The organism is Micromonospora sp. H61 (assembly GCF_018070325.1).
GTDB classification, from domain to species: Bacteria; Actinomycetota; Actinomycetes; order Mycobacteriales; family Micromonosporaceae; genus Micromonospora; species Micromonospora salmantinae.
This window is the reverse complement of sequence record NZ_JAGPXY010000001.1, coordinates 171,803-229,473: the sequence shown is the minus strand read 5'-3', so window position 1 is coordinate 229,473 and position 57,671 is coordinate 171,803. Positions and strand designations below refer to the sequence as shown.

The window sequence follows — 57,671 nt, the reverse complement described above, 5'->3', positions numbered from 1 at the left end:
GCGGGAGACCCGCTGGCCCGTGCTCTTCGACGCCGGCTGGGACCGCGGCGTGCCCGTCGACTACCTACGCGAACTCGCGGACTACTGGTGCGACGAGTTCGACTGGCGCGCGATGGAGCGGCGCATCAACGAGGTGCCACAGTTCGTCACCACCATCAACGGCTCGCCTGTGCACTTCCTGCACGTACGCTCACCGGAGCCGAACGCCAGTCCGATGATCATCACGCACGGCTGGCCCGGCTCGGTGACCGAGTTCCTCGACGTGATCGGCCCGCTGACCGACCCCGTCGCGCACGGCGGGGACGCGGCCGACGCCTTTCATCTGGTGATCCCGTCGATGCCGGGATTCGGGTTCTCCGGGCCGATGCCGGCGCCCGGCTGGAACAACCTCACTGTCGCCAAGGCCTGGGCGGAGCTGATGAGCCGGCTCGGCTACGACCGCTATCTCGCGCAGGGCGGCGACTTCGGCGCCGGCATCTCGTACGCGTTGGCCCAGATCGACGCGGAGCACGTCGTGGGTCTTCACCTGAACACGCTGGTGACCACGCCGGCGGCCGACGGCTCGGACGTGCTCGACGACGAGGATCGGCGGCGCCTGGCCCGCTCGCAGCGTTTCCTCGACGTGCTGGCCGGTTCGATGAAGCTGCAGGCGACCCGGCCGCACACCATCGCGTACGCGTTGAGCGACTCGCCGGTCGGCCAGCTCGCCTGGATCGTGGAGAAGTTCAAGGACTGGGCCGACGCCGGCAAGGTGCCCGAGGACGCGGTCGAACGGGACCGGATCCTGGCCATCGCCTCGATCTTCTGGTTCACCGGCACGGCCGGCTCGTCGGCGCAGTTCTACTACGAGACCGTCGACTACCTGCCAATCTCGAACCCCACAGTGCGCTACGCGCCGATCCGGCAGCCGCTCGGCGTCGCGGTGTTCCCGCAGGGTGTGTTCCTACCGATCCGCCGGTTCGTCGAGCGCGACTTCCCGACCCTGCGGCACTGGTCGGAGTTCGACCGTGGTGGCCACTTCGCGGCCCTGGAGGAGCCCGACCTGTTCGTCGGCGACGTGCGGGCGTTCGCCCGCGTCGTGCGGGCCGGCTCGTGACCCACACCGAACCCCGGGTCGACGACTTCCGGGCGGTGGGGGAGCGGCTGCGAAACTGGGGTCGCTGGGGCCCGGACGACGAGCGCGGCACCATCAACCTCATCACACCGGAGCGGTTGGTCGCGGCCGGCCGACTGATTCGCGCGGGACGGACCTTCGACCTGGGGATCAACCTGGACGACAAGGGGCCGCAGAACGGCCGCTTCCGCAGCAACCCCGTACACCTGATGTCGGAGACCGGCGCGGAGCAGGTGTTTCCCGGTGGCTTCCGGTACGCCGACGATTTCCTGTTCATGCCGATCCAGGCATCGTCGCAGTGGGACGCGCTGGCCCACGTCTTCTACGACGGCCAGTTCTACAACGGCTTTCCCGCCGACGAGCTGACCGTCAAGGGCGCCGCCCGCTGCGGAATCGACCGGCAGGGCAAGGGGATCGCCGGTCGGGGTGTGCTGCTCGATATCCCCGCGGTGCGCGGCGTGCCGTGGCTGGAGGTCGGCGACGTCATCACCCCCGCCGATCTGGACGCGGCCATCACCCGGCAGGGCGGCGTGGACGTCGGTCCGGGAGACATCCTGCTGGTCCGTACCGGTTGGCGGCGCAAGTTCGTCGAGCAGGGGCAGGACGCCGGATTCATGGCCGGGGAACCCGGCCTGGGGCTGGCCAGCTGCCAGTGGCTGCGGGACCGCGACGTCGCGGCGGTCTGCGCCGACAACTGGGCCGTCGAGGCGTTGCCGGGCGAGGACCCGGGCGCCTTCCTGGCCGTGCACATGGTGTTGATCCGGGACATGGGCCTGACGCTCGGCGAGATCCTCGACTTCGAGGAGCTGACCGAGGACTGCCGAGCCGACGGGGTGTGGGAGTTCTTCTTCGCGGCGCCGCCGCTCAAGATCACCCGCGCTGTCGGTTCGCCGATCAACCCGCTCGCCATCAAGTGATCCGACCACCCTGAAACGGGGAAGCCATGGGACGCCACCTCTTCACGTCCGAATCGGTGACCGAGGGTCACCCCGACAAGATCGCCGACCAGATCAGCGACGGCATTCTCGACGCGCTGCTGGCCGCGGACCCGCACAGCCGGGTCGCCGTCGAAACGCTCATCACCACAGGTCAGGTGCACGTCGCGGGCGAGGTGACCACCAGCGCCTACACCGACATCCCGACGATCGTCCGGGAGACGATCCTGGGCATCGGGTACGACTCGTCGCACAAGGGTTTCGACGGAGCGTCCTGCGGCGTCAGCGTGTCGATCGGCGCGCAGTCGCGCGACATCGCCCTCGGGGTGGACCAGGCGGGCGCCGCGCAGGGCGCGGGCGACCAGGGGATGATGTTCGGCTTCGCGTGCGATCAGACGCCGGAGCTCATGCCGCTGCCGATCGCGCTGGCCCACCGGTTGTCCCGCCGGCTCACCGCCGTGCGCAAGGACGGCCTGCTGCCGTACCTGTGGCCGGACGGCAAGACCCAGGTCACCATCGAGTACGACGCCGGGCGTCCGGTGCGGGTCGACACCGTGGTGGTCTCGGCTCAACACGCCCCCCACATCTCGCTGGAGTCGATGCTGAGCCCGGAGGTCCGGGACAGCGTCGTGCTTCCGGAATTGGAACCGCTCGACCTCGACGTGGACAATTTCCGGTTGCTGGTCAACCCCACCGGGCGATTCGAGATCGGTGGCCCGATGGGTGACGCGGGACTGACCGGCCGAAAGATAATCGTCGATACCTACGGCGGGTACGCCCGCCACGGTGGTGGCGCGTTCTCCGGCAAGGATCCGTCCAAGGTGGATCGTTCGGCGGCGTACGCGATGCGGTGGGTGGCGAAGACCATCGTCGCGGCCGGCCTGGCCCGGAAGTGCGAGACCCAGGTGGCGTACGCGATCGGCGTCGCCGAGCCGGTGAGCCTGTCGATCGAGACGTTCGGCACCGAGACCGTCGCGCCGGAGCGGATCGAGAAGGCAGTGGCGGAGGTGTTCGACCTGCGCCCGGCGGCCATCATCCGGGACCTCGACCTGCTCCGCCCGATCTATGGAGCGACGTCGGCGTACGGGCACTTTGGTCGGCAGTTGCCCACCTTCACCTGGGAGGACACCAGCCGGGCCGAGAGCCTGGCGTCGCTCGCCGCGTAGCGCCTGCGCGCCGAGAACGTAACCCCTTCAACACCGCAATTCGGAAGTTGAGGGCCGGAACCCTGCATTGACATACTTTTCCGAGCAGAAGGGGGCGGTCGCAGATGTCCATTCACGACACGACGAGCGTGCTTCCCACCTCCGCGGCACAGGACGGCCTCTGGTTCCTCGACCGTCTGACGCCCCGGTCCCCGGCGCTGCACCGCTACCGGGCGTACCGGATCGCCGGTCCGCTCGAGGTCGCCGCGCTGCGGACGGCCTGGACGACGCTTGTCGACCGGCACGAGATCCTGCGCGTCCGCTTCACCGAATCCGGCCGCGCCGTGTTCGACGAGAGCCTGCCCGCCGTGATGTCCGTGGTGGACTGCTCGACCGGCGGACGCCAGGGCCAACCGACGGTCGAGGCGTTCCTCGCCGCCGAGGTGGCGGCCCCGTTCCTCCTCGACCGGGGCCCAATGGCCCGGCTCACCGTGGCCCGGCTGGCCCCGTTGCGGCACTGCCTGGTGCTCGTCGTGCACCAGATCGTCGCCGACGAGACCTCGATGTCGACCCTGATCGACGAGCTGGGTCGGCACTACGCCGAGGCTCTGGGCGGCACACCGGCGCGCCCGGTCGGCGCGGATGCCGCACCGCGGTTCTCCGAGCACGTGCGCGCCGCACGCGCGGTCGAGGCCGCCGCCCGACGGGCCGAGAAATGGTGGCGCGAGGCCACCCCGCCGGCGCCGGTCGAGCTGCCCACCGACCGGCACCGGGGCGCCGACGTCGACTGGCGGGCCGGCGTGTACCACTTCGACTGGGGTGTCGAGCTGACCGCCGACGTACACCGGCTCGCGCTCGACGCCGGCACGGTTCCGCTCGCGGTCGTGCTCGCCGCCCTGGAGGTGGTGCTGGCCCGCTACAGCGGGGAGCGCCGGATCGCGGTCGGCACCCGGGTCGGCACCCGGCTCGCGACCACACCGACCGGGCTGGTCGGGCCGTTCGAGAACCTCGCCCTGATCGATGTCGACCTGACCGGCGCGCCGACCTTCCGAGAGCTTGTCGACCAGGTCGCCGGCCGTCTCGACGCGCTGTCCGACCAGCGGCACCTGCCGTTCGGCCGTCTCGTCGAACTGCTCGGCGCACCCCGGGACCCGCGCACGATCCCGCTGGTCAACGTGCTGGTCGACGAGGCAGCCGAGGAACACTCCACCCTGCGCCTGGCCCACACCACGGCCAGCCGGCAGGACGTCGACCCGCCGGCGACGATGGCCGACCTGGAACTGCGGGTGGCGACCCGGCCGGCGACGATCGGCACCTTCGCCTACCGCGCCGAGCTGTTCGACGACGAATCCGTCGAACGGATCGCCAACCAGGTGCTGACCGTCCTCGCCGCCGGGGTCGCCACGCCGGACACGCCGGCGACCGCCCTGCCGATGGACCAGCCGACCCCCTCCGCCCATGAGCTGGGCGGTGACGACCGGATCGCCGACGGACCACCGGTCGACGCGCCGGTGCACGAACTGGTGCGACGGATCGTCGACGCCCACCCGGAGCGCCTGGCGGTGCTCACCGACAGCGGCGGTCTCACGTACGCCGGGCTGTGGTCGCGGGCCCGGGAAATCGCCGCCGCCCTGCTCGCGCGGGGTGCGGGCGGACGGCCGGTGGTGGTGCGACTCCCCTCCGGCCCGGAGCAGATCGCCGCGTTGCTCGGGGTGCTCGTCGCCGGCGACCACCTGTGCTGGTTCGGCACCGGGGACGTGGGTGATCGCGGTCGCGCCGTGCTCGCCGACCTGCGTCCCGCGTGTCTGCTGGTCGCCGGTGACCCGGACGACGACGAGCTGGCCCGCTGGGCACGCATCGAACTCGACATCGCCGTGCACGACGTGGCGACCCTGACCGGGGCCGGGGCGCTGCCGACGGTCGACGCTGACGCGGTCGCCTACGTCGCCTACACCTCCGGATCGACCGGACGGCCCAAGGGCATCGCCCAGCCGCACTCGGCGTTCGGCCAGTTCGTCACCTGGCTCGGCACGCAGTTCGAGATGGGCGGCGGCGCCCGGGTAGCGCAGTGGGTGGCACCCGACCACGACCCCGCCCTGTGCGAGGTGTTCGCCACCCTGACCAGCGGCGGCACGCTGTGCCTGCCCGCGCCGGACATCCGGATCCACGGCGAGAGGCTCGTCGACTGGATGGCCAACCGGGAGATCACCCACCTGCAGACCGTGCCGAGTTTCGCCCGGGAACTGCTGCGGGTGGTCACGAGCCGCGCGGACCGGCCCATGCGCGCCCTGCGGCACCTGCTGCTGATGGGTGAGGCGCTGCCGGGCGAACTGGTCAACCGGTTGCACGGCAGCCTGCCCGACGTGCACCTGGCGAATCTCTACGGGCCGACCGAGACGATCGCGGCCACCTGGCAGCCGATCGACCGACCGGTGGATGGTTCGACGCCGATCGGACGGGCGATTCCCGGCCGGCAGGTGCTCGTCCTCGACGCCGACGAGCGGCCCTGTCCGCAGGGTGTCACAGGCGCCATCGTCATCCGCAGTCCCTTCGTGGCCGCCGGCTATCTCGGCGCGGTCGATCCGTCCACGGCGTTCGCCCCGGTCGGTGGACAGTCCGACATCCGCACCTACCGCACAGGTGATCTGGGCCGTTGGCGCTTCGACGGCGCCCTGGAATACCGGGGCCGCGAGGATTTCCAGATCAAGGTGTACGGCGTGCGCCTCGAACTGGGCGACGTCGAGGCCGCGCTGCAGACGCACTCCTCGGTACGTGAGTGCGGCGTGGTCGCGGTCCGCGGACCGGACGGGATGGTCAACCGCCTCGACGCGTACGTCGTGCCGATCCGAGCCGGAGAGGGCTCGCCCGAGGTGTGGCGGGCCCACCTGCGCCAGCGGCTCGGCAAGGTGATCCCCGTCGTGTTCCGTACCGTGCACGACCGGCTTCCCCGCAACATCGGGGGCAAGGTCGACCGGCGGCGGCTGCCCGAGCTGGCGCGCCCGATGGGGGCTGCGGCGACGGTGGCACTGACCGACACCGAGCAGACCCTCGCGGCCCTGTGGGCCGAGGTGGTCGACGCGGGCGTACCGGGCCTCGACGACAGCTTCTTCACGGCCGGCGGACGCTCCGCGCTGATCCCGGCTCTGCTCCACCGCGTCTCCGAACGGTTCGGCGTGCACGTGCCGATCCGCGACTTCTACGCCAACCCGTCGCTCCGCACCCTCGCCAACGCTGTCAGCGTCGCCGGCGACGAGGACGGACCACGACGGCAGGCACCGGGCGTCGCCCATTCCGGCGAGCCCACCAGACCCGACCCGGCACCACGGCTGTGATGAGGTGAGGACAGTGACAACGAACGAGAACATTGTCGTGCTGGACGGCGACACTCTCGACATTCCGGGCATTCGCCGGATCGCCGAGGACGACGCCACCTGCGAGGTGTCGCCGTCGGCGCTCGCCCGAGCGGGCAAGAGCCGCGCGATGTTCGAGGACATCGTGCGTCAGGACATCCCGGTGTACGGGGTGACCACCGGATACGGCGAGATGATCTACATGCTGGTCGACCCCTCCAAGGAGGTCGAACTCCAGACCAACCTGGTGCGGAGCCACAGCGCCGGCGTCGGCCCGCTGTTCGCCCGGGACGAGTCGCGGGCGATCGTGACCGCTCGGCTCAACGCGCTGGCCAAGGGCCACTCCGCGGTACGCCCCGAGTTGCTGGAGCGGCTCGCGCTCTACCTCAACCTGGGCATCACCCCGGCCATTCCGGAGATCGGTTCGCTCGGCGCGAGCGGCGACCTCGCGCCGCTGTCGCACATCGCGTCCACGGTGATCGGCGAGGGCTACGTGCTCGACGGCACCGGCAAGGTGCCCACCGGTCAGGTGTTGCGCAAGCACGGCATCGAGCCGTTGGAACTGCGTTTCAAGGAGGGGCTCGCGCTGATCAACGGCACGTCGGCGATGACCGGTGTCGGCGCGCTCGTGGCTGACCGGGCCATGACGCAGGTACGCCAGGCGGAGATCGTCACCGCCCTGGTGATCGAGGCGCTGCGGGGCTCGATGAGCCCGTTCCAGCCCGAGGGGCACGACATCGCGCGACCGCACCAGGGGCAGATCGACACGGCGGCCAACCTGCGGACGCTGATGCGCGGCAGCCTGTCCACTGTGGAGCATAGTGAGCTGCGCAAGGAGGTGGCCGCCGGCAAGGAGTCCGGCAAGGACGTCACGCGGACGAAGGTCTACCTGCAGAAGGCGTACTCACTGCGGGCCATCCCGCAGATCCTGGGCTCCGTGCGGGACACGCTCTACCACGCGATCAACAAGATCGGCATCGAGTTGAACTCGGCGAACGACAACCCGCTCTTCTTCGAGGGCGAGGAGATCTTCCACGGCGCCAACTTCCACGGACAGCCGGTCGCGTTCGTCATGGACTTCCTCACGATCGCGCTGACCCAGCTCGGCGTGCTCTCCGAGCGGCAGTCCAACCGCCTGCTCAACCGGCACCTGAGCTACGGTCTGCCGGAGTTCCTGGTCACCGGTGATCCGGGCCTGAACAGCGGTTTCGCCGGCGCCCAGTACCCCGCGACCGCCCTGATCGCGGAGAACCGCACCATCGGGCCGGCGAGCACGCAGAGCGTCCCGTCCAACGGCGACAACCAGGACGTGGTCAGCATGGGGCTGATCTCCACCCGCAACGCCCGCCGGGTGCTGCGCAACAACGACACGATCCTGGCCCTGGAGTACCTGGCCGCGGCGCAGGCCGTCGACATCTCCAAGCGGTACGGCGACCTGAGCCCGGTCGCCAAGGCCACCTACGACCACGTCCGGTCGATGGTGCCGACTCTGGACCGCGACCGCTACATGGCCGACGACCTGGAGACCGTCACCGCCGCCCTGTCCCGCGGTGAGTTCGCCGCCGCTGCCGCGAGCGCTCAGCAGAGCGACCTACGGTGACCAGGCCCTACACCGGCGCGGAGTACATCGAGAGCCTGCGTGACGATCGCGAGATCTACCTCTACGGCGACCGGGTCAAGGACGTCACGACGCATCCGGCGTTCGCCAACGCGGTACGCATGACCGCGCGGCTCTACGACTCGCTCCACGACCCGGCCACCGCACCGGTGCTCACCGCACCGGTGGACAGCGGCGGCACGGGCTTCACCCACCGGTTCTTCACCACGCCGCACAGCGCCGAGGACCTGGTCGCCGACCAGAAGGCCATCGCGGCGTGGGCCCGGATGAGCTACGGCTGGATGGGGCGCAGTCCGGACTACAAGGCATCCTTCCTCGGCACCCTCGGCGCGAACGCCGACTTCTACGGCGAGTACGCGGACAACGCCCGGGCCTGGTACCGCCGCTCCCAGGAGCAGGTGCAGTTCTGGAACCACGCGGTCGTGCACCCACCGGTCGACCGTAACCGGCCGCCCGACGAGGTACGCGACGTGTTCGTCCACGTCGAGCGGGAGACCGACTCCGGCCTGATCGTCAGCGGCGCGAAGGTCGTCGCGACCGGGTCCGCGCTGACCCACTTCAACTTCATCTCGCACCACGGAATGCCTGTCAAACGGCGGGAGTTCGCGCTGATCGCCACGGTGCCGATGGGCGCCCGCGGGATGAAGCTGATCTGCCGGCCGTCGTACGCCGCGACGGCAGCGGTGATGGGCAGCCCGTTCGACTACCCACTGTCGTCACGGCTGGACGAGAACGACACGGTGCTCATCCTGGACAAGGTCGAGATCCCGTGGGAGAACGTGTTCGTCTACGGCGACCTTGGCAAGGTGCAGATGTTCGGCGGGCGCTCGGGGTTCACCGAGCGGTTCACGTTCCACGGCATGACCCGGCTGGCGGTGAAACTCGAATTCATCGCCGGCCTGCTGGCCAAGGCGTTGGACATGACCGGCACGAAGGACTTCCGGGGGGTGCAGAGCCGCCTGGGTGAGGTGCTGGCCTGGCGCAATCTCTTCTGGGCGCTGTCCGACGCCGCCGCGCGCAACCCCGTGCCGTGGAAGAACGGGGCGGTGCTGCCGAACCCGGAGTACGGGCAGGCGTACCGGTGGTTCATGCAGGTGGGTTATCCCCGGGTCCGCGAGATCATCATGCAGGACGTGGCCAGCGGGCTCATCTACCTCAACTCCAGCGCCGACGACTTCAAGAACCCGGCGATCCGCGGATACCTGGACCAGTACATGCGGGGCTCCGACGGCAGCACCGCGATGGAGCGGGTGAAGCTGATGAAGCTGCTGTGGGACGCGGTCGGCACCGAGTTCGGCGGACGGCACGAGCTCTACGAGCGCAACTACTCCGGCAACCACGAGAACACCCGGGTCGAGATGTACTTCGCGCAACTCGCCTCGGGGCAGATAGACGGCTACAAGCGGTTCGTCGACGAGTGCATGAGCGAGTACGACATCGACGGCTGGACCGTGCCGGACCTCGCGTCCTTCGATCACCTGCGGTGGGCGCGCAACGATCTCTCGACGTGAGGAGCGCTGATGTTGCAGGACAAAGTCGCAGTGGTCGCCGGTGTGGGGCCCGGGCTCGGACGGGCGATCGCGCTCGCCTGTGCCCGGGCCGGCGCCGACGTCGTACTGGCCGCGCGTAACGAGTCGGTCCTCGCCGAGGTCGCCAAGGAGGTCGAACAGCTCGGCCGGCGGGCGCTCGCGGCACCGACCGACCTGACCGACGACGCCGCGGTCGCCGCCCTGGCCGACTCGGCGCTGCAGGCGTTCGGGCGGGTGGACGTGTTGGTGTACAACGCGTTCGCGGTGCCGGCCTTCGCCGACCTCACAGCGATCGACGTCGACGCCGTGCGGGCGAGCCTGGAAACCGACGTGTTCGGGGCGCTGCGGATCACCCAACGGCTGGCCCCGACGCTGACCGAGCACAACGGCGCCATCGTCATGATCAATGCGATGGTGGTACGGCAGTCGAAGCCGTCGTTCGGCGCGTACCGGATGTCGAAGTCCGGTCTGCTCGCGCTGGCGCAGAGCCTCTCGACCGAGCTGGGTCCATCAGGCGTGCGGGTGAACACGGTGATGCCCAACTACGTCTGGTCCGACGGGCTCCGCGGCTACTTCGCCTACCTGGCCCAGGAACGCGGCATCACCGAGAAGCAGGTCTACGACGAGACGGCGGCGAGCCTCGACCTGCGTCGCCTGCCCGAGGCGGACGAGGTGGCCAACGCCGTCGTCTTCCTCGCGTCAGACCTGGCCAGCGCCATCACCGGGCAGTGTCTCGACGTGAACGCCGGCGAGCTGCATCGCTGACAGATCGGGGCGCAGCACCTCGGCGCCCCCGAGATAGACGTGCCGCACGGCCGCTCGCGGCCGTGCGGTCAGCACGTGGGCCAGCATCCGCACGACCCGGGGCAGCGCGCCGGGCACGTCGATCTCGGCGGCGCACAACAGGGGTACGTCGTGCAGACCGAGCTGCCGGGCGGCGACCGCCGGGACACAGCGCACCAGGGCGGGTGGGGCGGTGAACCGGATGCTGTCGTGGTCGTCCGGCGGCAGGTCGTTGCGCCGGACGACCTCGTCGAGCAGGAGCCGCGTACCGGCCCCGACCACATCTGGACTGTCCCGGTCGACCTGGATCGCGCCCCGGATCGCCCGCAGGGTCGGTGCCGTCATCGTCGTACCCCCGTCGTCAGCGCGTCGCGGCGGCGAACTGGCCGGGCTGGCGGCCCGATCCGGCCGGACCCCGGTACGCCTGCGCGATGTCCAGCCAGTGCTCGGCGTCCGGGCCGACCGCGCTCAGCCGCAGGTCGTCGCGGTGCCGTCGGCGGGTCACCAGCAGGCAGAAGTCGACAGCCGGGCCGCTGATCCGCTGGTCCGCGTCCGGCGGGCCGAACGTCCAGGTGGCGCCGGACGGGGCGGTGAGGGTGTAGCCGAACTCCACGTCCGGAACGTCCTCCTCGCGGGCCAGGTAACCGAAGTCCCAGGTGCGTGCGGCGAACCCGCACAGGTGCCGGATCCGGTCGGTGTGCCGGCGCTCGACGCCGAGTGCGTCGGCGACGTCCTGCCCGTGGCCGAACAGCTCCATCATGCCGGCGCCCGCCAGGATGGCGGCCGGCATCGGACGGACCAGCCACGGCACGATGTCGGTCGGCGCGTGCGCCGCCAACGCCTTCTCCGCTGTCGACCGCTCCTCCTGCCACTTGGCGAACAGCGCCGGCGGTGGGGCGGCGAGGTACGGGGCCATCGCGGCGGCGACGTTGGACTCGAAGCTGCCGCTCATGGAGGAGAGGAACCGGCTGAACGTGTCCGGGTCGGACGCCGAGAGCCCCGCCAGGCGAAACACCGCGGAGAGGTGGGCCACCTGGTGGGCGACCGTCCAGCCGACGGCGGGCGTCGCGGTGCGCCAACCGGCGTCGTCCAGGTCGGCGATCAGCGTGTCGAACGCATCGCCCTCGCTGACCAGATCGGCGAACACATCGGGCTGTGCTGACATGTGGTTCTTCCTTCCGCTACAGGGCTCGTGTCGTGCCGCGGAAGGGGACACCGGTGTTCCCGCGGCCGGACGGCTGGTGCGCGGTGCGCGCCTGTGGAGCAGGTCGGATCAATCATTGGACGGTCACCCCCGCGCCGTCGTCTCGCTACGTGCGCGACCTGCGCGGATCCGCCACTGAACGCACTCTCGGAGATGTCCGTCCGGTGGCCGATCGGCCAACCTAATCCCTATGAGCGACCCCACAACGATGAGCCCGCGCGAGCTCGCGGTGTTCGTCAAGCAGACCCCCAACGGCGAGCTGCGCCGGCTGATGCACGGCCCGCGGCGGACGGACGTCATCGACGAGATCTTCACCAACATGCCCCAGGTGTTTCGCGCCGATCGTGCCGGCGCGCTCACCGCCGTGATCCACTGGCGGATCGGCGACCGGCCCGACGGCGGCGTCGACGTCTACGAGATGGTCATCGCCGACGGTGCCTGCGTCAGCACACCGGGCAACGGTCGACACCCCGATCTCACGCTCTCGCTGGGTGGGGTGGACTTCCTCAACCTCGTCACTGGCAACGCGCACGCGGTGGCGCTGGTGATGCGCGGTCGCCTCAAGACCAAGGGCGACCTGGCCCTGACCGCGAAGTTCCCCACCCTGTTCGATCCGCCAAGAGGCTGACCGGCCGGCCAAGAACGACGCCGATGACTCTCGCAGTCATCGGCGTCGTTCGGTTTGGGGTGCCGGTCGGGTCAGGCGACGCGGTCGCGCGGGCAGTTCTGGTAGACGGCGAGCAGCCACTCGCCGTCGCGGTTGACGAGAATCCAGGACGCGCGGATGGCCGCCCGGTCGGGAAGCGTCGTCTCGCCGGCCGGGATGACACCACCCTCCGTGATCAGCGCGACCGCACCCGGGGCCAGCGCCTTGATCTCCACCGGCGTGCCGGTGACCCGGGTGCCCTTGAACGGGCCGCCGAACGCTGTCGACATGAAATCGCGAATGTTGTCCTTGCCCTGGCGGTAGACACCCGGTAGCAACATCGACCCGTCGTCGACGAAGATGTCCGCGAACGCCTGCGCGTCCTGAGCCGCCCACGCTTTGACCAGGCGGCCGGGTACCGCCGCTATGGCCACTTGGTCGGCGCCGGAGATGCCAGTCACCAACGGTGCGGAAGAACTGGTGGTCATCGCTGGTCCTCGATTCTTGGATGGTGGCGAGGAGGTCGGTCGGTGTTGCATCCCGACGTTGCCGAGGCTAGTGCTGGCAGGGGCCGTTCCGTTCTCCTGGAGTGCGCGTTGGTCGCGTCCAACTCGGCATTCTCAAAGAAGACTGCGCACCGCTGTTAGCGGCATGCTCGGATGGCCACGACAACCACGGTTGAATCCGATCGGGGGCTTCGACAGGAGGACAGCCCGTGTCCGGGCATTGTCGCGTGATCTCTGGCCTCGTCGTGGACGACGACAACCACAGCGCTCCACCCGGTCAGCCCGCGCCTGGGCTGCTCACCGCACGCCGCGGCGGCTCACGCCCTTTCCGCGGCGGCTCACGCCCTGATCGCGGCGGCTCACGCCCGGTCCGCGGTGGCCTCCGCGCGAGCGGGGTGCTCGGACGAGCCCTTGCCGAGCCACTGGTTTACGTAGTGCTCGCGCGCCATCCGGTGCACAGCGGTCAGGGCGACCTCCAGCAGCACCGCTCGAACCACCGCGGCCGCCCGATCGACGTCCGCGTGGTCGGCGGGCAGCAGGGCCATCTCCTGTGCCACGAGCTGCTCGGTCATCGCCGCGTACGGTGCGAAGAACTGGATGCTGCAGTCGCAGCCGAGCCGGCGCAGCGCGGTGACGACCTGCGCGAGCTGGGCGCGCCCGGCCGCGTCGGGGTGCACCGCCCAGCCCAGCTCGTCGATGAACTGGTCGACGTCGGCGGTGGCGTCGGACAGATTGGCGGCTCCGCCGCTGAGTGAGTGCGCCACCTCGTAGAGCCCGGCCAGGGGAAGCTGGCGGTCCTCGATGCTCGCGAGCAGTTGCCGGACGGTCGACAGGTCGAGCTTCCCGACGTGGGTGAGCGCACGGATGAGTTGCAGGCGGCGCAGATGACGGTCGTCGTAGTCGGCCTGGTTGCGACCGGTGGGTCTACCAGGGGGAAGGAGCCGTTCCCGGAGGTAGTACTTGATTGTGGCGACGGGTAGGCCCGTCTCTTTGCTCAGATAGGAAATGCGCATCGGTTCCCCCAGGTAAACCCGTCATGTCGACCACTCTTCGATGAGCCGGTGTCGTTGAATCACGACCGCGTGCCCGTGCACACCGGAAGCGGGGCACGGGCACGGGTGGGTGATTCCGGTCAGGCGGCCGGACGGTCGACCGACCGGGCCGGAAAGCGTGCGGAGAGGATGGTGGCTGCCCGAGCCTTCTCCTGGGCGGCCACGACGCTGAGCGCCACCTTGCGTGCGTCGAGGAGAGCGAGCAGGACCGGCGGGTCCAGGGCCGTCACGGGCTGTAGATCGACATCCACCGTGAGCACGGTGTCGTGGGCGATGGCGAGTGGCCCGTGGGTGGCGACGAAGACGGGACGACTGTGCGGGTCGGTGGCGATCTCCGTGGGATCGCCGGTGACCGACTGGGACAGCAGGTACCAGGTGCCCGGCGGCACGCCGGTGAAGTGGAACAACCCGGGACCGGACAGGATGGTGCATCGGATCGGCCGGCCCTCGGGTATGCGGTCCGGGAAGAGACCGATGAACACGAGGCCCGGGCTGGCCTGGCTGGACGCGTGGACCTGGCCATGGATGCTGGCCTTCGATGGTGTGCCTGCGGCCGGCGTCGGCGCCACCGGAATGTGCGGGGCGTACCCGGCCAGCTTGCGGTACGCCGTCGGTGACATTCCAACGCTCTTGCTGAAACGGGAGCTGAACGTTCCGACACTGTTGTAGCCAACTCGCACGCTGATGTGTGCGACGTTGAGCGACGTCGAGACCAGCAGATCCTTGGCGCGTTGCAACCGGAGTGCCGACAGGAAACGACCTGGCGACACTCCGGTTGCGCGCTGGAATATCCTGGTGAAGTGGAATTTGCTGAACATCGCCGCTCGGGCCATGTCGCTTACGGTAATTTGCTCGCTGAGGTTCTCGCGCATTGTCTCAATTGCGCGCTTCGCTGCTTCCTCAACCGCGTCCCCCACGATTCCTCCCCAGCAATTCGTGAGAACAGCTTGCCGGTCTCACCAAAGACGTAAATCAATTTCTGAGATACGCCTCTCGGTCACCGCCGGTGTCCGGTTGGTGATCCACCGAGATCCATGTCGACGTTAGTCGATCCCGCCCTCGGCCGCAACACTGCAGATTTGCTTGGATACGGAGCGCAATCGTGGAGTAGGGGCGGCTCCGTGGTAGATAGTGATAGTCTCTAATACACGTCCAGGAGTCGAGACATCTCAAAGGGTGCGTAAAGTTCAATCTTCCGCATTGTCAATGTTCGCCCGGAGCATCAACCCGCCGGAGCGGCGACGGCGGGCGCCGTGGCTGGGGCGGGCAACGTGCCGTTGTAGCTGACCGGAACCCCTCGCGCCTGGGCCGCGGCGACGATTCCCGGCATCGCCCGCTCGGCCAGCGCCGCGATCGTCAGGGCCGGGTTGACGGTGAGGGCGCCGGGCACCGCCGAGCCGTCGGTGACGAAGATGCCCGGGTGGTCACGCAATTCGTGCCGGTCGTCGAGGGCCGAGGTCGCCGGGTCGTCGCCGATTCGGCAGGAGGCGAGTGGATGCACCGTGTACGCGCCGACCAGGTCGTTGGTCCAGGGGGCGACCCGGGCCAGCCCGTCCCGTTCGAGAATGTCCTTTACCTCGGCGTCGGACAGCGACCATCCGCGCCACGTGTTCTTCGTCGGTTCGTAGCGCAGCGAGCCCACCCCGAGCATCTGCTGCGACAGCCGATGCGCGTTGCCGGTCTCCGGTGGCGGCCCGAAGATCCCCTCGTTGTCGTCCTCCGACATCGTGAAGATCGTCAACCACGACTGCCACTGACGCAGCATCTCCTTCTTCTCCAGGCCGAACCAGCTCGGCCCGGTCGCGCCCGGAACCTGCGCCAGAATCGTGCCGAGACCGGGCGGGAAGTAGAGCTGCTCCAAGGAGAAACGCTCGTATTCGGGAAGTGAGCCGTCGAGCTTATCCCAGGAAGCGACAGTGGGGCCGCGTCCGATCTGATAAGCGGAGTACGCGCGTCCGTCGGGTCGGCTCAGGCCGAGCACGTCGCGTACCTTTTCTTCGTCGAAAATAGCGGTATTCAGCCTTTCGCCGTTACCCGAGAAATACCGACCAACTGCGTGTGGCATTTTCCCGAGGTGTGGCTCCGAACGTTGCAGAATGACTGGAGTGGCACCGGATCCGGCGGCGACGACGACAATCTTCGCGTCGATCTCGCCGGATTCGTGCAGAATTCTGTAGTCCTCCCCGTCGACAATCCGGTAATGGACGCGATAGCCACCGTCGGAATTTCGGGACAGATGCTGCACCTCGTGCAGCGGGCGGATTTCGGCACCGTGGTCGAGAGCTGCCGGTAGATAGTTGAGCAACAGCGAGCGCTTGGCGTCGAACCGGCAGCCGGCCATCATCCAGTTGCAGTTCGTGCAGAGATCCACGTCGATCGCCGCCGGCGCCGGGTTGGCGGTCCGTCCGGCGTGCCGGCACGCCGCCCCCCAGAGCCCGCCGGCATAGGGGATGCGGTCCCAGGTCTGCTGGGTGATCGGCAGCGCCTCCGCGACCCGGTCGTACCACGGGTCTAGCGTGTCGCGGTTGATCGCCGCCGGCCACATCCGGCGGCCGATGCTGCCCTGCCGGTCGAAGACGAACCGGGGCGCCCGTGGCATGGTCGCGAAGTAGACGACACTGCCGCCACCCACGCAGTTGCCGCCCAGGATGCTCATCCCGTCGCCCACGACGAAGTCGAAGATCCGGGTGTACGACTTACCGAGTTCGAAGTCGTGGTCGAACTCGTCCGCGCGCAGCCAGGGCCCGCGCTCCAACACCACCACCGAGGCGCCGCCGGCGGCGAGGTGATAGGCAGCGATCGCGCCGCCGAACCCGCTGCCGATGACGAGGATGTCGGTCGATTCCGTTGCGGTCATGCGGGGCTCCCCGTCGCTGTCGTTTGTGGATGGTGGTCGGCGAGCTGCCGTCCGTAGCTGAACTCCGGAAACCGGTAGATGCCGTCGGCGTTCGGTTGGGAATAGCCGATGGTGAGAAGCCCTGGATGGCCGCTCGCGAAGGCCGTCGGCGTGCTCATGTGGGCCGCGCTGTCAAAGGCCATGTTGCAGAAGAGGGCAAGGCTCACCCACATCTGCTTCTCGGGATGGCCGGGGTCGGTAAGGATGCGCACCAGCGCGGTGCGGTGGTCGAAGGGCAGTGCCACGAACGACGGCACCGACGCATCGAGGCTGAGCCCGGTTTCGTGCGCGTAATCGTCGGCGTGCTCGTTCAGGGTCACCGCGAGGGAATCGAGCGCTTCGGCCAGACCGCCCGCGGGCAGCTCCAGTAGTGCGAGCGCGCCGGCCGCGACCGCGCCGGCGCCGGTTGCGGCGCCCGCGATCGCGCGATCGCCCGGCCAGCGTTTCTCTCCTGGAATGATCGTGTCGGCAAAAGCCTCGATCGTGATGGTCTTGTCTGGAACTTCCACGAAATGCCTCCAGGCCGCAGATTCATCGCTGCGGACATTGTGTTCCCGCCGCGATCCGTGCCGTTCTTCCGTCGTGCCGTCGGCCGACCGCGCACGCCTGAAGACGAACCGCCGGGGCACCCGCGCGCACGATGGAACAAAACTTGGGAGGTACGAGCGACATGCCGATGCTGGGTGCGATCCGCCGGATGGCGCTGACGCCGTCGCTGACCGACGTCACGTTCGAAGGCCGGGGCTTCCCGGTCAGGCCGAGCCCGACAACCGAGCGTCTGGAAGCGATCCCACAGGCGGTGATCTGCGGCTTCGAGTGGGGTATCGAGGCGCGTGACCAGTGGGAACTGGAGCGACGCCTGGAGCTGGTCGATCAGGAGCAGCGCGGCTTCGCCTACGAGGGCGCCACCATGGCACTGACGGTCCGCGACGTCATGCCGGGCGGGCGGCGCCACCAGGCCCGGGACCTGCTGAGCGGCCCCGGCCTGCCACACACCTTCCTGACCTACATCGGGATCGGCTTCGCGATGGCCCGGCTGCCCCGTCCACTGTGGAAAAACGTGCTGCCGGACCTGACCGGCACCCCCTACTACCCGACCATGAGCTGGTTGGCTGTCGACGGCTACGGCTTCGACCGCGCCTACTTCGAGACCGACCGGTGGGTGGGGCAGCAGCGCAGGCTGGCGCCGTACCCGTGGCTCGGCCGCGCCGACTACTTCCCGCGCGCCGTCGACCAGGGAATCGGTCGTGCGCTGTGGTTCATTCACGGCGGCGAACCCGCCGACGTCACGGCGGCCGTCGAACGGTTCGCCCCGGAGCGGCGGGCCGACCTGTGGAGCGGGGTCGGTCTGGCCGCGACGTTCGCCGGCGGCACCACACCCGAAGGGCTGCGGCACCTCCGCACCGCCGCCGGTGCGCACCGCGACCACCTCGGGCAGGGCTCGGTCTTCGCCGCGAAGGCGCGTACCTTCGCCGGCTACCTGCCCGAACACAGCGAGGCGGGTGTCACCATCCTCGCCGGCCTGCCCGCCGAGAAGGCCGCGGCACTGGCCGACGAGGTCGCGGCCGTGGGTTTCGCCGACACCGAGGAACCCGACTACGAGGTGTGGCGCCACCGGATCCGGGCCCGCCTCGCCGCCATTCACGATGAGGACAGGAGGGTTCGATGAGCGTTTGGCGCAGCCTGCGACGCAGGGTGCTGACCCCCGACGTCGCGGCCACCAGGATGGACGTCCGCGGCTTCCATGTGAAGTCCGCCGCCGGGCGGGAGCGGTTGGAGACCGTCGGCCGCACATTCCTCGCCGGGTACGCGTTCGCGGCCGAGGCGAAGCGGCCCACGGATGCCGAACCGTCGCTGGAACAGGTGCCGACCGGCTATCGCGGCTTCGCCTACGAGGGCGCCGCGATGGCCCTGGCGATGCGCGACGGGTTGCCCGGCGGCGGGACCCGGCACGTCGCCGACTTCCTCGACGGGCGGGCCCGACACCACGTCTACATGGTCTACGTCGGGGTGGGCTGGGCGATGGCCCGACTTCCCCGTTTCCGCTGGTCCACCCTGTACGCCCCGGACCCGCTGCTGCGCTGGCTGGTCCTCGACGGGTACGGGTTCCACCAGGCCTACTTCGTCACCAAACGCTACGTGCACCAGCAGTTCCGCGACGAACGCTTCCCGTGGCCGGGCCACCCGTACGCCAACAACGCCATCGACCAGGGCATCGGCCGGGCGTCGTGGTTCGTCGGTGGCACCGATCCCGAGACGGTGGCCGGCCTGCTCAACCGCTTCCCGGTGGCGCGGCGACCCGACCTGTGGGCGGGCACCGGCCTCGCCGCGGGGTACGCGGGCGGCGCGTCGGACACCGAGCTGCGCCGGTTGCGGGACCTGGCCGGCCCGTACCGCCCCCAGCTCATGCAGGGTGTCGCCTTCGCGGCGGCGTCCCGGGTCAAGGCCGACCTCGTGCAGCCTCACACCGAGCTGGCGACCGAGCTGCTCTGCGGCATGTCGCCGGCCAGCGCCTCGAAGGTCACCGACGAGGCGCTTGTCGACCTGCCCGCTGACGGGCAGACCCCGGCGTTCGCGGTCTGGCGCGAGCGCATCGCCGCGGCCATGGTCGCCAACTTCGGCAGTTGACCGGCGGCAAGGGGCCCCGCCGTCCGGCGGGGCCCCTTCTGCTTGTGACGTGCAGCCGCCGGTCACCTACTCAGCCGGTGGCCTTGTGGACTGGTCACCGGCGCCGCCGGAATGATCACGGACGCGGGTCGGGCGTGTCGGGCGCGGCCTGGTAGGGCCGGCGGAGGTACAGCAGTGCCAGCACGACCACCACGGCGAGCCCGTCGACGAAGAGCAGGAAGGCGCTCATCGGGTCGATCGAGTGTTGGTGCGCGGTGAGTGCGTCGGCGGTGGCCTGCCGGACGACCTCGGACGGCGCCGGAGGTGCCACCCCGGTGCCCACGCTGAACCGCAGGCTTCCGGTGGCCTCGCCCCCGTTGGTGAGTGCCATGTGGAAGGCGACCGTCAGGTTGCCCGGACGGGCGACGGTGATCGGCACGGTCACCGTGCGCTCCGGGCCCTGTCGCGCGTCGCCCGACTGGATCGGGTTGCCCGCGTCGTCGAGCACGGCGACGTGGGAGAGCGCCAGGTCCGGCGCGTCGGAGAACGTGAGCGCGACGGCCGCGGGTGCCACCGAGACGGCGGCACCCGCGGCAGGGTCGCTGGTGATCAGACCGCCGTCGGCGGAGGCCGACGACGCGACGCTGGACAGCAGGAGGACGATGAGCAGCAGCGCCCCACCTCGGCGGACCACGTCAGGCCAGCGACGCTACGGGACGTGGCGCGCAGCTGCACCGCATCGCCTCGACCTCGACCCGGCTCGGCCGCAGGTGGTAGTAGACCGCGACCAGCATCGGGATGAAGACGATCGAGTTGTAGAACAGGTGCAATTCGACGCGGGGCATGACGAGCTGCAGGACGCTGGTCGGCACCGCGGCGCCGAAGAGGTTGAAGCCGGCCTGCACCTGGATGAGGAGCAGCAGGTGCTCGATGTGGTGCCAGAACTGGATGGCGAGAGCGATCGTCCACCAGGTGCGGGCCCGACCGACGAAGCCCGGCCGGAGCAGAAAGAGACCGACGAGCATCACGATGGCGTAGCCGTAGTGCAGGTACTCCGAGGTGACCAACCACGGCCAGAACTGTCCGAGCACGCCACGCGACGCGGGCCGGGGCATGTCGAGCACGAAGATCTGGTACGCCTGCACGAGGTGTTCCGCCCAGTGCGCGATCACGATCACCATGAAGCTGTTCAGGGCGGCGCGGTGGTGCCGGCCGTTGAGGGACGCGAGGAAACCCGACCTCGGTGGGGCCGCAACAGCGGACATGGACACTCCATTCGTCAGAGGGCGTGGCCCGGCGTTTACGGTAATCAATGGGTGACGGAAGGATTTCTTTCGACGTGCTCTTGTGCCCCGACCCGGGCCCGGGCGGCCGGCCGATTTTCTGCGGCCACCGCCTGGTGCGCGTGCGGATCGACCCGATACCGCAAGTTCGGAGACGGCCCCGGCCCGTCGATATCGACATCCTTGGGCTTGCGGTCGAAGGGAGAGCGTCGTGGGCATGATCATGATTCGAGGCACCCGCCGGGCCGCGGGGACGGTACGGCACGTCACGCCGGTGCCGATCGCCGTGGCCGAGGGACTGGTTGCCACTGTGTACGAGCACGTCGAACGCGACTTCGGAATGCTCGCCCCGCCGGTTGCCCTGCACTCACCGGCCCCCGAGCCACTCGCCGGGTGCTGGATGATCCTGCGGGAAACGCTTGTCGCGAGGGGTGTCGTCGACCGGGGAACGAAGGAGGCGGTGGCGACCGCCGTCTCCCTCGGCAACGCCTGCCCCTACTGCGTCGACGTGCACAGCTCGACGATGCACGGCCTGGCTCGCGGGCGGGAGTCGGCGCAGATCGCCTCGGGCAACCTCCACCAACTCGTCGATCCGGGCCTTCGGGCGGTCGCGGGCTGGGCACGCGACAGCGGGCACGTCGCCGCGGCGGTCCCGGTGCGGGCCGCGGCGGTCCCCGAGGTGCTGGGCGTGGCGGTGGTGTTCCACTACATCAACCGCATGGTCAACCTGTTCCTCCCGGAGTCGCCGTTCCCGCCGCGGCTGCCCGGCGCCGCACGGACGACGGTCCGGAGGGTGTTCGGGAGGTTGATGGATCTGCGCGGGAGCGGGCCCGAGCCGGGGGCGGCGCTGGCGCTGCTCCCCGCCGCGGCGGCGACAGCGGTGCCGGAGTGGGCCGCCGGCAGTCCGAGCATCGGCGACGCGTTCGCGCGGGCCGGTGCCGCCTTCGACCGCGCGGGCCTGCGTTCGGTGCCCGGCCCGGTGCGGTCGCTGGTCACCGCTCGGCTGGACGCCTGGGACGGGCGGCCTCCCGGGGCCAACCGCGGCTGGTTGAGCGAGGCGGTATCGGCGCTCGCGCCGGCCGACCAACCCGCCGGCCGGTTGGCCCTGCTGGCGGCGTTCGGCTCCTACCAGTCGATCGACGCCGACTTCGACGCGCTTCGGGCGACGGGGGTTGGCGACCGGGAGTTGATCGAGGTCACCTCCTGGGCGGCGATGAAGGCGGCGCTGCGGGTCGGCACGCTCGGAGTGGGGTCGGCGGCGTTACCGGCGTGATGCTAGTGCGACGTCCACACCCTCAACGGAGGTAACCATGGTCGCCGCCCGCGTCGTCTCGTCGGTCGTTCAGCGCCAGGTGAAGTACGTGACGCCTGTCGCACCCACCGCAGCCGACGGTCTGGTGGCCGAGGTCTACCGGCAGGCCACCGACGAGATGCGCCTGGTCGTACCGCCGCTGCTGCTGCACTCGCCGGCCCCCCGGACACTCGCCGCCTACTGGATGCTGATGCGCGAGCCGCTGATGACCGGTGGCGCCGTCGACCGGCTGGCCAAGGAGGCGGTGGCGTCGGCGGTGTCGGTTGCCAACATCTGCCCCTACTGCGTCGACATGCACAGCACCGGCATGTACGACCTGTCGACCGAGCACGACGCCGAGGCGATCGTCGCCGACCGGGTCGAGGACGTCGTGGATCCGCGGGTGCGTACGCTCGCCGGCTGGGCGCGGGCCGCCCACCAGCCGGCGGCTTTCCCGGCGTTCGACCTGACGCTCACCCCGGCGGAGCGCGCCGAGTTGGTGGGCGTCGTGGTGGGGTTCCACTACCTGAGCCGCATGGTCAACGTCTTCCTGTCGAGTTTCCTGCTGCCACCGCAGCTCGGCTCCCGGGCCAAGCGGAGGATGAAGCGCGGCGTCAGCCGGTTGCTGCACCCCATCCTGCGCGAGGAGCACCCGGCCGGTCGCTCACTGTCCCTGCTACCCGCGGCCGACCTGCCGCCGGAGGCGGGCTGGGCGCTGGGCAGCGCGTCGGTGGCGGACGCGGTGGCTCGCGCCAACGCGGCCTTCACCGCTGCCGGGGAGCGGTCGGTTCCTCCGCGGGTGCGCGCGCTCGTCGCCGCGCATCTCGACGCCTGGCAGGGTGCCGACACCGGCCTGAGTCGTGAGTGGTGCGAGCGGGCGATCGCCGACCTGCCGGAGCCCGACCGGTCCGCGGGCCGGCTCGCCCTGCTGGCGGCCTTCGCGTCGTATCAGGTCGACGAGGAGACCGTCGCGGAGTTCCAGGCCTGGCACGAGGGCGACGCCGTGTTGGTCGAGACGGTCGCCTGGGCCAGCTTCGCCACCGCGCTGGCGGTCGGCAGCCGACACCTTCGGTAGTCGGCCGGAGATCACAATTATCACCCGGGGCGGTGCCCCGAGAATATTGACGTATGTCCGGGTATTGGGCGCACCGCACGAACGAAGAAGCCCCCAGCACAGACGAAGAAGACATCGTTAAAGGCCCCTGCGACGCTCTATCCAGCGTGTTCACCGAAATCGGTGAGTCGGGATGTGTGGTGATAGTCCGTCGCCAAACTCCCTGTTCGAAGGGGTCGGAACTGGAAACTCGCGCTCGCGGCTATCGGTGCTGATGCCCGTTCCGTGGAGCCGTCCAGGAATCGGTGAAATGCCATTACCAAACCGATGGTAATGGGATTCCCGGCCCCGTACCCGTCCGTCACAATCGGAGGTCAAGTAGATGTCGCAGAAGGGTTCATGGCTGCATCGGCGGCTACCCGCAATCGTGGCGCTGGCCCTGGTCGCCCTGCTCTTCCAACTGGGGCGGTTGCCCTCCGCCTCGGCATCCGAGCTGGCGCGGACCGCGAGCGGGTTCGCGTTCCAGCCGGCCTCGATCGCGATGCCGGGGGGCTACCCGCAGCAGACCGTCCGCAAGGTCAACCAGAAGTACCAGGACATCAACGCGTGGATCTCGTCGGTCGGCTCGGGCGTCGCGATGAACGATCTCGACGGGGACGGGCTGCCCAACGACCTGTGCATCACCGATCCCCGTATCGACCAGGTGGTGGTCACCCCCGTGCCCCGCCCCGGCACCCCCCGCTACGCGCCGTTCGCGCTCAATCCGGCGCCGCTGCCGATGAGCGACACGATGGCGCCAATGGGGTGCGTCCCCGGCGACTTCAACGAGGACGGTCGCACCGACGTGCTGGTCTACCTCTGGGGACGTACGCCGATCCTCTACCTCGCCAAGGCCGGCGCGGTCGGCCTGACGATGGACACCTTCCGGCCGGTCGAGGTGTTGCCCCAGTCGCCCGGTGACCGCTACGACGGCCCGCAGTGGAACACCAACACCGTCGCGGTCGACGACTTCGACGGTGACGGCCACGTCGACATCTTTGTCGGCAACTACTTCCCGCACGGCCCGGTCCTCGACGACACCAAGAAGGACGGTGTCGCGATGAACCATTCGATGTCGCAGGCGTTCAACGGCGGCGAGGACTACTTCTTCCGGTGCACCGGCGCCACCGCCGGCGCCGAGCCGACGGCAACCTTCGAACTGGTCAGCGACGTTCTTCCGCGCGCCGTGTCGAAGGGCTGGGCCCTCGCTGCGGCCGCCAACGACGTCGACGGGGACCTTCTGCCGGAGCTCTACGTGGCCCACGACTTCGGCCCCGACCGGATGCTCTACAACAGGTCGACCCCCGGCAAGATCGAGTTCGCTCCGGTCAAGGCCGTCCGTGACCCGCTCGTCCCCAAGTCGAAGCGGGTGGGCGCCGACTCGTTCAAGGGCATGGGCGTCGACTTCGGCGACCTGGACGGCGACGGCCTCTACGACATGTACGTCAGCAACATCGCTACCACGTTCGGCCTGGAGGAGAGCCACTTCGCCTTCGTCAATTCCGCGAAGGACCACAAGGACCTTCGCACCCACCTCGACGACGGCACCGCCCCGTTCAAGGACGAGAGCGCGCCGCTCGGGCTCGCCTGGTCCGGCTGGGGCTGGGACGTGAAGATGGCGGACTTCAACAACAGCGGCGACCTGGTCGTGGCGCAGACGACCGGCTTCGTCAAGGGCGAGGTCAACAGGTGGCCGCAGCTGCAGGAACTCGCGATGTCCAATGACAACCTGCTCACCAACACCACCTGGTGGCCGCACGTGCGCCCCGGTGACGACATCGGCGGCAGTCAGCGGTTGCACTTCTTCGTCAAGTCCGACGGTGGCCGCTACGTGGACATCGCGCCGCGGTTGGGCCTCGACGCGCCGGTGCCGACTCGCGGCATCGCGACCGGCGACGCCGACGGCGACGGACGCCTCGACTTCGCGGTCGCCCGGCAGTGGGACGAGCCGGTCTTCTACCACAACCAGAGCCCGAACCCCGGTGCCTTCCTCGGCCTCCGCCTGACCCATCCCGCCCCGGCCGGCGCGACGGCCGCGACCGGGACCGCTGGTTCGCCAGTCGTCGGCGCCCAGGTCAAGGTCACGACCGCGGACGGTCGGGTGCTGCTCGGCCGTGTCGACGGTGGCAGCGGCCACTCCGGCAAGCGCAGCAGCGAGGTCCACATCGGACTTGGCAAGAACGTGACCGGCCCGGTGCGGGTCGAGCTGAACTGGCGTGATCGCACCGGTCAGCCGCATCAACAGGAGCTTTCGATGACCCCGGGCTGGCACTCGCTCGAGCTCGGCGCCCAGGCCCAGGAGAGGTGAGCGACATGGCAACCAGTACCGTCACCCCGCCACGTCACGACCCGAAAGTCAACATCGCACTTCGCAACTTCGCTATCTCGATCACGGTCTTCAACATCCTCGGCTTCACCGTCCTCGGCTTCGAGCAGCCCTGGACCTGGCCCCTCATCGCGGTCTTCGCCGGCTACACGATCGAGATCGCCCTGGAGGCCATCGGTGCCCGCGTCGAGGGCCGAGCCCCGCGATTCAGCGGCCGAGGGCTGCGCGGGCTGATCGAGTTCCTCTATCCGGCGCACATTACGAGCCTCGCGCTCAACATGCTGATCTACGTCAACGACCAGCTCTGGACGATGCTCTTCGGTGTCGCGGTCGCCATCGGCGCCAAGTGGGTCCTGCAGGCCCCCATCCGGGGCCGGATGCGGCACTACATGAACCCGTCGAACTTCGGCATCGCGGTGATCCTGATGGTGTTCCCGTGGGCCAGCGTCGCACCGCCCTACCACTTCACCGAGTACATCTCGGGCTTCTGGGACTGGCTGATCCCGGCGATCATCATCGTCGGCGGCACGATGATCAACGGCAAGCTGACCGGTCGGATGTGGCTGATCATGGGCTGGCTGTCCGCATTCGCTCTGCAGGCGATCGTGCGTGGGGTGCTGCTCGACACGTCGATCCCGGCGGCCCTGGGCATGATGACCGGCGTCGCGTTCGTGCTGTTCACCAACTACATGGTCACCGACCCGGGCACCTCACCATCGGCGCCGGCCGCGCAGGTGGCGTTCGGTGCCAGCGTGGCCGTGGTCTACGGCCTGCTCACCGGCTTCGGCATCGCGTACGGCATCTTCTTCGCCACCGCCGCCGTCTGCCTCATCCGCGGCGGCTTCCACTGGACCCTGCACTTCATCGAGAAGTCCAAGGCGGACCGGGCACCCAGCCTCGACACGGCCGCGATGCCGGTGCCAGCGAGCACCGGCAACGGCAACGGCAAGGAACACACCGGCAAGGAGGTCGTCCCCGCATGACTCGTGTAGCGATAGTCGGCATGGCGTGCCGCTATCCGGACGCCACGTCACCCCGGGAGCTGTGGGAGAACGCCCTCGCCGGGCGGCGCGCGTTCCGCCGTCTCCCCGACGAGCGGATGCGGCTCGAGGACTACTGGGACCCGGACCCGAACACGCCCGACAAGTTCTACGCCCGCAACGCCGCCGTCATCGAGGGGTACGAGTTCGACCGGATCGCCTACAAGGTCGCCGGGAGCACCTACCGCTCGACCGACCTGACCCACTGGCTCGCCCTCGACATGGCCGCGATGGCCCTGGCCGACGCCGGCTTCCCGATGGCCGAGGGACTGCCCCGGGACCGTACCGGCGTGGTGGTCGGCAACACCCTGACCGGTGAGTTCACCCGCGCGAATCAGCTGCGGCTGCGCTGGCCCTTCGTCCGGCGCATGGTCGCCGCGGCGCTCAAGGACCAGGACTGGGACGACGACCACCTGATGACCTTCCTCGACTCGTTCGAGGCGACCTTCAAAAGTCCCTTCCCGGAGGTCGACGAGGACACACTGGCCGGCGGGCTCTCCAACACCATCGCGGGCCGGATCTGCAACCACTTCGACCTCAAGGGCGGTGGCTACACCGTCGACGGCGCCTGTTCGTCGTCGCTGCTGTCGGTCGCGACCGCCAGCAAGACCCTCATCGACGGTGACGTCGACGTGGCCGTCGCCGGTGGTGTCGACCTGTCGATCGACCCCTTCGAGATCATCGGGTTCGCGAAGACCGGCGCGCTGGCGACCGGTGAGATGCGCGTCTACGACCGTGGGTCGAACGGCTTCTGGCCGGGCGAGGGCTGCGGGATGGTCGTCCTGATGCGCGAGGACGACGCTCGCGCCGCCGGCCACCGCATCTACGCCACCATCGCCGGATGGGGGATCTCCTCCGACGGCAAGGGCGGGATGACCCGACCCGAGGTCAGCGGCTACCGACTCGCGCTCGACCGGGCGTACGAGCGCGCCGGCTTCGGGATCGAGACGGTCGGCCTCTTCGAGGGACATGGCACGGGTACGCGGGTCGGTGACGCCACTGAGTTGACCGCGCTGTCCCTCGCCCGTCGTTCCGCCGACCCGACCGCGGCTCCGGCCGCAATCGGTTCGATCAAGGGCATGATCGGGCACACCAAGGCCGCCGCCGGTGTCGCCGGCCTGATCAAGGCGGCGCTTGCCGTGCACCACCAGGTGCTGCCCCCGGCCATCGGCTGCGTCATGCCGCACGAGATCCTGGCCGACGACAACGACCCGGCGCTGCGCGCACTGCGCAAGGCGGAGCCGTGGCCCGACCTGCCGAACGTCCGGGCCGGGGTCACGGCGATGGGCTTCGGCGGCATCAACACGCACATCGTGCTCGAGGGTGGCCCCTCCCGACGTCGGCGCGGGTTCGACAGCCGGACCAGCCGGCTGGCCTCCTCCGGCCAGGACGTCGAGCTGCTGCTGATCGACGCCGCCTCCCGGGAGAAGCTGCGGGAGCGGCTGGACAGGCTCGTCGAGTTCGTCGACGGCGTCGCGTACGCCCAGCTGGGCGACCTGGCCGCGACGCTGCACGGGGAGTTGCGCGACCTGCCCTACCGGGCGGCCGTCGTGGTCTCGTCACCGGCCGACGCGGTCGCGCGGCTGCAACGTCTCTGCGCCGTACTGGACGCCGGCGAGACGAGCCTGGTCAGCGCCGACGAGCGCTGCTTCCTGGGCCACGTCGGCGGTCCGGGCCGGATCGGCTATCTCTTCCCCGGGCAGGGCTCGGGGCAGGGGACGAGCGGCGGTGCCCTGCGCCGCCGGTTCAGCGAGGTCGACGAGGTCTACACCAAGGCGGCCCTGCCCACCTCGGGCGACATGGTCGCCACGACGGTGGCCCAGCCCCGGATCGTCACCGGCTCGCTGGCGGGCCTGCGCGTGCTGTCGGCGCTCGGCATCGAGGCGACCACCGCGGTGGGGCACAGCCTCGGCGAGATCACCGCCCTGCACTGGGCGGGCGCGTTCGACGAGGACGCCCTGCTGCGTACCGCGATGGTCCGTGGCCAGACGATGGCCGAGCACAGCTCGTCGGGGACGATGGCGAGCATCGCGGCGGCACCCGAGGCGGTCCGGCCCCTGCTGGCCGACCTGCCGGTCGTCATCGGTGGCTTCAACGGTCCACAACAGACGGTGATCGCCGGCACTGCCGAAGGGATCGAGGAGGCCTGCCGCCGCGCCGGCGAAGCGAGCTTCGCCACCACCCGGCTGCGCGTCTCGCACGCGTTCCACTCACCGCTGGTGGCACCGGCCGCCGACGCGTTCGGCGATCGGTTGACCGATGAGCAGTTCGACCCGCTGTCGCGCCGGGTGGTGTCGACGGTGACCGGCGATGTCCTCCCGGTCGACACCGACGTGCCGGCCCTGCTGCGCCGCCAGATCACCGACCCGGTGCTCTTCACCCAGGCGGTGGCCTTCGCGGCGAAGGACCTCGACCTGTTCATCGAGGTCGGCCCCGGTCGGGTGCTGGGAGCGTTGGCGACCGCGGCGACGGACGTGCCGTCGGTGTCGCTCGACACCGATGACGAGTCGGTCGCCGGTCTGCTCAACGCCGTCGGTGCCGCGTACGTCGTCGGCGCGTTCCGGGTCGACGACGGGCTGTTCCAGGGTCGCCTGACCCGGCCGCTGCAACTCGGGGCGAAGTTCAGCTTCTTCGCGAGCCCCTGCGAGGCCGCGCCGCCGCTGACAGTGCAGCCCGTGCGGCGGGCCGTCGAGGCGAAGAAGATCGAGGCCGACACCGACGCCTCCGAGCCGCCGCTGCACCTGCTGCGTCGGTTGGTGGCCGACCGCGCCGAGCTTCCGATCGAGATGGTACGCGGCGAGAGCCACCTCCTCGACGATCTGCACCTCAGCTCGATCACTGTGGGACAGGTGGTCAACCAGGCCGCCCAACTGCTCTCGGTGCCGAGTGCCCAGACGCCGACGAACTTCGCCGTCGCCACGGTAGGGGAGTTGGCCCAGGCGTTGGAAGACCTGGCCAGCTCCGCCGGGGAGGGTAACGCGGCGACGGCGGCCACTGTGGCCGGTGCGGCCGCCTGGTCCCGGGCGTTCTCCGTCGACCTCGACGCCCTGCCGCTGCCACCGCGCGTCGAGGTGGAGGCCAACGGCCCCTGGCGGCGCTGGTCGCGAGACGGCGACTCGCTCGCCGAGTCTCTGCGGCAGGCGTTGGAGCACGGCGGCGTCGGTGGCGGGGTTCTGGTCTGCCTGCCGGCCGACTGCACCGAGGCCGACCTGGCGCTCGCACTGGACGGGGCCAAGGCGGCGATCGCCGACAAGCAGCGCGACCGGTTCGTGGTCGTGCAACGTGGTCGGGGCGCCGCCGGGCTGGCCAAGTCGCTGCGGTTGGAGATGCCCCGGATCCGGACCACCATCGTTCGCGTACCCGCCGACTTCGACGACCCGGCGTTGCTGGTCGCGGAGGTGGCCGCCACCGGGCGGTTCCACGAGGTGCGCTACGACGCCGACGGCGTGCGGCTGGTGCCCACCCTGCGGGCGATGCCGGTGCGACCGGCCCGGGAGATCATGCCGCTCGACGCGTCGGACGTGCTGCTCGTGACCGGCGGTGGCAAGGGCATCACCGCCGAGTGCGCGCTCGCCGTCGCGCAGGACACCGGCGCGGCGTTGGCAGTGCTCGGTCGCAGCGACCCGGCGACCGACGCGGAGTTGGCCGCCAACCTCGACCGGATGACGGCCGCCGGGGTGCGCCTGCACTACGCCCGCGCCGACGTCACCGACCCGGCGCAGGTCAGGACCGCGGTCGACGGCGTACGCCAGAAGCTGGGCCCGGTGACGGCGGTCCTGCACGGTGCCGGCCGCAACGAGCCGGCGACCCTGGCCAACCTGGACGCGGCGGCCTTCCGGGCGACGTTCGCCCCGAAGATCGACGGGCTGCGCGCCGTCCTCGACGCCGTCGAGCCGGGCGCGCTGCGGATGCTCGTCACCTTCGGCAGCATCATCGGCCGGGCGGGACTGCGCGGTGAGGCGCACTACGCGACCGCCAACGACTGGCTGGCCGAAATCACCGCGGACTTCGCGGCGGCGCACCCCGAATGCCGGACGCTCTGCCTGGAGTGGTCTGTCTGGTCCGGCGTCGGCATGGGCGAGCGGCTCTCGGTCGTGGAGGGTCTGCAGCGGGACGGGATCGTCCCGATCTCGCCCGACGAGGGCGTACGCCTGATGCGTCGCCTGATCGCCGACCCCGACGCCCCGCCGGTGGTGGTGATCAGTGGCCGCACCGAGGGCATCGACACAGTGCGTCGGGAGACGCCGACGCTGCCGCTGCTGCGGTTCGTCGGCACGCCGCTGGTGCACTACCACGGTGTCGAACTGGTGACCGAGGTCGAACTCAACGCCGGTACCGACCTGTATCTCGCCGACCACCTGCTCGACGGCAACCTGCTGTTTCCGGCGGTGTTCGGCATGGAGGCCATGGCGCAGACCGCCACCGCGCTCACCGGGCGCGCTGAGGTGCCGGCGATGGAGGACGTCGAGTTCCTCCGGCCGATCGTGGTACCCGTCGACGGCAGCGCCACGATCCGGATCGCGGCGGTGGTGACCGGCGACGAAGACGTCGACGTCGCCATCCGGGCCGCCGACACCGGCTTCGCGGTCGACCACTTCCGCGCGCGGCTGCGCTTCGGCGACCGCGGAGAACTCGACGGCCCACCGGACGAGACCGGCGCCGGCCTACCGCTGGTGCCCCTCGACCCGGCCACGGACCTGTACGGGGGCATCCTCTTCCAGGGCCAGCGGTTTCAGCGGCTGCGCGGCTACCACCGGGCGGCGGCACGGCACGTCGACGTCGACGTGTCAGCGGTCGCGACCGACGACTGGTTCGCCAGCTTCCTCGGCGGTGACCTGCTGCTCGGTGACCCCGGAATGCGGGACGCGCTCATGCACGGCCTGCAGGTCTGCGTACCGCACGCGACGCTCCTGCCGGCCGGCATCGAACGCGTACACGCCGCTGGCCCGGTCCTCGCCGACAAGGGTGAGGCCCGGTTCACGGCGACCGAGCGCAGCCGCGACGGCGACACCTACCTCTACGACATCGCCGTCCGCACGCCGGGCGGCGAGGTGGTGGAACGGTGGGAGGGCCTGCGCCTGCAGGCGGTGCGCAAGGGCAACGGGCGCGGCCCGTGGGCGGCGCCGCTGCTCGGCCCCTACCTCGAACGGTCGCTCGACGACCTGCTCGGTGCCCAGGTCGCGGTGGCGGTCGAGCCACACGGCTCGGACGACCCGCCCCGACGCGCCATGACCGGCCTCGCGGCCGGACGGGTGTTCGGCCGCCCGGTCGAGGTGCGCTACCGGCCCGACGGCCGGCCGGAGATTGACGACGACCGGGTCGTCTCGGCGGCACACGGTGCCGGTGTGACCGTCTGCGTCGGCGGTCGGGGGGTGCTGAGCTGCGACATCGAGGCGGTCTCCGAGCGCGACGCGGGGACCTGGTCGGCGTTGCTCGGCCCGCACGACGGCCTGGTCGGCCAGCTCACGAGGGACACCGACGAGGACATCGACACCGCGAGCACCCGGGTCTGGACGGCGATCGAGTGCCTCCGCAAGGTCGGACTGCCGGTACAGACCCCGATCACGCTGAGCGCGGTCGGTCCGCACGGCTGGCTCACCCTGGCCTCCGGCACACTGCGGATCGCCGTGCTCGTGACCCGGCTGCGCGACCACGCCGACCCGGTCGTCGTCGCGGTGCTCACCGACGGGTGGTCGCTTCGATGAGCAAGTACTTCGAGTACCCCCACACGGTCGGCTTCGAGGAGACCAACCTCGTCGGCAACGTCTACTACGTCAACTACCTGCGCTGGCAGGGGCGGTGCCGGGAGATGTTCCTCAAGCAGCGGGCACCGGACGTGCTGGCCGACCTGCAGGACGACCTCAAGCTCTTCACTCTCAAGGTCGACTGCGAGTTCTTCGCCGAGATCACGGCGTTCGACGACCTCTCGGTCCGGATGCGGCTCGTGGAACTGGCGCAGACCCAGATCGAGTTCGGCTTCGACTACGTGCGGCTCGACCCGGACGGCGGCGAGACGCTCGTCGCCCGAGGTCGGCAACGGGTCGCGTGCATGCGTGGCCCCAACAACCGGACACTGCCGGCGCGGGTACCGGAGGCGTTGGCCCGCGCACTCGAACCGTACGCAAACGGGGAGGCGAGATGAGCGACGAACTGCTCACTCCGAGCGAGGTGGCCGGATCGAAGCTGTTGCGGCGGGCGTTCGGGACGTTCGCGACAGGCGTCACCGTCGTAACGGTCGGCGGCGCCACACCACACGGCATGACGGCCAACTCGTTCGCGTCGGTCTCGCTGGACCCGCCGCTCGTGCTGGTCTGTGTCAGCCGCGACGCGATCATGCATCAGATCCTCACCGAGGCCGGCACCCTAGGCATCTCGGTGCTCGGGCACCGGCAGGAGAAGGTGGCACGCCACTTCGCCGATCGGTGGCGGCCACTGGGGTTGGCGCAGTTCGGCTCGGTCGAGTGGACGCCGGGCAGCGTCACCGGCGCCCCGCTGATCGACGACGCGGTGGCTCACTTCGAGTGCCGGGTCTGGCGGACGTACGACGGCGGTGATCACACGATCTTCCTGAGCAGCGTGGTGTCGCTGCGCTGGGAGAGCACCGGTGACGTGTTGGTCTTCGTCAACGGGCAGTTCCGCGGCATGACCGAGCCGGCGCAGGTGCCCGAGCCGAGCGAGGCGGCGACATGACACTCACCGCGTCGCGGCGGCGGCCGCCCGGACCACCGTTCTGGGCGGCGCCGAAGCTGCTGTGGAAGCTCGGCCGGGACCGGCTCGGGCTGATGTCGTCGGCAGCCGACACCTTCGGTGACGCGGCCCGCATCGCGATCGGCCCGAAGGTTCTCTTCTTCTTCAACCACCCCAACCACGCCAAGCATGTGCTCGCCGACAACCCGGACAACTACCACAAGGGCGTCGGGCTGGCCCAGGCCAAGCGGGCCCTCGGCGACGGGCTGCTCACCAGCGAGGGCGATCTGTGGCGCAAGCAGCGACGGGTGATCCAGCCGGTGTTCCAGCCCAAACGGATCGCCCGGCAGGCCGACGTGGTGGCCGAGGAGGCCGGTCGGTTCGTGGACCGGTTGCGTGGCCACGTCGGGCGGGGTCCGGTCGACATCGCGGGCGCCGCCACCGGGCTCACCCTCGGTGTGCTCGGCCGTACCCTGCTCGACGCGGACCTCGGCGGGCTCGGCGACGTTGGCGGGTCCTTCGAGGCGATGCAGGACCAGGCGATGTTCGAGATGGTCACGATGAGCGCGGTGCCGATGTGGGTGCCGCTGCCGCACCAGGTGCGGTTCCGCCGCGCCCGTCGTCACCTGCAGACGGTTGTCAACGAGTTGGTCGAGGCGCGCGGCGGCCGGCTCGACGGCGACGACGCCCTGAGCCGGCTGATCCAGTCGACGAACGCCGAGCCCGACGTCGCGGTCGGGCAGCGGCGGTTGCGCGATGAGTTGGTCACGCTCTGCCTGGCCGGCCACGAGACGACGGCCAGCACCCTGAGCTGGACGTTCCACCTCCTCGACGAGAACCCGGCCGTCTGGGAGCGGCTGCGGGCGGAGGCGCTGTCGGTGCTCGGAGACCGACAGCCGACGTTCGACGACCTGCACCGCCTGCGTTACACGGCGACCGTGATCGAGGAGGCGATGCGTCTGTACCCGCCGGTGTGGATGCTTTCCCGCATTCCGCAGAAAACGGACACCATCGGCGGGTACGACGTGCCGGCCGGGGTCGATGTGTTGATCTGCCCGTACACGCTGCACCGTAACCCGGAGTTCTGGCCGGAGCCCGAACGGTTCCGCCCGGAGCGGTTCGACAAGGACGGTACGGCCTCGCGACCCCGGTACGCCTACATCCCGTTCGGCGCCGGCCCGCGGTTCTGCGTCGGCAACAACCTGGGGATGATGGAGGCGGCGTTCGTGGTCGCGATGGTCGCGCGGGAACTGCGGCTGGCCAAGGTGCCGGGATACCGGGTGGTGCCCGAGCCGATGCTGTCGCTGCGGGTTCGCGGCGGGTTGCCGATGACAGTGCACGAGGCATAGCGGGATCGGATCGGAGCGAACTGCGGCTCCGCGAGGGCGTCCCCTTCACCGTGGTGGCCCTCGCGGAGCCGCAGTTTGCGCGGTTGGCGCCCGACTCACGTCTGGGCCTCAGGCGCTCATTTGAAGAGAGTCGGCGCCATCGACGTACCGCTCCGGGCCGTCCTGCTGCTGTCGGTATGCCTCCCGGGCGGTGCGGGAGGCGCTCGTCTGGTGAGTCACCGCAGTGCTGTTGTGAGTTCGGCGGCGTTGTCGAACGCGGGTGCCGCCCTTTCGGATTCGTCTTCCGTGAGCGTGACGGACTGGGCGCGGGCCAGCATCTCGGCCGCGGTCTTTGGATCGTGCAGCACCATCGCGAGTTCGGCGCGGTAGACCAGGACCTCGACCTGCTCGACCGGGTCGTCGTCGGCTTGCGGGCGGGCCAACGCGCTGTCGAGGATCCGAACGGCCTGTCCGACGCTTCCCCTGGAGTCCGCCTGCACGACAGCATTCGCTAGGGCCTTGGCCAGCCGCCCGGCAGGCGTGGCGGCCGGCATGGGCGCGGTGGCGGCGTCCCGAAAGACGCGGATCCAGTTGCCGCCCGGGTCGATGACGCTGAACCCGCCCAACCCGTCGGCGTTCTTCCGCGCCCTGGGCCGGGTCATCCGCGGCGTTCCGGACACCAGTACCTTGCCGTACGCGGCGCGCATGCCGGCCGCGAATGCCCGATGGAGTCCCTCGACGTCCGCGGTGAGTACCAGGCAGGAGCCATAGGACTGCTCCGGGTCGAATCCGGCGATCTCGAAGAACTGCAGACGCAGGTCTTCGCGCTGCACCCCCACACACGAGTAGGGCTTGCGTTGCTTGTACGTGGTGCGGAAACCGAGAACTCCGTAGAAGGCCTCGATGTCGTCAATGGATGCGCACGGCAGCAGGGGAACGGTCACCTCGTTGGTCATGCCTCCTTCCTAGGCGTCGCAGGGTGTCCGTCGCACATAGAAATAGCCGATCATCGCCTTTGGCTGTCCGATCGGCTGATGACTCAGAAGCCCAACGCCGCCCGGCCGAGCTATCGACGGTGCCTTCCTGCCTGCCAGCTGTCCCGCCAAGTCGTTGGTGGGGGGTCGGGCGATCAGGCGGATTGCCGGCGGCGGTGTAGGCGGGAAGTTGGGCGGGGATACCGAGGTGGACGGTGATGCCGAGGATGCGGGACAGGCCCAGGGCAGCAGCGCGAGCTGGTCATTCCACACCGTCAGCGCGCGTTCCAGGCCCACTACCGAGACCGGGGCGGACAGCACGCCGAGGGGCACACCCGCGGCGGTGAGGGTCAGCCCGAACGGCGCTTCGGCGGCGCAGGCCGTACCGGTCCCGCAGGATTACGGCGACGGCAACGAACAGCCAGCAGAACGCCGCGAACGCGACGGTGACGTACGCCGCGCGCAGACTCGGCGCAGTCCAGAAGGCGAACCAGTAACCGCCCGGTCCGCGCCCGGCGAGTACCGCCAGCAGCAGCACGCTGCGCAGCAGCGCGACGCCACCGACCACGGCCCACAGGTGGAACGGATCCCGCCGACCGACGACGAGGCGTACGACGACTGTGAACAGCGCCCACCCACCGAGGGTGACCAGCAGGTGCGCCGGCGCGGCGAACCAGGTCAACACGAGCCGGCTCGCCACCAGCACCACGGCCGGGATCAACCACACCAACACCCGGTCCGCCCGCGTCACGGGCGTCGGCAGCGCGGCGACCCGCCACGGCCGGAGCGCGCCGAGCAGCAACCCGCGCGCGGCGGCTGAGCCGAACCCGCGCCCGTACAGGCCGAGCAGCACCACCAGCAGGATCGACCCGAGCAACGCCCGGGCCGCCCAGGCCATCGCCGGGTCCCGGTCGGCGCGCCGCGCCCCGAGGTCGGCGGCGGTGAAGTTGTACGCGGGCAGGTCCACGTCGGCGCCGTAGCGCTGCCGGTGCGCGTCGCGCGCGTCGTGGTACGCCGCCGCGGCCAGCCGCCAGTCACGCCCGCGCAGTTCGGCGTCCCGCCAGGTCGCCGGTTCGGTCGCGGCGACCAGGTCGCGCATGCGCCGGGCCAGCACGACGGCCTGCGTGCCCTCCTCGATCGCCTCGTCGACGCGGCCGCCGGTGACCGCGTAGATGCTGTCCAGCGCCGCGGAGTCGCCGGTCGGGATGTCCCACTCGAAGATCCACATCATGGGCGGCGGTTCCAGCCCGAGCGCCCGCACCGACCGGTCGGCGTACGGACCGATGTAGAGGCCCTTGGTGACCGCCTGCCGGGACAGCGCCATGGCCTGCCCGATCGCGGCGACGGTGCCCGGGTCGCCGGAGAACGTGCGGTACGCCCAGTCCGGGCCGTGATCCGGACATGAGGCGGACGAAGCGGCGCGGCAGGCAGCTATGACATAGATGGGATTACATGTCTAGCGTGAACTCAGGTATGAAGGCCGAAGGCACGTCTCGGTGCTGATTCCTGAGAAGGAGCGACAGATGAAACATGCACTGCGCCGCCTACGAACGGGGGCGGTCGCGCTCGCTGCCTGCTCACTTGGGCTGAGCCTACTGTCGGTACCCGCCGCCGAGGCGTACTCGGTTGCCCCTCTCGCGCCACAATCCGAGCGAGCACCGGAATCGAACCAGTTCTCGGCAGAGGGTGTGACCACGATCGGTGAACTCCGCACCGTCAACAGCTCGCTGTCCTACGCCCCCAACGGCGGGACACAGATCATCCAGCACCCCGGTGCCACCTACGTCAAGGTGCACTTCAGTTCACTGCGACTGGCCCAAGGCGACTACGTCACCGTCTCGAGCCGCGACGGCAAGGAGAGCTACCGGTACGACCGCCACCTGAACCGGGCGACCGGTTCGGACTACACCACCGACGGACAGCCGGGTTTCTGGGCGATGTCGGTGGAGGGCGACACCGCCGTGGTGACACTGCACAGCAGCCGCCCCTCACGTGTCAGCGCCGCCACCATTGACCGGTTCTGGCGCGGATACGACCGCACGGAAATCGCCGCGCACAACTTCTCCACCCAGTCCGTGTGCAGCACCGACGCCCGCCGGGACGTGGTCTGCTACCAGAACAGCCACCCCACCGAGTACGCCCGTGGCAGGGCGGTGGCGCGGCTGCTGATCAGCGGCGGTGGACTGTGCACCACCTGGCGGGTCGGCAACACCAACCGGATGCTGACGAACAAGCACTGCTTCTCGACGCAGTCCGCCGTGAGCGGCAGCGAGATGCAGTTCAACTACCAGTGCGCCACCTGTGGCGGCGCGAATCCCGGCGCCGGCACCAAGGTCAGCGGTGCCACCCTCTACAGGGTGAGCAGCGGCGGCTCCAACCAGCTGGATTACGCCCTGTTCTCGGTCAACAACTTCGCCGCCATCCAGGGGTTCGGCACGCTGTACCTGGCAACCACCGCCACCAGCACCGGCACCCGGATCTATGTCCCCGGGCACGGTGACGGCACCGCGAAGCGGCTGTCGATCTACGAGGACACCCAGAACGGCGCGACCTGCGCCGTCCGGAACGCGAACTACAACACCTGGAACATCAGTTACAGCTGTGACACCTCCGGCGGCAACTCGGGTTCACCAGTGCTGAACGCCAGCCACCGGGTGATCGCCCTGCACCACCTCGGCGGTTGTCCGTCGAACCAGGGCGCGAAGGCGCACCTGATCTACAACGAGATCGCCAGCCTGATCGACAACGGCTGAGACGGTGGGCCGCCGATGCGCGCTCTGCGCCTTGGCGGCCCATCGGCGTCCTCGCCACTCGACCTCGGCGACCGCTGGGGGTGCCGGTGAACATCGTCGCCGACGTGCAGACAGTGCTGGGCAGGCGTCGCCGGACGACGCCGCGCGTCGATGACGTCGAACGTGGACCACCGCCGGCCACCGGTCGCCCCGGCTGTGCGCCAGGGCCCGCCGTTCGGCGGACCCTGGCGCGCGACACAGAAGATCAGCGCAGGGTGTCGATGTCGATGACGAACCGGTACCGCACGTCCGAGGCGAGGACCCGCTCGTACGCGTCGTTGACTGCCTCGGCGCCGATGACTTCGACCTCGGGAGCGATGCCGCGCTCGGCGCAGAAGTCCAGCATCTCCTGCGTCTCGGCGATGCTGCCGATGCTGGAGCCGGCGAACGAACGTCGATTGCCGAACAACGCGAAGACGGGCACCGGCAGCGGCTCCGGCGGGGCACCCACGCTGACAAGCGTGCCGTCCAGACGCAGCAGGCCGAGGTAGCTGGCCATGTCGATCGGTGCGCTGACCGTGTTGATGATCAGGTCGAAGCTGTTCTTGAGCGCCTCGAACGTCACCGGGTCCTTGGTGGCGTGGTAGTGCTCGGCGCCGAAGCGCAGGGCGTCGTCCTTCTTGCCCAGCGTCTGTGACAACACCGTCACCTCGGCGCCCATCGCCGCGGCGATCTTGACAGCCATGTGGCCCAGACCACCCAGGCCCACCACGGCGACCTTCTTGCCTGGACCGGCGTTCCAGTGCGCCAACGGAGAGTACGTGGTGATGCCCGCGCACAGCATCGGCGCGGCCGCCTCGTACGGGATGCTTTCCGGCACCCGCAGCACGAAGTCCTCGTTCACGACGACGTGGGTCGAGTACCCGCCCTGGGTCACGGTGCCGTCCCGGTCGACGCCCGCGTACGTCTGGGTGTTGCCCTTGAGGCAGTACTGCTCGTTTCCGGTGCGGCAGTTCTCGCACTCGCGACACGAGTTGACCATGCAGCCAACACCAGCACGGTCGCCGACCGCGTGGCGGGTGACGTCGGGGCCGACCTCGGTGATCCGGCCGACGATTTCGTGGCCAACGGTGAGCGGGTAGGGAACACTGCCCCAGTCGCCGCGCACGGTGTGGATGTCAGAGTGGCAGATGCCGGCGTAGCGGATTTCGATGAGAACATCGTGCGGGCCCAGGTCCCGCCGTTCGATCGTGGTACGCACGAGCGGTTCGGTGGCAGAAGGCGCGGCGATGGCGTTGACGGTGAAGATGATGTCCTCCGGTGACGTGATGCTGACCTGCCTGCACCTCACCACACGCGTGCTGGATGCGATCGTCGGCCTGGGCGTCAGGCTTTTTCTACAGCAGGGGTCATCTGTCCGCGCTCACCATGCTGGTCTGCGTGGTTCAGGCGGTTTCCTTCTGCAGTGCGGGGCCGAGGAGCAGCCCTCCGTCGATGACATACTCGGCGCCGGTGATGAAGGCCGCGTGCGGCGATGTGAGGAACAACAGCAGCGCAGTGATGTCGGCGGGCTGCCCGAGTCGCGGGACGGCGAACGGCTCGGGCGAGTAGAAGTCGGCGATCGGGGTGTCGCTGCCGGCCGCCGGCTCGGTGATGAACGGAGTGGCGACAACGCCGGGGTGAATTGCATTGACGCGGATGTTGTCGCGGCCCAACTCGAGGGCAGCGGTCTGAGTGAGCCCCCGAACCGCCCACTTGCTGGCGACATAGGGCGCGTAGAAGGCCGTACCGCCGATGCCCATTGTGGAGGCGATGTTGATGATCGTTCCTCCTCCCGCGCGCCGTAGCGCCGGGGCGGCTGCCTTGATGCCGAGGAAAGTGCCGGTGAGATTGATGTCGAGGATGCGAGCCCACGTAGCCCGGTGGGTGGACTCGATGAGGGCCGGTGGGTTCTGCACCCCGGCGTTGTTGACCAGGATCGTGAGCGCGCCGAAGACCTTCTCGGTCTCCGCGACGGCGGCGGCCCACGACTCCTCCTGGGACACGTCGAGGCAGACGAAACGCGCCCCATCTCCCAACTCTGCGGCGAGGCCAGCACCACGCTCGGCATTGATGCCACCGATGACGACGTTGGCGCCTTCGGCGTGCAGGGCGCGAACGTGGCTGGCCCCCTGCCCACCGGTGCCGCCGGTCACGAGAACGGTCTGATTGGCGAAGCGGGACAAAAGATCCTCCGGGTGCGTGCGAGGGATGACAACCCGAAACCGGGTGGCGAGTCGACCGACTCACCACGTCGAAGCTACCTCTCCTGCGAGTGGTGAGTCAACCCACTCACCTCGCTATGATGGCCGCATGACCCCAGCGCCGTCGGCCTATCACCAGCGCGTGGCGGAGGAGAAGCGCGCGCTCATCGTGCGGGCCGCCACCGAGCTTTTCCTCGAGGTGGGCTACGACCGGGCATCACTGGCGCGTGTTGCCGACAGTGCTGGCGTGTCGAAAGCAACGCTGTTCAAGCAGTTTCCGACAAAGGCAGCGTTGTTCGATGCCATCGTCATCGACTCGTGGGCCGAGAACGACGTCGAAGACGTGCCGCCCGCCGGTGACCTGACGGCCGGCCTGACGGTTCTGGGAAGGCGCTACGCGACGCTGTTGAGCCAGCCGGAGATGACCGCCCTGTTCCGCATCGTCATCGCCGAACTGCCACGCTTTCCTGAACTGGCCAAGGCGCATTTCTCACAGGGAAAACTGCCGTACTTCGAGTCCGTCCGGATCTACCTCCTGGCCGAGCGCGACGCGGGAGCCGCCGACATCGCTGACCCGGAGATGGCCGCTACGCAGTTCCTCGGGATGATCTCGAACTACCTGTTCTGGCCGAGCCTTCTGCTCCCGGACTGGACGGTGACCCCTACCCGCACGACCGCGGTTGTGGAAGAAGCCGTCCGAACCATGGTTGCGCGATATGGCACCGACGTTCACCACCGGGACCGTGAGGTCGTTACCGCGTCTGCTGCAGAAGACGCGCAGGGCCGCCGAGAAGTCCTGGCAACAGACTCCGCGAACAAGGCGCGCGACTGCAACCGCCGGACCTAGTAGCCATGATCGCGAAGAAGTAGCGGGTCCGCTCAGGTCACCAGGCCCCGGCGGTACGCGTACACCACGGCCTGCACCCGGTCGCGCAGGTCGAGCTTGGTGAGGATGCGGGACACGTACGTCTTGACCGTCTCCTGGCTGATCACCAGGGCCGCGGCGATCTCGCTGTTGGAGAGGCCCTCCGCCATGAGCCGGAGCACCTCCAGCTCGCGCGGGGTCAGCGCGCCGCCGTGCGGGCCACCCTCGGCCGGGCGGATGCGGGCCGCGTACCTGCCCACCAGCTGCCGGGTCACCTCCGGGGCCAGCAGCGCGGCGCCCGTCGCCACCGTGCGGATGCCGTGGAGCAGCTGCGCCGGTGGGGCGTCCTTGAGCAGGAAGCCGCTGGCACCCGCGCGCAGCGCCTCGTAGACGTACTCGTCGAGGTTGAACGTCGTCACCACGAGGACCTTCACCGGCACGGGGACCCGGGCACCGGCCAGCAGGCGGGTCGCCTCGATGCCGTCGAGCACCGGCATCCGGATGTCCATCACCACCACGTCCGGCCGGAGCCGAAGGGCCAGGTCGACTGCCGCGCGTCCGTCGCCGCACTCGCCGACGATCTCCATATCGGGCTGGGCGTCGATGATCGTCGCGAATCCGGCGCGGATCAGCTCCTGATCGTCGCAGACGAGCACCCGGACCGGCGCGGTCACGACGGGTTCCCAGCCGGGATCCGGGCCCGCACGAGGAAGCCGCCGCCGGCCCGCGCACCCGCGCTGAAGTCACCACCGAGGACGGTGACCCGCTCGCGGAGCCCGGCGAGGCCGCGCCCGCTGCCGCCCGGGGACGCGCTGTCACCCCCGGAGCCGTCGGTGCTGATCTCCACGGTCGTCTCTCCTTCCCCGTGGTGAACGCGAACCCTGGTCCGGCTGCCGTGCGCGTACTTCAGCGCGTTCGTCAGCGCCTCCTGCACCACCCGGTACGCCACCACCTCGGCGCCATTGATGGCCACCGACGGCGTGCCCTCCCGGACGAACTCGACCGGCTGTCCGGCCTGCCGGGAATGGGCGATGAGGGCATCCAGGTCGCCGACGAAGGGCGTACGCGGATCGCCTGTGCTGTTGTGATCCGGGTTGAGCAGGTCGAGCAGCTGCCGCAGGTCGCCGACGGCCCGGCGGCCGGTCCCGGTGATCGCAGTCAGCGTCTGGTCCAGCTTGTCCGGGGCGTCCATCAGGTAGCGCGCCGCCTCGGCCTGCACGACCATCGCCGTCACGTGGTGGGTGACGACGTCGTGCAGCTCCCCGGCGATGCGCGTGCGCTCCGCAGTACGGGTGGTCTCCTCGACATGGCGGCGGCGTTCCGCCTCGGTGACCCGGTTCTGGCGCAGCCACGCCCCGATGCCCCACGCGAGCGCCAGCAGCAGGTAGAAGGTGGTGAACCCCGCGATGCCCTCACCCGATCCGAGCCGGTCGAGGGAGACCGCCAGGGGCACGTACGCCGCCGAGGCGAGACCCGCGACGGCCCAGCGGCGCCGTTCCAGGTGGGCGCCGGCGCTGATGAGCGCGATGGCCAGTCCCGTACCCGCGATGGTGTGGTAGCCGCGGAGCTGGTCGATCGCGAAGCCGAGCGACACCAGCATGAGGCAGGCGGCCGGCCACCGACGCCGCACGGCCAGCGGCAGGCACTCCAGGGCGACGACACCGATGGTCAGCGCGTCGTACGGGCGGTCCGGGAGGTCGCCGAGCTGCGTACCCTGCCGATCCAGGGCCGGGACCACCGTCGCGAGGGCGAGGGCTACGGCGATCGGGAGATCCCGGACCGTGATCGGCCACTGCTGCCACAGATCCGGGAGCCTCCGGAGCCTGATCACCGGGTGACTGTAGCGGTTGCCGGGGCCTGCGCCGAGCGGTGGCGGCGCGCGATGATGTGCCCGCGGCGCTTGGCCAGCCACAGGAACACCACGGTCAGCACCACGCCGGCCAGCACCGCGTACAGGCTGCCCTCCGGCCCGAAGTCGCCACCGCTCAGCGCGACCGGCCCCGACGTCGACGCCTCGAGCAGCCCCTTCGACTCGCCGTTGCCCGAGACCACGACGCTGAAGATGCCGCCGGCGGCGAAGTTCCAGCCGAAGTGCAGGCCGATCGGGACCCACAGGTTCCGGGTGGCGGCGTAGCAGGCGGCCAGCATGAACCCGGCCTCGATGGCGATGGCGGTCGCCCCCCACAGGGTGGCGTCCGGGTTCGCCAGGTGGATCGCGCCGAACACCACGCCGGTCAGGGCGAGAGCGATCCAGGTGCCCGTCCGCTCCTCGACAATGCGGAACAGCACCCCCCGGAACAGCAGCTCCTCGGTGACGGCGGCGGCCGCCATGAACCCGAGCAGACCCAGCGCTCCCGTCGGCGAACCCCAGCCCTCGACGCGGTAACCGTCGAGGAATGCGATGGTGGCGATGACGGCCGCGAACATGGCGAAGCCGATGAGCGTCCCACGGCCCAGCTTCCCGCCCCGGCCGTCCAGGCCGAGCTCGGTCGGCTCACGGCGCTCGGTGCGCCGCACGACCCACCGGTAGACGACCACGCCCAGCACTGCCGTCAACGCGCCCATCACCAGAGTGAGGAAGAAGTTGCCCTCGACGGCGGCGACGCACTGCCAGCCGACGAGGGCGGCGACGGCGACCGCTAGGAACTGTTTGACGAATCGCATGGCGACTCCTTCGTAGACCGTGGCCGGAGCGCCAGCGGACACGAAGAAACCTATGGTTTTCCGCCGCTGCAATCGTCACCGCACGGTGGACACTTGCGGGTAGCTCGCACGGGGGACAAGAGCTACATTCCGCGCCGGATGGCGGCGACTGACCTGGGCGATCGGGCGACGTACGCGCGAAACCCGCGGTGCGTCCGGGACGGTGATCGCCACGCCGCCGGTCTCAGTGCAGCAGGGCGTTCTCGAAGGAGCTGTCCGTCCGGCTGCACATCGACGTTCGGCCGGAGCTGCTCACCAAACTGGACACCATCACGACCAACGTGGAGCTTGGCTCCCGCAGCAGTCTCTGCCAGACACGCCTGAGCCAGCACCTGAGGGGCCGGGCGGTCCGGTTTCAGGTCACTTTCACGAGTCGCGGCTGTCGGCAGAGTGTCGACCAGGGAGCGCCCCAATCCGACCAAGGAGGTGAGCGACGGTCTGTCCCAAGTCCGTAAGGCGGTAGTTCGTCGGGAACCGCGGTTCAGGCACGCCAACTGTGTTTTGCGCGTTGTGCAACTCATCCTCTTCCTCGCCGGAAAGGTGTTGCTGGCTACGTTCAACCGCTTCGACGAAATTCATTTTCACCAACTTCTGAACAAGGATTTGCACAACGTGAGCAATGCCTATGTCTCGATTGGCTATGTCTTTTACTCGGAACTGCTCAGCTTCCGTCGTTGCCACCGACAAGCATCGCGCATCAACTCCTTCGAAATCCTCCAAGAGTGAAATCAGAATCCGCATCTCATCAGCTCTGGATCCATCCTTGGCTCCCAGAATGAAAGCTCGAGCAAGCACTCTGATCTTCCACTCGTCGGCTGTGGCGGTCGACGCTCCGACGGCCTCGCCCAGCAACTGCCGTGTCTTCCGATCAGATTGCTCTCCCGCAGCGAGGTCATCCACAGTTGACCCGCTCTCCGATTCAACGGCGTCGGTAAACTGCTGTACACCCTCCGCGGCCCAGAGACGGTAGACCAGCGACACCGATTCCTCCACCATGGAGCCCGCAAGCGCGCTGGCGGGAACGGCTGCGACGCCGAGCTCTGGTCTCTGGAGCACAGCTGCTGCGACTGTTAGAAGAGCTGCAACCGCAGGTGCCACGGTGTTTCCAGCGGCACGTTGGACGATAGCAACCGCTCGATCTTGCGCTTCTCCCATGCGTTTATTCTGCTCTGCCTGCGCCAGCCGATTCGCCCTGCGTTCGCCTGATGAGTGTGATTGCCTCCGGCGGGTATACCTCCCGCTCCAGACCGGATCCGACTCCGGTAACCAGGCTGCCCGCCCCCTGGACCCCGGGCAGCTTGGGGATGGCCGACGAACCACCGTCACCCGACGAGCACCACTCGGCAGGGCCAAGCCTGCGCGGCGGGATCCGACAACCAGTCAGACGGCAAGATCAACGCTGGGAGGCGGCCGTAAAGGTAGGTCCACCGAGCTGGCCGGGCCCCTGCCGATCAGACGATTTGCAATGCTGTGGTGGGCGCATGAAACGCCGAACGGCGGCCCGCTGAATCAGTCGGGCCGCCGTTCGCAAACTGTGGATCAGAGCGGGCGGATGTTCTCCGCCTGCGGGCCCTTCTGGCCCTGGGTGATGTCGAACTCCACCTTCTGGTTCTCGTCGAGGCTGCGGAAGCCGCTCGCCGAGATCGCGGAGAAGTGGGCGAAGACGTCGGCGCCGCCGTCGTCCGGGCTGATGAAGCCGAAGCCCTTGTCGGCGTTGAACCACTTCACGGTACCTGTAGTCATGTCTGCTCCTCGCAGGCTGTTGGAGACCGCACTGTGCGGACCCTTACGCCGCCGCGTTGATCACCCGCGTCGAAACGACACGAAAAACGAAGAAGCGCCTGGGTGGGCTCAGATGACCCATCAGGCGCTGGAAAACGTCTACGGAAATCAAAACTGCAACACGGCTACCGTAGCAGATGATCCGTCGTCCGTCCCGTTTGGGTGGGCGGACCTGGTCACCTGTCCGCTTCAACGATGCCGCCCTGGCCACAACAGTGAAGCGAACGTCGACCGGCCGTCGCTGCCACGACGACCGGGCGGGCCGGCAGTGCGGGGCCGGTGCCAAGAGCGCCGGCCCCGCTGTGGTCGACCTGGTCAGGCGCGGAAGAAGGTGCACTGGAAGGCAAAGTCGTCCACCCGCACGGCACCGCTGCCACCGAGCAGGGAGACCCGGACGAACACCTTGTTGGGACCGTTCGCGTAGCTGGCCACGTCATGCCGCCGCCAGACGGTGTCGGTGATCCGGACGGTGCGCAGCGCGAGGTAGGTCCAGCTCGCCGGATCGATCACCTCGACGTTGAGCACCGCCGGCCCGCTGACCGCCCGGACGAAGAACCCGCCGCCGCAGGTGGTGGAGTGCCCGGCGGTACGCGGCCCCACTGTGAGCAGCTTGCCCACCCCGGACCAGCCACCGGTCGAGGTTGTGAGAATGGCGTTGTTCGAACCAGACCGGGCCGTCCCCGTGCCCAGTTCGAAAGCTCCGCTTCCGGCCCCGGAGCGATGGAACTCCCACACCGCTGCCGGGTTCCCCTCGAACCCGTCGGTGTGCTGCCAGAGGTCCGCCTGAGCGGGGCCGACGGCCACGGTCAGGGCCACCGCCGTCGCCATGACAGCCGCGGCGGTGAGGCGTACGGCTCTGGTGAATGCGGTTCTCATCGTTGTCTCCTTCGCTCGTCGCCGCTCGTCACGGCGCGCCGTAGATGACGACCTGGTACGCGTTGATCGCCTCTCCCACCGGCTGATGCCAGGTGCGCGGCGTGGAGTTGCACTGGCTGCCCTTCCGGTTGGCGTGCGAGTTCAGCCCGTACGCGGTGTTGGTGGCGAAAAGCGGCCCACCACTGTCGCCGCCGAGGGTGCAGATGTTGGTCTCGACCATCTGGCGTACGGTGCCGCCGGCGCCGTTGACCGTCACGTTGGTCTTGAGCACGGAGCCGCACCTGAATCCGGTGGTCCTGCCCGAGTTGCAGACCGACAGCCCACTCACTGCCGTCGCCCAACCGTGGATGCTGCGGCTTGTGTTGTTCCACAGGTTGATGACGCCGGTCGCCCAGACCGACGAACCGTTCATCCAGATGAGGCCGTAGTCGTTCTCCGGATAGTTGCTCTCCAGCGACGGCCCGACGTCCTGCCCGTTGGGCAGTGTCCAGTGCGGGTAGCCCTGAGTGCAGTGGCCGGCCGTGATGATGTAGTTGAAGGTGTAGTCGGTGGCGGTGAACCCGACCGAGCAGCCGCCCAACGAGTCCCCACTGGAGATCCCGACGTTCGGCTGGATCTGGCCGGCGCTGGTCTCGAACCGCACCGCCGCGCCGAACTTGCGCGCCACCGAGCGTTGCACGGCGTTCTTCGCCCCCGACGCCGGCAGGCTCACCACCACCTGGTTGGTCGCCGGGTCCACCCCCCAGGTCGTGTTCGGCTCACTCGCCGCGGCCTCCAGCGTCCGCTGGATGGACTGGAGTTGCCGTTCGCCACGAGCGACGACGCGCGCCTTCGCGCCAGCGGTGGTCACCTTCGCGGCAGCCGCGGCGTCGGTGACCGCGACGACGAGGTCGCCGTTGGACAGGTACGCGCCGCCCGAGCTGGCACCCAGCTCGGTGGTCAGCTGGTTGGCGAGTCGCACGTTGGCGTTCTCGGCGCTGATCAGCCTCTCGGCGGCATCGCGGCTGATACCCCGCTGTGCGGCGATCGCCTCGGCCATGTCCGCCGCCCCGCCGGCCCGGTCCCTGGCGACGCCGCCGCCGAAAGCCAGGGCTGCCCGGCCATCGGTGCGGACCGGATCCGCCGCGCCCCCGGGTTGGGCCGGTCGGTCTACCGGCCCGGCCGCTGCCGCCGTCGGGACGAAGGCCACCGACGCCACGACGGCGAGCGCCATCGCGAGCAGGGACCTGCGGCTTGGCCTCTTCTTACGCGGGTGGCTGACGACACGTTCTGACATTCACCGCTCCCATCACGAGGGGACTGGTCGGCCAGGTCAGGAGCCGGACGGCCCGGACCGGACGGCAATCCTCGCAATCGGGAGGGGGCCGCGAGTGGGATGTTGGACGCGGCTGGACACGGCTGGACAGGGCTGGACACCTGGCTCCGGTCGGCCGCCCGGCGGCTCTTCGGGATGTGTGCAGGCGAAGTCCCAGACCATTGTCAGCGCACTGTCGGGTTCGCCGCGCTCGAGCCCGAGGGCCTGGATCAGGCTCAGCAGCTCGTCGCGAGCCTCGCCCGCTTCTTCTACCAAGCGGCAATCGAAGAGAACGTCGTCGGATCCTGCCCCCCACTGACCCGTGCGACGATCCCGTGGTCGAGCCAGAGGATCAGTCCCTTGTCGCGATCGGTGATGCAGAACGACGCGTTGTCGTCAGCACGATGATGATCGCTGAACTCCAGGAGCGCGCCGAGCGCGTCTTTCGGGCCGCCAGGGACCCACTCCTGCTCGTTGTCCTTGTCGTCGCTGGTGGGTGGGCTGTCAGCGACGCCGCGAAGGGATGGCCGGCGACGCCCGGAGGACGGTGAGCCAGGTGGCGTTGGGCGCGGGTCGCCGGAAGATTGGAGAATCTTTCTGGTTGGCGGCAACCTGCGGGCGGTGGATCGCATGTACCCGGATGTAAGCGATGATCGCCACGATCCATAGGGGCCCGGAAATGTCTGCACGTCCTCTTCTGCTGCTGCCCGTTGCCACCGTCCTTCTTGGACTGTCTGCCTGTAGCTCCTCGCCGGCTTCTGGGCCTGGCCCAACCGCATCTGCTCCGACGTCGGCCGCTGCGGCCACTGGCACCCCCGGTGCGTCGGCCGCTGCGGCTGCCACGGCGGCCGACTGTCCCTCGGCGACGACCCTCCAGACGCTGGTCGAACTGCCGAAGGGCTCGTCTCTCACGACAGTGAAGTGCTTCAAGGACTGGGCGGCGGCCGATCCGCAGGGCCCGACCGCCGGCGACGGTGTCTACCTGTTCCGCTACGTGACCGGTACGGGCTGGAAGTACTACGACCAGGGCAGCGGGTGGGACTGCAAGGATCTCGGCCTCAGCGAGCCGGCGCCGTTCTGCATCTCGGATCCGGTGACGACGACGACCAAGCCGGTGAACAGCGCGGCCACGAATGCCACGTGCCCTTCGGCGAAGACTCTCGAGAGCCTTGTCGAGCTTCCGAAGGGCTGGACGTTCGGCGGTGTCGAGTGCGTCAAGGACTGGGCGGGAGCTGACCCGCAGGGCCCGAAGGCCGGTGACGGCGCCTACCTGTTCCACTTCGTGACCGGCACGGGCTGGAAGTACTACGGCGACGGCAGCGGATATGACTGCAAGGACCTCGGCCTCACCGAGCCGGCGCCGTTCTGCATCTCCTGACGGGTTGACCGCGGTCGGTTGCTGTGACGCACACCAGCTATGGTGTGCGCCACAGCCAACGGGCCGCATCGACGCCGCCGCTGCCTGAAGGACTTTGGGGTCGGTGGGGGGACGAGCACGGCATGGCGGACTCCATAGACGATCTTTTCTGTGAGTTCGTGCGGACCCGCTCCCCGGCGTTGCTGCGGACGGCGTTCCTGCTGACCGGCGACCGGCACCTCGCCGAGGACCTGGTGCAGGATGCGCTGGCCCGCACGCATCGGGGCCGGCGCCGGCTCAATGATCCCGGGCACTTCGAGGCGTACACCCGCACAGCCATGTACCACCAGCACGTGAGTTGGTGGCGGCGCCGCAAGGTAGCCGAGTCCCTGCCCGGCGAACTGGCCGACGTGGTCCAGCCCGGCAGCGACCATGCTCGCCGTACCGATCTCAAGCTTGCCCTGCACCAGGCTCTCGCCCAACTCACCCAGCGGCAACGGGCCGTGCTGGTGGCGCGGTTCTTCGAGGACCGCAGCGAGGCCGAGACCGGGGATCTGCTGCAATGCTCGGTGGGCACGATCAAGAGTCAGACCAGCAAGGCGCTGGCCCGCATGCGGGAGATAGCGCCCGAACTGCTCTCGGCCGTGATGGAGGAGGCCTGATGACCGACAACCTCGGGCCCCTGCGTCAGGCCCTGTCCGATCTGAGCGAGCACGGCGGCACCGCCGACATGTACGAGCGCGCCCTACGCAAATCGCGGCAGTCACAACGGCGCACGGCGCTCACCACCGGCGCCGCGGCCGCGGCGGTGGTGTTCGCCATCGGCGGTACGGTCGCCCTCGCCACCCGCCACCGGCCCGACCCTCCGACGGCACCCGCATCCACCCCCACCAGTGACGGACGTCAGAATCCCACCTGTCCGTCGACGCAGGCCCTCGGGACCCTGGTCGAGCTGCCGGCGGGCTGGTCTTTCGCTTCCAGGGGAGTGGAGTGCGTCGAGACGTGGGCGGCGGCCGACGTGCAGCGCCCGGACGCCAGTGGCGTCATCTACCTGTTCCACTACACGGCCGGCACGGGCTGGCGATTTCAGGACCAGGGCACCGGATGGGAGTGCAAGGACCTCGGCCTGACCGAGCCGGCGTCGTTCTGTACTTCCTGACCGCCTGCCTGGGAAATCCTCGGCTGAGGACAGCCGTCGGAAGCGAACACGCCAACCCGGTGGGCCTTCATGAACCTCAGAGCGGGAGTCGTCCGCTCACTGACGGGTCTCCCTTATCTTCGGCAGTGGCGTGCCGTCGTCGCACCGCGCCTTGATCTCGCTCCTGTTGCCCGCGGACAGCAACACCACCTGGATCTCCTTGACGGGCCCGGCGTTGTAGTCCTTGAGGCGGTAGCCGGGGGCAGGAGCGACGTCGACAACGCGAGCCTGATCGCCGGTGCAGAGCACAGTCACCACACCACCGAGTGCCCGAATGGGTGTAGCAGGCTTGGGGGAGGTCGGCGCCGGCGCGGCACTGGAGGGCCCGGTCGGCCGTTCGGCGCTGGGTGACGTTGTAGCGCCGGGGCCGGCCGTGGAACCGGCTCTGGCGACCGGTTCAGCCGGCCCAGCCGGAGCGGTCCCCGTGCGGCTTGGTCGTGAGACTGGTGCGGGCTCCGCGGACGTCTGCCGGGGAGCAGGTGCCGCAGTGGCAGACACGTCGAAGGCGGCGTCGGGCGGGGTGGCACCGTCACGGGTGGCGACCCCGCCCGATCTGCCATCGGCGGGTATGAACTGGGGGAGCAGGAGCGAAATGGTCCCTGCCGTCACCACGAGAACGGGGATCAGGACGGCGTTGGGGATGCGGCGGCGCCGACCGGGAGAGGGACCGGCGGGGGTGGGCGCCGACACCGGCGGGACGGGTGCCGGCTGCGCCGCCTGTTTCGCCCGCCGCTCGGCGTCATCGGCCAAACCGTGCAGGGCCGTGGCCACCTCTGCGGCGTCCGGTCGATCGGCGGGATCCCTGGCGAGGCAACGGTCGAGGAGGCGGTGAACCTCCGGTGACACTCCCTCGATATCAGGCAACGGTGCCGGATCGACGTACACGTGAGCGGTCAACATCTGCGTGGGGGTCTCCGCCGACCAGGGCAGTTCGTTGGTCAGCGTTCGGTACAGCAACAGTCCGAGCGCGTAGACGTCGGAGGCGGGCAGGACAGTGCCAGCGGCGAGCCGTTCGGGCGCGAGGTAGGCCGCGGTGCCCAACAGTCGTCCGTCCGCCTCCAGCTCCGGCCGACCGACAGTGGTGGCGATACCGAAATCGACCACCTTCACACCGGCCGGTGTCAGCATTACGTTGGACGGCTTGATGTCGCGGTGCACCAGCTTACGTTCGTGCGCGGCGGCGAGCGCCTCGGCGACCTGCGCGCACGTCCGCATCGCGGCGGCCGGTGGCAGCGGACCGGCGGCAAGTCGCTGGGACAGGGTCTGGCCGGGCAGCAGTTCCATCACCACGTACGAGACCTGGCGGCCGGCGGCGTCGGTGTGCTCGCCGTAGTCGTACACACTCGTCACGTGCGGGTGCCAGAGGCCGGCAGCGGCCCTGGCCTCCGCCTGGATGCGTTGTCGTGCGCCTCGGGCGGTAGCTTGCGCGCCGGCCAGGACCTTGACGGCGACCGCGCGTTCGAGGACGCGGTCCCACGCCCGCCAGACGGCCGACATGCCACCAGTGCCGAGAGGGCTCTCGACCTGATACCTGTCGTCCAACAGATCACCGACCATCACTGGGACAGCTTGCCAGAGTGGACTCCCAGCGGCATGTCGGTCCAATCCGACGCTGGTCAGCGGCCGTCCCTTCGGCCCTACCCGCGTCACCAGCCCTCGCCCGGTCGACCGGGTTGGTACTGCAACGGCAGCAGCTGAGAGCGGCGGTAAGGGTCGGCCGTGCTCGGCCAGCACTTCCGTGTGGGGTGGGGGAGAATCGAATCATGTTTGTCATCAAGGAGCGGTTCTTCTCGATCGGCGACGACTTCGACGTGCTCGACGAGCACGGCACCAAGGTCTTCCACGTCGACGGCAAGGTGCTCAGCGTCCGCAACAAGGTCGTCATCGAGGACGCCTCCGGCCACGAGGTCGCGACGCTGCACCGGCACCTGGTGGCGCTGCGTCCCACGTACGAGATCCGGATCGGCGGCGAGAAGGCCGCGGAGGTCCGCAAGAAGCTGCTCACGCCGTTCCGCGACAAGTTCACCATCGACGTGCCGGGGCCCGACGACCTGGAGATGAAGGGTGACCTGCTCGACCACGAGTACGTGATCGAGCGCGGCGGCACCGAGGTGGCCTCGGTCTCCAAGCGGTGGCTGACGATCCGGGACACCTACGCCGTGCAGGTCACCGCCGGCGTCGACCCGCTGCTCATCATCGGCAGCGTCCTCGCGCTCGACCTGGCCATGAACCGCGACAAGAAGAAGGGCGACGACGACTGACCCCGTGGGCGGCAGCCGCATTGCTCGGGGTCGGGCTGGTGGCCGGGACGGTCTGACGCGTTCCTGGGCCGAGAACAGCCCGCAACCAGGCTGGGCAGGAGCAGCCGGCTGCGCTAATGGCTGTGGGGCCGGATGTTGTGGTTGAGGTGGAACACGTTGTGCGGGTCCCAGATCGTCTTGAGTGCGGTGAGCCTGGCGAGCTTGGCGGCCGGGTATGCGCGGCGTACCCCGCGTTGTCCCTCGTCGGCGGCGAGCGAGTTGACGTAGACGCCGTCGGCATACGGGTCGAGCGCGGCTGCGGCACCGCGGGCCGCTGCCATCCGGATGTCGTCTTCGGATGGCTCGGCCCAACGGGAGCCGGCGCCGAACTCGAACATGGTGCCGCGGTGGCTGAACGCGGCGTCGGCGTCCGCGACGTCGGCGATGGCGCCGCCGTGCGCCTGCAGACCGACGTTGGCCAGGTGGGCGCCGGTGTGCAGGTCCGACGCGCCGCGCAGCAGGAACGCCTCGATCGCCGCTGTGGGGAACTGCCGCAGGTAGTGCGCACTGGAGTACCGGCGGTAGGCGTGGCCGCCAACGGTGTCGTCGCGTTGCTGAAGCTCCAGATATGAGGGGGTGGTGACCCGTTCGGCGACCGGGCGGCCGAGCGCGCGCAGCGCCGGCAGCAACCGGTGACCCTGTGCCGGGTCGCCGACCCAGACGAAACCGACGGTGGCGAGAGGACCCCTGCCCGTGCCGTGGACGTCGGCGGTGAAGGTCGCCTGCCGCGGCGCGACGGCGTTGAGGTCCCGCCAACCTTCGAGCACCGGTACGGCGTCCTCGGCGCGGAAGTCGAACTCGGCGACCAGGGTCCGCGTTCCGGTGTGGTGCAGTTGGAAGTCGAAGTCGGTGACGATGCCGAAGTTGCCGCCCCCGCCACGCAGGCCCCAGTAGAGGTCGGGGTTCTCGGTTCGGCTCGCGGTCACCACCTCCCCGTCCGCGGTGACCATCGTGTAGGAGACGACGTTGTCGCAGGACAACCCGTGTTGTCGGGCGAGCCAGCCCATGCCGCCGCCGAGGGTCAGGCCGCCGACCCCGGTGTGCGAGACGTTGCCGGCGGTCGTGGCGAGGCCGTACGGCTGCGACGCCCGGTCGAGTGCGCCGAGCATCGCGCCACCCTGGACCTGGGCGCGTCGCGGGATCGGGTCGACCCGAACGCCGTTCAACGGGGTCAGGTCGATCATCAGGCCGTTCGCGGGAACGGCGAGGCCGGCCACGTTGTGCCCGCCGCAGCGCACCCCGATCTCCAGGTCGAGTTCGCGGGCCAGGCGCACCGCGGCCACCACGTCGGCGACGCTCGCGGCCTGCACGATCATCTGCGGGCGACGGTCGATCATGGCGTTCCAGACGGTGCGGGCCGCGTCGTAACCCGGGTCACCCGGGTTGAGGAGGCGGCCGTCGAAGCGGGGACTGGTCGTTGTGGGCATACGTCTGAGCCTGACGGAAATCGGTACACCCGGTAAGGTCCGATTCCATGGGTCGAATCAGGACCAATTCGAGCACGGCGGAGGACCTGCTCATCCATGTCGACCGGTCCGCGGCCGAACCGCTGCACCGGCAGATCGCCGCCTCGATCCGGGACAGCATCCGGGCCGCCCGGTTGCGCCTCGGGACGTCCCTGCCGCCCACCCGCACCATCGCAGCCGATCTGGGCGTCTCACGTGGCGTCGTCGTCGAGGCCTACCAGCAACTCGTCGCCGAGGGCTACCTCACCAGTCGGGCGGGCGGCTACACCCAGGTCGCGGTGGAGCCGGTTCCGCCGTCGGCGGATCGGCGCGGCGGGGAGCGGCCGGCGGCCCGGATCGACTTCGGGTACGGCCGGACCGACGTGTCGTCATTTCCCCGGGCCGCCTGGCTGCGTTCGGTGCGAACGGTCCTCACCAGCACGCCGAACGAACGCTTCGCCTACCTCGACGGGCGTGGCGTACCCGAACTGCACGCAGCCCTGATCGACTACCTCAACCGGGTCCGCGGCACATCGGCCCGCCCGGAGAACGTCGTGATCTGCAGTGGCTACGGCCAAGGCGTCGCGCTGATACTCCAGGTGCTCGCGGCGCGCGGCGCGCGCAGGGTGGCCGTCGAGGACCCGTCCGCGGACGACGACGCCCGCCTCGCCGCGGCCGCCCTCGGCCTGGACGTGATCGGCGTCCCGGTCGGCCCAGACGGCATCCTCGTCGAGAAGCTCGAACGGGCCGACGCGGACGCCGTCGTGCTGACGCCCTCGCACCAGTGGCCCACCGGCGGCGTCCTGTCGGCCACCGCACGGGCCCGGGTCATCGGCTGGGCGCAGCGCCGCGGCGCCGTGGTGATCGAGGACGACTACGACGCGGAGTACCGCTACGACCGCTCGCCCGTCGGCGCCATGCAAGGGCTGGCACCCGACTCCGTCGTCTACTGCGGCACAGCGAGCAAGACCCTGGCGCCAGGGCTGCGTCTCGGGTGGCTGCTCGCGCCGTCACACCTGGTCGACGACATCACGGCGGCCAAGGTACGGGCCGACCGCGGCTCTCCCGTCATCGATCAGCTGACCTTCGCCGACTTTCTCACCCGCGGCGAATTCGACAGGCACCTACGGCGCATGCGCCCGGTCTACCGCCGCCGCCGCGACGTACTCCTGACCGCGCTGCGCGCACGCCTGCCCGAGCTGGAACCGGTCGGTGTCGCGGCGGGACAACACGTCGTCGCCTGGCTACCGCGCGACCTCGACGAGGCATTGGTCGTGGCTGCCGCCGCCCGGCGCGGACTGGTCGTGCAGGGCGTCTCCCGGTACCGGCTGAGCCCCGCCGGACCCGGCGGGCTGATCTTCGGCTACGCGACCCTCACCGAACGCTCCATCACCGACGGGGTGGCAGCCCTCGCCGACGCTGTCGCAGAGGTCCGTGCGCAGATCTGCCGCTGACGGCGGCGGCCGGTCGGCGGCCAGGAGCGCCTGGGGTGCGACCGTCTTCATCCGCGACGTCGCTTCCGGCCGCCCTGCGTTACCGCGCAATGGTTGCGCGACCGATGCGGACTATCGACTGGCATCGGAGCGGAAGGTTAGGCTTCGCCCAGGCTTTCATCGAGGCTTGGAGATGTGGTGTCGCCCCGTACCGGTAAGCCCTCCTATCAGCTGTCCGCGCCTGACACGCGCCGCCGTCGTATGGCGCGTATTGCCGTCGTCGCAGCGACGATCGGGCTCGCGGCTGCTCTCGTGGGAGGTGCCGCCGGTTACACGGCCAATCAACCGGACGGCGTCGACGCGGCTGTCGCTGACCTACGCGAGGCCGAGGCGCAGCGCGATAGTCAGCAAATCGTCGAGCTGACGGCAACGGCCCGCAGCCTCCGTGCGGAGATCTCTCCCATTCTCAGCGCTCTGCGCGCGGAGACACCAACCGGTCAGCAGCCAGGCCCTGAGCAGGCGCGCCAGTGGCGACAGACCATGCTGCGGGCGGCGGAGCCCTTCGCGAATCCTCCGTCGGGCACTACCGCGACCAACGTGGCGCGTGGGGGGCTGAGTAGCGCAGTGGAGCAGGCTTCCCTGGCTGTCGAGTCGTATCTCCTCGCGGTCACCGGGCCGGCCACTCAACGGGCGGCTCTGACCGAACTGGCGAAGCGGCAGGCAGTCCAAGCGGCGGCCGCCTGGTCCATCGCGGCCACCCAGCTCGATCAGGTCAACATTGATGCCGGCCAAGGCCATCAGCATGTCTACCTGGACACCGGTCCCGGCGGAGGCGCCTTCACTCCCGACGGCGCGGCCGAGGGCTCTGGCGGGTGACCGATCGCCGGTAGGAAACGAGACCGGCTTGCGCGTGCTCGTCCGTTCTACTCGCCGGAGCCCTGGTCTCCGCGCCGCTTCGGCGGCCCACTCGCCTGGGGCCGTGCCCGGCGATGCGGAGGACTACTCGTACGGGTCCTTGGGGGCGGTCACCTGTCGCCAGGATTCGACGTCGATATAGGGGATCTCTTCGTCATTGATGGGGTCGCGGGTGACGCGGTCGGTGTAGCGGCCGGTGACCTGGATCCAGGTGTCGTTGGCCAGACCGGTGGGCACGTCACCGGCCAACCCGAGCTTGACGGGTCGGCCGTCGGCGGCGCAGCAGGACAGGATCATGCGGGCCAGAATCGGTTGTCCGTCGGGTCCCGGGGTGATGAAGCCGGTCAGTTGGACCCGCCGGTTACCGATCGACTGGCCCTTGTCGAACAGGGCGCGGGCGGCGTAGTCGAAGACACTGGTCGTCGCCGGATCGCCGGCAGGCAGGGGAGGGTAGTCGTAGCCGTAGTCCTGTTCAGCGGTGAGCGCGGTGCCCGCCTGGCCGGCGGCGTACGAGCCGAGGGCGGGCGGAGCCAGAAGTAACAGTCCAAGAGCGGGAAGGAGGAGCAGCCAGGCGACTCGTGGCTCGTGGTGGGCGTGTTCGTCGTGAAGATCTTCCGCCGTTGATCCGCTCGTGCTCTGCTCGTCGCTTTGCCGCCGATTCCCGCTCGAAGGGTCCTCAGCGTCGTTCCGGTCCTCGGGCGCATCGGCGTAGGGGCGTAGTTCGTACCAGAGGGTCATCACCGCGACGGCGATCAGCAACAGGCTGGCGGCGATGAGGAACGGTCGCAGCCCCTCCTTGACGTAGCGCAGGTAGAGGTCCGTGACGCTGGCACGCAGCACCGCGGCTCCGAAGAAGATCATGACGCAGGCCTGGGCCATCTGGTTCACAGCAGCACCATCCCGGTGATGACGGCGACCGCGACGGCGACCGTGAAGGTGGCCGGCGCGAATCGGGCGGCGAAGCGCCGGCCGAAGATACCGGCCTGCATGGAGATGAGTTTCAGGTCGACCATCGGACCGACCACCAGAAAGGCCAGTCGGGCGGTGAGGGAGAACTGCGACAGTGAGGCGGCGACGAAGGCGTCCGCCTCGGAGCAGATCGACAGCAGGACGGCGAGCCC

General features: G+C 69.5%; 51 protein-coding genes (2 of these 51 running past the window's edge). 26 read left to right on the top strand and 25 right to left on the bottom strand.

Annotated features, from left to right (window positions below):
* From KBX08_RS00960 to KBX08_RS00930, 7 genes are all read left to right on the top strand, one after another.
* Nucleotides 1-1,096, top strand: the 3' portion of a protein-coding gene (locus tag KBX08_RS00960) for an epoxide hydrolase family protein (RefSeq protein WP_210780594.1). Its footprint begins 59 nt before the window's first position; only the last 1,096 of its 1,155 coding nucleotides appear in the window; its start codon lies beyond the left edge, outside the window; it ends in the stop codon at nt 1,094-1,096.
* Nucleotides 1,093-2,031 carry a cyclase family protein gene (locus tag KBX08_RS00955; RefSeq protein WP_210780593.1) on the top strand — a complete coding sequence of 313 codons (939 nt, stop codon included), beginning with the start codon at nt 1,093-1,095 and terminating at the stop codon, nt 2,029-2,031. The genes KBX08_RS00960 and KBX08_RS00955 overlap by 4 nt, the downstream gene beginning before the upstream one ends.
* 26 nt (nt 2,032-2,057) lie before the next feature.
* Nucleotides 2,058-3,215 (top strand): methionine adenosyltransferase, encoded by a 1,158-nt coding sequence (gene metK, locus KBX08_RS00950; protein WP_210780592.1) that lies wholly within the window; start codon nt 2,058-2,060, stop codon nt 3,213-3,215.
* Between the two features lie 104 nt (nt 3,216-3,319).
* Nucleotides 3,320-6,526 carry an AMP-binding protein gene (locus KBX08_RS00945; protein ID WP_210780591.1) on the top strand — a complete coding sequence of 1,069 codons (3,207 nt, stop codon included), beginning with the start codon at nt 3,320-3,322 and terminating at the stop codon, nt 6,524-6,526.
* A gap of 13 nt (nt 6,527-6,539) precedes the next feature.
* Nucleotides 6,540-8,144 carry a tyrosine 2,3-aminomutase gene (gene cmdF / locus KBX08_RS00940; RefSeq protein WP_210780590.1) on the top strand — a complete coding sequence of 535 codons (1,605 nt, stop codon included), beginning with the start codon at nt 6,540-6,542 and terminating at the stop codon, nt 8,142-8,144.
* The gene (locus KBX08_RS00935) at nt 8,141-9,673 is read left to right on the top strand and encodes a 4-hydroxyphenylacetate 3-hydroxylase family protein (RefSeq protein ID WP_210780589.1); all 1,533 of its coding nucleotides are present in this window, start codon (nt 8,141-8,143) and stop codon (nt 9,671-9,673) included. Before cmdF ends, KBX08_RS00935 begins: the two co-directional genes overlap by 4 nt.
* A 6-nt stretch (nt 9,674-9,679) precedes the next feature.
* Nucleotides 9,680-10,456 (top strand): SDR family oxidoreductase, encoded by a 777-nt coding sequence (locus tag KBX08_RS00930; protein ID WP_210780710.1) that lies wholly within the window; start codon nt 9,680-9,682, stop codon nt 10,454-10,456.
* Here KBX08_RS00930 and aroH read toward each other — a convergent pair.
* Together aroH and KBX08_RS00920 are read right to left on the bottom strand one after the other, a co-directional pair.
* Nucleotides 10,391-10,819, bottom strand: coding sequence for a chorismate mutase (gene aroH, locus KBX08_RS00925; protein WP_210780588.1), 429 nt, complete (start codon nt 10,817-10,819; stop codon nt 10,391-10,393). The two genes, KBX08_RS00930 and aroH, sit on opposite strands and share 66 nt — an antisense overlap.
* Before the next feature lie 16 nt (nt 10,820-10,835).
* Nucleotides 10,836-11,639: a TIGR03084 family metal-binding protein gene (locus tag KBX08_RS00920; RefSeq protein ID WP_210780587.1), complete on the bottom strand. Its 804-nt coding sequence runs from the start codon at nt 11,637-11,639 to the stop codon at nt 10,836-10,838.
* A gap of 229 nt (nt 11,640-11,868) precedes the next feature.
* On the opposite strand from KBX08_RS00920, the gene KBX08_RS00915 reads away from it, so the two are divergent.
* Nucleotides 11,869-12,306 (top strand): SCP2 sterol-binding domain-containing protein, encoded by a 438-nt coding sequence (locus KBX08_RS00915; protein ID WP_210780586.1) that lies wholly within the window; start codon nt 11,869-11,871, stop codon nt 12,304-12,306.
* Between the two features lie 71 nt (nt 12,307-12,377).
* Here the strand turns inward: KBX08_RS00915 and KBX08_RS00910 are convergent, their stop codons facing one another.
* The 5 genes from KBX08_RS00910 to KBX08_RS00890 form a co-directional block, all read right to left on the bottom strand.
* On the bottom strand, nt 12,378-12,812 hold the full coding sequence (locus KBX08_RS00910) for an SgcJ/EcaC family oxidoreductase (protein ID WP_210780585.1): 435 nt from the start codon (nt 12,810-12,812) through the stop codon (nt 12,378-12,380).
* Nucleotides 12,813-13,189: 377 nt separating this feature from the next.
* The gene (locus KBX08_RS00905) at nt 13,190-13,843 is read right to left on the bottom strand and encodes a MerR family transcriptional regulator (RefSeq protein ID WP_210780584.1); all 654 of its coding nucleotides are present in this window, start codon (nt 13,841-13,843) and stop codon (nt 13,190-13,192) included.
* A gap of 119 nt (nt 13,844-13,962) precedes the next feature.
* A complete protein-coding gene (locus KBX08_RS00900; RefSeq protein ID WP_247668695.1) occupies nt 13,963-14,754 on the bottom strand; it encodes an AraC family transcriptional regulator in 792 nt (263 codons plus the stop codon).
* Nucleotides 14,755-15,104: 350 nt separating this feature from the next.
* On the bottom strand, nt 15,105-16,739 hold the full coding sequence (locus KBX08_RS00895; protein ID WP_210780582.1) for a GMC family oxidoreductase N-terminal domain-containing protein: 1,635 nt from the start codon (nt 16,737-16,739) through the stop codon (nt 15,105-15,107).
* Entirely contained in the window at nt 16,736-17,266 is a 531-nt protein-coding gene (locus KBX08_RS00890; protein WP_210780709.1) for a DUF5987 family protein, read from the bottom strand. The genes KBX08_RS00895 and KBX08_RS00890 overlap by 4 nt, the downstream gene beginning before the upstream one ends.
* 182 nt (nt 17,267-17,448) lie before the next feature.
* Here KBX08_RS00890 and KBX08_RS00885 point away from each other — a divergent pair, with 182 nt between their 5' ends.
* The gene (locus KBX08_RS00885) at nt 17,449-18,447 is read left to right on the top strand and encodes a DUF1702 family protein (protein WP_210780581.1); all 999 of its coding nucleotides are present in this window, start codon (nt 17,449-17,451) and stop codon (nt 18,445-18,447) included.
* Nucleotides 18,444-19,406, top strand: coding sequence for a DUF1702 family protein (locus KBX08_RS00880; RefSeq protein WP_210780580.1), 963 nt, complete (start codon nt 18,444-18,446; stop codon nt 19,404-19,406). The genes KBX08_RS00885 and KBX08_RS00880 overlap by 4 nt, the downstream gene beginning before the upstream one ends.
* A 115-nt stretch (nt 19,407-19,521) precedes the next feature.
* On the opposite strand, the gene KBX08_RS00875 is transcribed toward KBX08_RS00880, so the two are convergent.
* A complete protein-coding gene (locus KBX08_RS00875) occupies nt 19,522-20,079 on the bottom strand; it encodes a copper resistance protein CopC (protein ID WP_210780579.1) in 558 nt (185 codons plus the stop codon).
* Between the two features lies 1 nt (nt 20,080).
* Nucleotides 20,081-20,650, bottom strand: coding sequence for a hypothetical protein (locus tag KBX08_RS00870; protein WP_210780578.1), 570 nt, complete (start codon nt 20,648-20,650; stop codon nt 20,081-20,083).
* Nucleotides 20,651-20,885: 235 nt separating this feature from the next.
* Between KBX08_RS00870 and KBX08_RS00865 the strand changes: the two genes are divergently transcribed.
* The 8 genes from KBX08_RS00865 to KBX08_RS00830 all read left to right on the top strand — a co-directional run bounded on the left by KBX08_RS00865 (nt 20,886) and on the right by KBX08_RS00830 (nt 34,454).
* The gene (locus tag KBX08_RS00865) at nt 20,886-21,941 is read left to right on the top strand and encodes a carboxymuconolactone decarboxylase family protein (protein ID WP_210780577.1); all 1,056 of its coding nucleotides are present in this window, start codon (nt 20,886-20,888) and stop codon (nt 21,939-21,941) included.
* 37 nt (nt 21,942-21,978) lie between these two features.
* On the top strand, nt 21,979-23,034 hold the full coding sequence (locus KBX08_RS00860) for a carboxymuconolactone decarboxylase family protein (RefSeq protein WP_210780576.1): 1,056 nt from the start codon (nt 21,979-21,981) through the stop codon (nt 23,032-23,034).
* A gap of 361 nt (nt 23,035-23,395) precedes the next feature.
* The gene (locus KBX08_RS00855) at nt 23,396-25,360 is read left to right on the top strand and encodes a CRTAC1 family protein (RefSeq protein ID WP_210780575.1); all 1,965 of its coding nucleotides are present in this window, start codon (nt 23,396-23,398) and stop codon (nt 25,358-25,360) included.
* 5 nt (nt 25,361-25,365) lie between these two features.
* On the top strand, nt 25,366-26,361 hold the full coding sequence (locus tag KBX08_RS00850) for an enediyne biosynthesis protein (protein ID WP_238688396.1): 996 nt from the start codon (nt 25,366-25,368) through the stop codon (nt 26,359-26,361).
* Nucleotides 26,358-32,123, top strand: a complete 5,766-nt coding sequence (locus KBX08_RS00845; protein ID WP_210780574.1) for a type I polyketide synthase — start codon at nt 26,358-26,360, stop codon at nt 32,121-32,123. Before KBX08_RS00850 ends, KBX08_RS00845 begins: the two co-directional genes overlap by 4 nt.
* A complete protein-coding gene (locus KBX08_RS00840; RefSeq protein WP_210780573.1) occupies nt 32,120-32,560 on the top strand; it encodes a thioesterase family protein in 441 nt (146 codons plus the stop codon). The genes KBX08_RS00845 and KBX08_RS00840 overlap by 4 nt, the downstream gene beginning before the upstream one ends.
* Nucleotides 32,557-33,108 carry a flavin reductase family protein gene (locus KBX08_RS00835; protein ID WP_210780572.1) on the top strand — a complete coding sequence of 184 codons (552 nt, stop codon included), beginning with the start codon at nt 32,557-32,559 and terminating at the stop codon, nt 33,106-33,108. Before KBX08_RS00840 ends, KBX08_RS00835 begins: the two co-directional genes overlap by 4 nt.
* Entirely contained in the window at nt 33,105-34,454 is a 1,350-nt protein-coding gene (locus KBX08_RS00830; RefSeq protein WP_210780571.1) for a cytochrome P450, read from the top strand. The genes KBX08_RS00835 and KBX08_RS00830 overlap by 4 nt, the downstream gene beginning before the upstream one ends.
* Nucleotides 34,455-34,669: 215 nt before the next feature.
* Here KBX08_RS00830 and KBX08_RS00825 read toward each other — a convergent pair whose 3' ends face one another.
* Together KBX08_RS00825 and KBX08_RS00820 are read right to left on the bottom strand one after the other, a co-directional pair.
* Nucleotides 34,670-35,389 (bottom strand): VOC family protein, encoded by a 720-nt coding sequence (locus KBX08_RS00825; protein ID WP_210780570.1) that lies wholly within the window; start codon nt 35,387-35,389, stop codon nt 34,670-34,672.
* 280 nt (nt 35,390-35,669) lie between these two features.
* Nucleotides 35,670-36,731 carry a hypothetical protein gene (locus KBX08_RS00820; RefSeq protein ID WP_210780569.1) on the bottom strand — a complete coding sequence of 354 codons (1,062 nt, stop codon included), beginning with the start codon at nt 36,729-36,731 and terminating at the stop codon, nt 35,670-35,672.
* A 364-nt stretch (nt 36,732-37,095) separates the two neighbouring features.
* Between KBX08_RS00820 and KBX08_RS00815 the strand changes: the two genes are divergently transcribed.
* Nucleotides 37,096-38,160, top strand: a complete 1,065-nt coding sequence (locus tag KBX08_RS00815; protein WP_307850419.1) for a serine protease — start codon at nt 37,096-37,098, stop codon at nt 38,158-38,160.
* 244 nt (nt 38,161-38,404) lie between these two features.
* Here the strand turns inward: KBX08_RS00815 and KBX08_RS00810 are convergent, their stop codons facing one another.
* Together KBX08_RS00810 and KBX08_RS00805 are read right to left on the bottom strand one after the other, a co-directional pair.
* Nucleotides 38,405-39,448, bottom strand: coding sequence for an NAD(P)-dependent alcohol dehydrogenase (locus tag KBX08_RS00810; RefSeq protein WP_210780708.1), 1,044 nt, complete (start codon nt 39,446-39,448; stop codon nt 38,405-38,407).
* 136 nt (nt 39,449-39,584) lie between these two features.
* Nucleotides 39,585-40,334 (bottom strand): SDR family NAD(P)-dependent oxidoreductase, encoded by a 750-nt coding sequence (locus KBX08_RS00805; RefSeq protein WP_238688402.1) that lies wholly within the window; start codon nt 40,332-40,334, stop codon nt 39,585-39,587.
* 157 nt (nt 40,335-40,491) lie between these two features.
* Here KBX08_RS00805 and KBX08_RS00800 point away from each other — a divergent pair, with 157 nt between their 5' ends.
* Entirely contained in the window at nt 40,492-41,229 is a 738-nt protein-coding gene (locus KBX08_RS00800; RefSeq protein ID WP_210780566.1) for a TetR/AcrR family transcriptional regulator, read from the top strand.
* Between the two features lie 32 nt (nt 41,230-41,261).
* Here the strand turns inward: KBX08_RS00800 and KBX08_RS00795 are convergent, their stop codons facing one another.
* The 8 genes from KBX08_RS00795 to KBX08_RS00760 form a co-directional block, all read right to left on the bottom strand.
* Nucleotides 41,262-41,921 (bottom strand): response regulator transcription factor, encoded by a 660-nt coding sequence (locus KBX08_RS00795; protein WP_210780565.1) that lies wholly within the window; start codon nt 41,919-41,921, stop codon nt 41,262-41,264.
* Complete coding sequence (locus KBX08_RS00790) at nt 41,918-43,078, bottom strand: sensor histidine kinase (protein WP_210780564.1); 1,161 nt, start codon at nt 43,076-43,078, stop codon at nt 41,918-41,920. Before KBX08_RS00790 ends, KBX08_RS00795 begins: the two co-directional genes overlap by 4 nt.
* On the bottom strand, nt 43,075-43,911 hold the full coding sequence (locus KBX08_RS00785; protein WP_210780563.1) for a CPBP family intramembrane glutamic endopeptidase: 837 nt from the start codon (nt 43,909-43,911) through the stop codon (nt 43,075-43,077). Before KBX08_RS00785 ends, KBX08_RS00790 begins: the two co-directional genes overlap by 4 nt.
* 405 nt (nt 43,912-44,316) lie before the next feature.
* Nucleotides 44,317-45,105, bottom strand: a complete 789-nt coding sequence (locus tag KBX08_RS00780) for a hypothetical protein (RefSeq protein ID WP_210780562.1) — start codon at nt 45,103-45,105, stop codon at nt 44,317-44,319.
* 384 nt (nt 45,106-45,489) lie between these two features.
* Complete coding sequence (locus KBX08_RS00775; RefSeq protein WP_013283833.1) at nt 45,490-45,693, bottom strand: cold-shock protein; 204 nt, start codon at nt 45,691-45,693, stop codon at nt 45,490-45,492.
* A 354-nt stretch (nt 45,694-46,047) separates the two neighbouring features.
* Nucleotides 46,048-46,608 (bottom strand): hypothetical protein, encoded by a 561-nt coding sequence (locus KBX08_RS00770; RefSeq protein WP_210780561.1) that lies wholly within the window; start codon nt 46,606-46,608, stop codon nt 46,048-46,050.
* Nucleotides 46,609-46,636: 28 nt separating this feature from the next.
* Nucleotides 46,637-47,884, bottom strand: coding sequence for a S1 family peptidase (locus tag KBX08_RS00765; RefSeq protein WP_210780560.1), 1,248 nt, complete (start codon nt 47,882-47,884; stop codon nt 46,637-46,639).
* A gap of 287 nt (nt 47,885-48,171) precedes the next feature.
* Nucleotides 48,172-48,534 (bottom strand): DUF6357 family protein, encoded by a 363-nt coding sequence (locus KBX08_RS00760; protein WP_210780559.1) that lies wholly within the window; start codon nt 48,532-48,534, stop codon nt 48,172-48,174.
* 284 nt (nt 48,535-48,818) lie between these two features.
* Here KBX08_RS00760 and KBX08_RS00755 point away from each other — a divergent pair, with 284 nt between their 5' ends.
* From KBX08_RS00755 to KBX08_RS00745, 3 genes are all read left to right on the top strand, one after another.
* Entirely contained in the window at nt 48,819-49,280 is a 462-nt protein-coding gene (locus KBX08_RS00755; protein ID WP_210780558.1) for a hypothetical protein, read from the top strand.
* A gap of 122 nt (nt 49,281-49,402) precedes the next feature.
* Nucleotides 49,403-49,921: a SigE family RNA polymerase sigma factor gene (locus KBX08_RS00750; RefSeq protein WP_210780557.1), complete on the top strand. Its 519-nt coding sequence runs from the start codon at nt 49,403-49,405 to the stop codon at nt 49,919-49,921.
* Nucleotides 49,921-50,418: a hypothetical protein gene (locus KBX08_RS00745; protein ID WP_210780556.1), complete on the top strand. Its 498-nt coding sequence runs from the start codon at nt 49,921-49,923 to the stop codon at nt 50,416-50,418. The genes KBX08_RS00750 and KBX08_RS00745 overlap by 1 nt, the downstream gene beginning before the upstream one ends.
* A gap of 96 nt (nt 50,419-50,514) precedes the next feature.
* Here KBX08_RS00745 and KBX08_RS00740 read toward each other — a convergent pair whose 3' ends face one another.
* Nucleotides 50,515-52,014, bottom strand: coding sequence for a serine/threonine-protein kinase (locus KBX08_RS00740; RefSeq protein ID WP_210780555.1), 1,500 nt, complete (start codon nt 52,012-52,014; stop codon nt 50,515-50,517).
* Nucleotides 52,015-52,220: 206 nt separating this feature from the next.
* Here KBX08_RS00740 and KBX08_RS00735 point away from each other — a divergent pair, with 206 nt between their 5' ends.
* Nucleotides 52,221-52,718: an LURP-one-related/scramblase family protein gene (locus tag KBX08_RS00735; protein ID WP_210780554.1), complete on the top strand. Its 498-nt coding sequence runs from the start codon at nt 52,221-52,223 to the stop codon at nt 52,716-52,718.
* 113 nt (nt 52,719-52,831) lie between these two features.
* Here the strand turns inward: KBX08_RS00735 and KBX08_RS00730 are convergent, their stop codons facing one another.
* Complete coding sequence (locus KBX08_RS00730; RefSeq protein ID WP_210780553.1) at nt 52,832-54,184, bottom strand: FAD-binding protein; 1,353 nt, start codon at nt 54,182-54,184, stop codon at nt 52,832-52,834.
* Nucleotides 54,185-54,231: 47 nt separating this feature from the next.
* Here KBX08_RS00730 and KBX08_RS00725 point away from each other — a divergent pair, with 47 nt between their 5' ends.
* Both KBX08_RS00725 and KBX08_RS00720 read left to right on the top strand, forming a co-directional pair.
* On the top strand, nt 54,232-55,656 hold the full coding sequence (locus tag KBX08_RS00725; RefSeq protein WP_210780552.1) for a PLP-dependent aminotransferase family protein: 1,425 nt from the start codon (nt 54,232-54,234) through the stop codon (nt 55,654-55,656).
* Between the two features lie 177 nt (nt 55,657-55,833).
* The gene (locus KBX08_RS00720; RefSeq protein ID WP_210780551.1) at nt 55,834-56,511 is read left to right on the top strand and encodes a hypothetical protein; all 678 of its coding nucleotides are present in this window, start codon (nt 55,834-55,836) and stop codon (nt 56,509-56,511) included.
* A gap of 123 nt (nt 56,512-56,634) precedes the next feature.
* Here KBX08_RS00720 and KBX08_RS00715 read toward each other — a convergent pair whose 3' ends face one another.
* Both KBX08_RS00715 and KBX08_RS00710 read right to left on the bottom strand, forming a co-directional pair.
* The gene (locus KBX08_RS00715; RefSeq protein ID WP_210780550.1) at nt 56,635-57,438 is read right to left on the bottom strand and encodes a TIGR03943 family protein; all 804 of its coding nucleotides are present in this window, start codon (nt 57,436-57,438) and stop codon (nt 56,635-56,637) included.
* Nucleotides 57,435-57,671, bottom strand: partial view of a permease gene (locus KBX08_RS00710; protein WP_374101923.1) — the final stretch only. The gene runs 705 nt beyond the window's last position; the window shows 237 of its 942 coding nt (coding positions 706-942); its start codon lies beyond the right edge, outside the window — the gene reads right to left on this strand; the stop codon is at nt 57,435-57,437. Before KBX08_RS00710 ends, KBX08_RS00715 begins: the two co-directional genes overlap by 4 nt.

Coding starts and splice junctions, on each gene's coding strand:
- metK (WP_210780592.1), top strand. CDS start 2,058: ATGGGACGCCACCTCTTCACGTCCGAATCGGTGACCGAGGGTCACCCC.
- KBX08_RS00945 (WP_210780591.1), top strand. CDS start 3,320: ATGTCCATTCACGACACGACGAGCGTGCTTCCCACCTCCGCGGCACAG.
- aroH (WP_210780588.1), bottom strand. CDS start 10,819: ATGACGGCACCGACCCTGCGGGCGATCCGGGGCGCGATCCAGGTCGAC.
- KBX08_RS00920 (WP_210780587.1), bottom strand. CDS start 11,639: ATGTCAGCACAGCCCGATGTGTTCGCCGATCTGGTCAGCGAGGGCGAT.
- KBX08_RS00915 (WP_210780586.1), top strand. CDS start 11,869: ATGAGCGACCCCACAACGATGAGCCCGCGCGAGCTCGCGGTGTTCGTC.
- KBX08_RS00910 (WP_210780585.1), bottom strand. CDS start 12,812: ATGACCACCAGTTCTTCCGCACCGTTGGTGACTGGCATCTCCGGCGCC.
- KBX08_RS00905 (WP_210780584.1), bottom strand. CDS start 13,843: ATGCGCATTTCCTATCTGAGCAAAGAGACGGGCCTACCCGTCGCCACA.
- KBX08_RS00900 (WP_247668695.1), bottom strand. CDS start 14,754: ATGCGCGAGAACCTCAGCGAGCAAATTACCGTAAGCGACATGGCCCGA.
- KBX08_RS00895 (WP_210780582.1), bottom strand. CDS start 16,739: ATGACCGCAACGGAATCGACCGACATCCTCGTCATCGGCAGCGGGTTC.
- KBX08_RS00885 (WP_210780581.1), top strand. CDS start 17,449: ATGCCGATGCTGGGTGCGATCCGCCGGATGGCGCTGACGCCGTCGCTG.
- KBX08_RS00880 (WP_210780580.1), top strand. CDS start 18,444: ATGAGCGTTTGGCGCAGCCTGCGACGCAGGGTGCTGACCCCCGACGTC.
- KBX08_RS00870 (WP_210780578.1), bottom strand. CDS start 20,650: ATGTCCGCTGTTGCGGCCCCACCGAGGTCGGGTTTCCTCGCGTCCCTC.
- KBX08_RS00865 (WP_210780577.1), top strand. CDS start 20,886: ATGATCATGATTCGAGGCACCCGCCGGGCCGCGGGGACGGTACGGCAC.
- KBX08_RS00860 (WP_210780576.1), top strand. CDS start 21,979: ATGGTCGCCGCCCGCGTCGTCTCGTCGGTCGTTCAGCGCCAGGTGAAG.
- KBX08_RS00855 (WP_210780575.1), top strand. CDS start 23,396: ATGTCGCAGAAGGGTTCATGGCTGCATCGGCGGCTACCCGCAATCGTG.
- KBX08_RS00850 (WP_238688396.1), top strand. CDS start 25,366: ATGGCAACCAGTACCGTCACCCCGCCACGTCACGACCCGAAAGTCAAC.
- KBX08_RS00845 (WP_210780574.1), top strand. CDS start 26,358: ATGACTCGTGTAGCGATAGTCGGCATGGCGTGCCGCTATCCGGACGCC.
- KBX08_RS00840 (WP_210780573.1), top strand. CDS start 32,120: ATGAGCAAGTACTTCGAGTACCCCCACACGGTCGGCTTCGAGGAGACC.
- KBX08_RS00835 (WP_210780572.1), top strand. CDS start 32,557: ATGAGCGACGAACTGCTCACTCCGAGCGAGGTGGCCGGATCGAAGCTG.
- KBX08_RS00830 (WP_210780571.1), top strand. CDS start 33,105: ATGACACTCACCGCGTCGCGGCGGCGGCCGCCCGGACCACCGTTCTGG.
- KBX08_RS00825 (WP_210780570.1), bottom strand. CDS start 35,389: ATGACCAACGAGGTGACCGTTCCCCTGCTGCCGTGCGCATCCATTGAC.
- KBX08_RS00820 (WP_210780569.1), bottom strand. CDS start 36,731: ATGGCGCTGTCCCGGCAGGCGGTCACCAAGGGCCTCTACATCGGTCCG.
- KBX08_RS00800 (WP_210780566.1), top strand. CDS start 40,492: ATGACCCCAGCGCCGTCGGCCTATCACCAGCGCGTGGCGGAGGAGAAG.
- KBX08_RS00785 (WP_210780563.1), bottom strand. CDS start 43,911: ATGCGATTCGTCAAACAGTTCCTAGCGGTCGCCGTCGCCGCCCTCGTC.
- KBX08_RS00780 (WP_210780562.1), bottom strand. CDS start 45,105: ATGGGAGAAGCGCAAGATCGAGCGGTTGCTATCGTCCAACGTGCCGCT.
- KBX08_RS00775 (WP_013283833.1), bottom strand. CDS start 45,693: ATGACTACAGGTACCGTGAAGTGGTTCAACGCCGACAAGGGCTTCGGC.
- KBX08_RS00770 (WP_210780561.1), bottom strand. CDS start 46,608: ATGAGAACCGCATTCACCAGAGCCGTACGCCTCACCGCCGCGGCTGTC.
- KBX08_RS00765 (WP_210780560.1), bottom strand. CDS start 47,884: ATGTCAGAACGTGTCGTCAGCCACCCGCGTAAGAAGAGGCCAAGCCGC.
- KBX08_RS00760 (WP_210780559.1), bottom strand. CDS start 48,534: ATGCGATCCACCGCCCGCAGGTTGCCGCCAACCAGAAAGATTCTCCAA.
- KBX08_RS00750 (WP_210780557.1), top strand. CDS start 49,403: ATGGCGGACTCCATAGACGATCTTTTCTGTGAGTTCGTGCGGACCCGC.
- KBX08_RS00745 (WP_210780556.1), top strand. CDS start 49,921: ATGACCGACAACCTCGGGCCCCTGCGTCAGGCCCTGTCCGATCTGAGC.
- KBX08_RS00740 (WP_210780555.1), bottom strand. CDS start 52,014: ATGGTCGGTGATCTGTTGGACGACAGGTATCAGGTCGAGAGCCCTCTC.
- KBX08_RS00735 (WP_210780554.1), top strand. CDS start 52,221: ATGTTTGTCATCAAGGAGCGGTTCTTCTCGATCGGCGACGACTTCGAC.
- KBX08_RS00730 (WP_210780553.1), bottom strand. CDS start 54,184: ATGCCCACAACGACCAGTCCCCGCTTCGACGGCCGCCTCCTCAACCCG.
- KBX08_RS00725 (WP_210780552.1), top strand. CDS start 54,232: ATGGGTCGAATCAGGACCAATTCGAGCACGGCGGAGGACCTGCTCATC.